The sequence below is a fragment of the Rhodococcus sp. IEGM 1351 genome, from assembly GCF_030056875.1.
Lineage (GTDB): Bacteria > Actinomycetota > Actinomycetes > Mycobacteriales > Mycobacteriaceae > Rhodococcus_F > Rhodococcus_F opacus.
Window position 1 is genome coordinate 34648 of record NZ_JASHKU010000027.1, and the last position, 57671, is coordinate 92318.

46 protein-coding genes (1 of these 46 running past the window's edge) are annotated in these 57671 nt (G+C 64.6%); 20 read left to right on the top strand and 26 right to left on the bottom strand.

All coding sequences use genetic code 11. From position 1 onward, the window contains the following. Window positions 1-1222 precede the first annotated feature (1222 nt). The 3 genes from QM806_RS33695 to QM806_RS33705 form a co-directional block, all read right to left on the bottom strand. Window positions 1223-1864 (bottom strand): AMIN-like domain-containing (lipo)protein, encoded by a 642-nt coding sequence (locus QM806_RS33695; protein ID WP_283294196.1) that lies wholly within the window; start codon window positions 1862-1864, stop codon window positions 1223-1225. A gap of 307 nt (window positions 1865-2171) precedes the next feature. After that, entirely contained in the window at window positions 2172-2885 is a 714-nt protein-coding gene (locus QM806_RS33700) for a hypothetical protein (protein ID WP_283294198.1), read from the bottom strand. 716 nt (window positions 2886-3601) lie between these two features. Beyond that, window positions 3602-4027: a hypothetical protein gene (locus QM806_RS33705; protein WP_283294200.1), complete on the bottom strand. Its 426-nt coding sequence runs from the start codon at window positions 4025-4027 to the stop codon at window positions 3602-3604. A 207-nt stretch (window positions 4028-4234) separates the two neighbouring features. Here QM806_RS33705 and QM806_RS33710 point away from each other — a divergent pair, with 207 nt between their 5' ends. The 12 genes from QM806_RS33710 (at window position 4235) to QM806_RS33765 (ending at window position 22140) form a co-directional block, all read left to right on the top strand. Next, a complete protein-coding gene (locus tag QM806_RS33710) occupies window positions 4235-4387 on the top strand; it encodes a hypothetical protein (RefSeq protein WP_283294202.1) in 153 nt (50 codons plus the stop codon). 249 nt (window positions 4388-4636) lie between these two features. After that, window positions 4637-5005 (top strand): hypothetical protein, encoded by a 369-nt coding sequence (locus QM806_RS33715; RefSeq protein WP_283294204.1) that lies wholly within the window; start codon window positions 4637-4639, stop codon window positions 5003-5005. Window positions 5006-5093: 88 nt separating this feature from the next. Next, a complete protein-coding gene (locus QM806_RS33720) occupies window positions 5094-6725 on the top strand; it encodes a ParB/RepB/Spo0J family partition protein (protein WP_283294206.1) in 1632 nt (543 codons plus the stop codon). 1112 nt (window positions 6726-7837) lie between these two features. Beyond that, entirely contained in the window at window positions 7838-8212 is a 375-nt protein-coding gene (locus tag QM806_RS33725; RefSeq protein ID WP_283294208.1) for a hypothetical protein, read from the top strand. A gap of 23 nt (window positions 8213-8235) precedes the next feature. After that, window positions 8236-8859: a hypothetical protein gene (locus QM806_RS33730; RefSeq protein WP_283294210.1), complete on the top strand. Its 624-nt coding sequence runs from the start codon at window positions 8236-8238 to the stop codon at window positions 8857-8859. A gap of 16 nt (window positions 8860-8875) precedes the next feature. Beyond that, entirely contained in the window at window positions 8876-9088 is a 213-nt protein-coding gene (locus QM806_RS33735; RefSeq protein WP_283294290.1) for a hypothetical protein, read from the top strand. A 189-nt stretch (window positions 9089-9277) separates the two neighbouring features. Continuing rightward, window positions 9278-9937, top strand: coding sequence for a hypothetical protein (locus QM806_RS33740; protein ID WP_283294212.1), 660 nt, complete (start codon window positions 9278-9280; stop codon window positions 9935-9937). A gap of 77 nt (window positions 9938-10014) precedes the next feature. After that, window positions 10015-19071, top strand: a complete 9057-nt coding sequence (locus QM806_RS33745; RefSeq protein ID WP_283294214.1) for a helicase-like domain-containing protein — start codon at window positions 10015-10017, stop codon at window positions 19069-19071. Beyond that, window positions 19068-19271 carry a hypothetical protein gene (locus QM806_RS33750; RefSeq protein ID WP_283294216.1) on the top strand — a complete coding sequence of 68 codons (204 nt, stop codon included), beginning with the start codon at window positions 19068-19070 and terminating at the stop codon, window positions 19269-19271. The genes QM806_RS33745 and QM806_RS33750 overlap by 4 nt, the downstream gene beginning before the upstream one ends. Further along, a complete protein-coding gene (locus QM806_RS33755) occupies window positions 19268-20230 on the top strand; it encodes a Fic/DOC family protein (protein ID WP_283294217.1) in 963 nt (320 codons plus the stop codon). Before QM806_RS33750 ends, QM806_RS33755 begins: the two co-directional genes overlap by 4 nt. 172 nt (window positions 20231-20402) lie before the next feature. Then, on the top strand, window positions 20403-21470 hold the full coding sequence (locus QM806_RS33760) for a hypothetical protein (protein ID WP_283294218.1): 1068 nt from the start codon (window positions 20403-20405) through the stop codon (window positions 21468-21470). A 1-nt stretch (window position 21471) separates the two neighbouring features. Next, a complete protein-coding gene (locus QM806_RS33765) occupies window positions 21472-22140 on the top strand; it encodes an RES family NAD+ phosphorylase (protein ID WP_283294220.1) in 669 nt (222 codons plus the stop codon). A 147-nt stretch (window positions 22141-22287) separates the two neighbouring features. Here the strand turns inward: QM806_RS33765 and QM806_RS33770 are convergent, their stop codons facing one another. The 3 genes from QM806_RS33770 to QM806_RS33780 form a co-directional block, all read right to left on the bottom strand. Beyond that, window positions 22288-23046, bottom strand: a complete 759-nt coding sequence (locus QM806_RS33770; RefSeq protein WP_283294222.1) for a hypothetical protein — start codon at window positions 23044-23046, stop codon at window positions 22288-22290. Window positions 23047-23171: 125 nt separating this feature from the next. Beyond that, window positions 23172-23582, bottom strand: a complete 411-nt coding sequence (locus QM806_RS33775) for an HNH endonuclease (protein WP_283294224.1) — start codon at window positions 23580-23582, stop codon at window positions 23172-23174. 350 nt (window positions 23583-23932) lie between these two features. Further along, entirely contained in the window at window positions 23933-24565 is a 633-nt protein-coding gene (locus QM806_RS33780) for a hypothetical protein (protein ID WP_283294226.1), read from the bottom strand. Window positions 24566-24799: 234 nt separating this feature from the next. On the opposite strand from QM806_RS33780, the gene mobF reads away from it, so the two are divergent. The 3 genes from mobF (at window position 24800) to QM806_RS33795 (ending at window position 32313) form a co-directional block, all read left to right on the top strand. Then, entirely contained in the window at window positions 24800-29134 is a 4335-nt protein-coding gene (gene mobF / locus QM806_RS33785) for a MobF family relaxase (protein ID WP_283294228.1), read from the top strand. A gap of 56 nt (window positions 29135-29190) precedes the next feature. After that, the gene (locus QM806_RS33790; protein WP_283294230.1) at window positions 29191-30456 is read left to right on the top strand and encodes a hypothetical protein; all 1266 of its coding nucleotides are present in this window, start codon (window positions 29191-29193) and stop codon (window positions 30454-30456) included. Window positions 30457-30888: 432 nt separating this feature from the next. After that, complete coding sequence (locus QM806_RS33795; RefSeq protein WP_283294232.1) at window positions 30889-32313, top strand: pentapeptide repeat-containing protein; 1425 nt, start codon at window positions 30889-30891, stop codon at window positions 32311-32313. 235 nt (window positions 32314-32548) lie between these two features. Here QM806_RS33795 and QM806_RS33800 read toward each other — a convergent pair whose 3' ends face one another. Genes QM806_RS33800 through QM806_RS33810 form a run of 3 tightly spaced genes read right to left on the bottom strand, consistent with a single transcriptional unit; the run spans window position 32549 to window position 35744 of the window. Next, window positions 32549-33142, bottom strand: coding sequence for a DUF4913 domain-containing protein (locus tag QM806_RS33800; protein WP_283294235.1), 594 nt, complete (start codon window positions 33140-33142; stop codon window positions 32549-32551). Next, the gene (locus QM806_RS33805) at window positions 33142-35181 is read right to left on the bottom strand and encodes a type IV secretory system conjugative DNA transfer family protein (protein WP_283294237.1); all 2040 of its coding nucleotides are present in this window, start codon (window positions 35179-35181) and stop codon (window positions 33142-33144) included. Before QM806_RS33805 ends, QM806_RS33800 begins: the two co-directional genes overlap by 1 nt. A gap of 11 nt (window positions 35182-35192) precedes the next feature. Continuing rightward, window positions 35193-35744 (bottom strand): hypothetical protein, encoded by a 552-nt coding sequence (locus QM806_RS33810; RefSeq protein ID WP_283294239.1) that lies wholly within the window; start codon window positions 35742-35744, stop codon window positions 35193-35195. 205 nt (window positions 35745-35949) lie between these two features. On the opposite strand from QM806_RS33810, the gene QM806_RS33815 reads away from it, so the two are divergent. Then, window positions 35950-36093 carry a hypothetical protein gene (locus QM806_RS33815; protein ID WP_283294241.1) on the top strand — a complete coding sequence of 48 codons (144 nt, stop codon included), beginning with the start codon at window positions 35950-35952 and terminating at the stop codon, window positions 36091-36093. A 370-nt stretch (window positions 36094-36463) separates the two neighbouring features. Here QM806_RS33815 and QM806_RS33820 read toward each other — a convergent pair whose 3' ends face one another. The 14 genes from QM806_RS33820 to QM806_RS33890 form a co-directional block, all read right to left on the bottom strand. Continuing rightward, on the bottom strand, window positions 36464-38101 hold the full coding sequence (locus tag QM806_RS33820; RefSeq protein WP_283294243.1) for a peptidoglycan DD-metalloendopeptidase family protein: 1638 nt from the start codon (window positions 38099-38101) through the stop codon (window positions 36464-36466). Then, on the bottom strand, window positions 38101-38406 hold the full coding sequence (locus QM806_RS33825) for a hypothetical protein (RefSeq protein ID WP_283294245.1): 306 nt from the start codon (window positions 38404-38406) through the stop codon (window positions 38101-38103). Before QM806_RS33825 ends, QM806_RS33820 begins: the two co-directional genes overlap by 1 nt. After that, window positions 38403-40262, bottom strand: a complete 1860-nt coding sequence (locus tag QM806_RS33830; protein ID WP_283294246.1) for a putative type IV secretion/conjugal transfer ATPase — start codon at window positions 40260-40262, stop codon at window positions 38403-38405. Before QM806_RS33830 ends, QM806_RS33825 begins: the two co-directional genes overlap by 4 nt. Window positions 40263-40272: 10 nt before the next feature. Then, window positions 40273-41769, bottom strand: coding sequence for an SCO6880 family protein (locus QM806_RS33835; RefSeq protein WP_349307617.1), 1497 nt, complete (start codon window positions 41767-41769; stop codon window positions 40273-40275). Window positions 41770-43254: 1485 nt separating this feature from the next. Then, entirely contained in the window at window positions 43255-44124 is an 870-nt protein-coding gene (locus QM806_RS33845; RefSeq protein ID WP_283294249.1) for a DUF8175 domain-containg protein, read from the bottom strand. Continuing rightward, complete coding sequence (locus QM806_RS33850) at window positions 44121-44738, bottom strand: DUF8175 domain-containg protein (RefSeq protein WP_283294251.1); 618 nt, start codon at window positions 44736-44738, stop codon at window positions 44121-44123. The genes QM806_RS33845 and QM806_RS33850 overlap by 4 nt, the downstream gene beginning before the upstream one ends. Further along, the gene (locus QM806_RS33855; RefSeq protein WP_016885092.1) at window positions 44738-45109 is read right to left on the bottom strand and encodes a hypothetical protein; all 372 of its coding nucleotides are present in this window, start codon (window positions 45107-45109) and stop codon (window positions 44738-44740) included. Before QM806_RS33855 ends, QM806_RS33850 begins: the two co-directional genes overlap by 1 nt. Before the next feature lie 13 nt (window positions 45110-45122). Continuing rightward, window positions 45123-45392, bottom strand: coding sequence for a hypothetical protein (locus tag QM806_RS33860; protein WP_283294253.1), 270 nt, complete (start codon window positions 45390-45392; stop codon window positions 45123-45125). Window positions 45393-45400: 8 nt separating this feature from the next. Further along, window positions 45401-45685: a hypothetical protein gene (locus tag QM806_RS33865; RefSeq protein ID WP_016885090.1), complete on the bottom strand. Its 285-nt coding sequence runs from the start codon at window positions 45683-45685 to the stop codon at window positions 45401-45403. A gap of 23 nt (window positions 45686-45708) precedes the next feature. Further along, on the bottom strand, window positions 45709-46263 hold the full coding sequence (locus QM806_RS33870) for a hypothetical protein (RefSeq protein WP_283294255.1): 555 nt from the start codon (window positions 46261-46263) through the stop codon (window positions 45709-45711). Further along, entirely contained in the window at window positions 46260-47039 is a 780-nt protein-coding gene (locus tag QM806_RS33875) for a hypothetical protein (protein ID WP_283294257.1), read from the bottom strand. The genes QM806_RS33870 and QM806_RS33875 overlap by 4 nt, the downstream gene beginning before the upstream one ends. Further along, a complete protein-coding gene (locus QM806_RS33880; protein WP_283294259.1) occupies window positions 47036-48154 on the bottom strand; it encodes a DUF8176 domain-containing protein in 1119 nt (372 codons plus the stop codon). Before QM806_RS33880 ends, QM806_RS33875 begins: the two co-directional genes overlap by 4 nt. Window positions 48155-48210: 56 nt before the next feature. Then, window positions 48211-49374 (bottom strand): insoluble domain protein, encoded by a 1164-nt coding sequence (locus QM806_RS33885; protein ID WP_283294261.1) that lies wholly within the window; start codon window positions 49372-49374, stop codon window positions 48211-48213. Window positions 49375-49396: 22 nt separating this feature from the next. Next, window positions 49397-51067, bottom strand: coding sequence for a cutinase family protein (locus QM806_RS33890; RefSeq protein ID WP_283294263.1), 1671 nt, complete (start codon window positions 51065-51067; stop codon window positions 49397-49399). 688 nt (window positions 51068-51755) lie between these two features. On the opposite strand from QM806_RS33890, the gene QM806_RS33895 reads away from it, so the two are divergent. Next, a complete protein-coding gene (locus QM806_RS33895; protein WP_283294264.1) occupies window positions 51756-52454 on the top strand; it encodes a helix-turn-helix domain-containing protein in 699 nt (232 codons plus the stop codon). Beyond that, on the top strand, window positions 52451-52879 hold the full coding sequence (locus QM806_RS33900) for a helix-turn-helix domain-containing protein (RefSeq protein ID WP_283294265.1): 429 nt from the start codon (window positions 52451-52453) through the stop codon (window positions 52877-52879). Before QM806_RS33895 ends, QM806_RS33900 begins: the two co-directional genes overlap by 4 nt. On the opposite strand, the gene QM806_RS33905 is transcribed toward QM806_RS33900, so the two are convergent. Genes QM806_RS33905 through QM806_RS33915 form a run of 3 tightly spaced genes read right to left on the bottom strand, consistent with a single transcriptional unit; the run spans window position 52866 to window position 55874 of the window. Next, a complete protein-coding gene (locus QM806_RS33905) occupies window positions 52866-54236 on the bottom strand; it encodes a cytochrome P450 (protein WP_283294266.1) in 1371 nt (456 codons plus the stop codon). The two genes, QM806_RS33900 and QM806_RS33905, sit on opposite strands and share 14 nt — an antisense overlap. Before the next feature lie 31 nt (window positions 54237-54267). Next, on the bottom strand, window positions 54268-55410 hold the full coding sequence (locus QM806_RS33910; RefSeq protein ID WP_283294267.1) for a DUF6545 domain-containing protein: 1143 nt from the start codon (window positions 55408-55410) through the stop codon (window positions 54268-54270). Further along, window positions 55407-55874: an ImmA/IrrE family metallo-endopeptidase gene (locus tag QM806_RS33915; RefSeq protein WP_283294268.1), complete on the bottom strand. Its 468-nt coding sequence runs from the start codon at window positions 55872-55874 to the stop codon at window positions 55407-55409. The genes QM806_RS33910 and QM806_RS33915 overlap by 4 nt, the downstream gene beginning before the upstream one ends. A 210-nt stretch (window positions 55875-56084) precedes the next feature. Between QM806_RS33915 and QM806_RS33920 the strand changes: the two genes are divergently transcribed. Both QM806_RS33920 and QM806_RS33925 read left to right on the top strand, forming a co-directional pair. Further along, window positions 56085-56423: a hypothetical protein gene (locus QM806_RS33920; RefSeq protein ID WP_283294270.1), complete on the top strand. Its 339-nt coding sequence runs from the start codon at window positions 56085-56087 to the stop codon at window positions 56421-56423. A gap of 1107 nt (window positions 56424-57530) precedes the next feature. Further along, window positions 57531-57671, top strand: the beginning of a protein-coding gene (locus QM806_RS33925; RefSeq protein ID WP_283294272.1) for a hypothetical protein. Its footprint extends 234 nt past the window's final position; 141 of the gene's 375 nt are visible here — the first part of the coding sequence; it begins with the start codon at window positions 57531-57533; its stop codon lies off the right edge, out of view.

Here is a 57671-nt window from a genome sequence, read left to right on the forward strand (position 1 = left end):
CGATGACGAACAGATCCAGCTTGTCCAGACCGCGGGAGACGGCAGCGATCTGCTGGTTGACGTGGTCGAACACGTGCCGCCCCGGCAACGAAAACCACTCGGGATTCCAAATGTGAAACGTCATCGCCATCCTCCCAGCAAGGGGGCTTGTACCGGATGTTCCTTCAAGATCGAATTTGACGTAGCGATCGCTGGGTCGCACCGATCGCCGGTGGGCTCTCCAGCTAGTTATGCGTGTCCGTCTAACCTCGGCGTCTTCGCTCGTTGCGCACTACCGCGGCCTGGAATTGCTCATACTGCGTCTGCGCTTCATCGCGCGCGCGAAAATGTGGCGTGGGTGGCGACATAGTTCCGGATCCCGAAAATTCGGTAGGAGAAGCAGCACGGCCAGATGAAACACGCCCAAAAGGCGCTACTGAACAGACTGCCCGACCGATGGAACTGCTACTCATGGCGCCGTCGTTCCTTCATCCGACATCGCCAGCGAAACCACCTTGGTGCCACAGGGCGGTCTGAATCCTGCGCAAGATCCTATGTGCCACAGCGCGGGTGTTGCGAGGGCCTCCTTCATCTGAGGGTCAACGACCACTGTCAGCTTTTAACGCGATGGTGTGCTGATGTTCGTCGAGCGGCATGCCAAAGCGGAAGTGATCAGCCGACTCACCTCCAAGGACAGGACCGGTCGGTTCGATTATCCTCCGTCCCACCAGCAAAGTCACCGATGATTCGCTTACGAAACGAGACGCTCGACCTCGCCCTCGTGCTCGCCGTAACCCTCCACCAGTCGCGTTCGCACCGCACGTTCTTGACCGATCCTGCAGAATGCCGCCTTCGGGCACGACGTGCGTAATGCGCTCCCGGTTGGGGCTGCTCTGCGGGTGTTCGACCGACGAGAACGGTGGGCACCGCACCCATTTCTGTCGCCGCTGCCGGGTCGTGATGCGGACCCCTGCATGCGCGGGCCCCGAGTCTCAAGCCGACCGCTGGTCCATCCTTGATCGGGTGACTATTGACCGAACGTGAAGCGCAGGTTCGCGTTGATGAGTACTTCGGATATCCGACCGGACCGAGCACCGCTAGTCGCCACCACGGAAGACCCTGCTTCTTCAGCCAATCTGCGGCAGAGGACTCTCTGCACAGTTCAATGCTCACCTGACCATTGTCTACCGCGACCCCCAACTCGACGTTCCAACAGTGGATCGCTGGACCCGTTACCGATCGCTCAGTGAGCAACCGCGACCGTGATCGCGCGGTTGTCGGTTGATGTGTCGACCGTGACCTCGGGTGTGCTGCTTCGGGTTCCGACGAAGGATTGCGTCACAGTGCCGCTGCTCGAGTAAGTGAGAACCTCGACCACTGCCGCTGCGTCGCCGTCGGGTGTGAGGCGCATCGGCAGTCCGGGGCCGTCTCCGGCTTTATTGGAGTCCACGGAGGTCAGATCGATCTGCAGAATGCACGAACCCAAAATCGGCACGGCGCCATCCGTTCCTCGAAGGAACGGCGTCTGGACGAAGCGGACGGACCAGCCCATCGACCCGTCGCCCCCGAGGCTGAATGTAACGGTCTCACCGTCCAAGGTCGGTTCGAGATCGACCGAATCCAACCTGGGTCGAGCCGGACCGGGCAAAAGCTCGCCAGGTTGCGCTGGCACCAACCCAGTACGAACCGGCGGAGGATTGCCGACGAGGAGTTGCCCGGAGAACGACTCGAACTGTTGACACTGCCCATCCCGTGTCGTCTCAACGGCGGCGGCGCTCGGGGGTGTCTCGTCCGGCCCTCCGCCGCATGCCGTCGATAGGGTCAGAACCGGAAGACAAAGGACGAGGGCTGCCACGCTTACGTTGTTTCGCCTGGCTGCAAGCATGTTTGCAATCCTTCGTGGTCGGCGTTCGCAAGGGATAGCGCTCACCAGGTCTATCATCAGAGAATTTCGTTCTGTTCCACCAGGACCCTTATCCCTATGGGTGAGGCCCGTTGCCGTTAGCGGAACCACCAGCGGGGACGAGATCGGCGCCGAGCGCATGTCCGGCTGCCCGGCGACGCTCGTCCCGGAACGGGATCCGCTTACGGAACGAGCGTCGATTGCCGATCGAAACGGGCCGGGGATTCATTCCACCGAAGGTTCCGCGCTCGGGATGCCGCTGGAGAGGCTCCGCCACCACCGCAGGGTGCTAGTTGCCGTGTTGCTCCACACGCGTGGCCCGATACCGATAGCCGTCCTGATCGGTTACCTGTTCCCAGTCGAGCGTGACGGTGGCACCCACAACCAAGGTTCGGAACCCTTCTCCGACGATGTCGCTGTAAAAGGCCCAGCAACCGCCCGGTGTCTGAGCGGAGTCGATAACTCCCCACCCCTCCTCGCTATTCCACATCTGCACGGTGCCTATTGCCTGGCCGGTAACACGGGGCAGAGCTGGCGCCGGCTCTGCCAGATCCGCTTCGGTGATCTCTTCGACGGTGCCGTCCGCGTGAACCGTCCACGCTCTCGACCTGAAAGCCTTCGGTTCGTCATATGGCTGTTCCCCGGCCGGCCAGGCCCGACTGCATTCATATGGAAGGCCCGACTCGGACTGTTCGTTGCGATACCATTCGAACTCCACCTGTTGTCCTATGGACAATGCGGGGAATCCGTCTACCGCGACCGCCCCGAACATGATGTGGCATCCGCCTGGGATACCGTCGCCGTCGATAATGCCCTGCATACCCTCGATATCCCAGCTACGGACCACGCCTCGGCTTGGCGGTCGAGTATCTTCAGCGCCGACATCAGGTGCGTCGGGAACTGAGGCAGGAATGAGGTCGGAGGCTGCACCGTTGATGAGCACCCCTACCGCCACACCGGCAACCACCACTGCGGCGGCCGCGAACAAAAGGCGCTTGCGCACAGGGCTCCTCGGTACCGGGGATCATCTACAGGTCTAAGGCTAACGGGCACGACGCTGTCCGGCTTCCTTGCTATGGCAATCATCCCCGGTCGTGGATCGCTTGCCGGGCAGGTCGGTCCACACTCGAACGACGCGATAATCCCCGCGTGCTCGTCTGCGGGTGCGACCCGAGAACCTATGGAGCGGCAGGGCTCCACACTTCGAGAGAGCGCCCCGTACCGTGCTGGCGTTACCTTGTCCCTCGGGTAGTGACACCGGTGGCCCGGACCACTACAAAGGAAGGACAGGCTTGAGTCGCGTCGGGGCGCGCGATTGTGGTGAGTCGCTCTCGCGTGGTCTGGGCGGAGAGCAACTCCTGGGGGGCGCATTTCAGAGGAGATCGCATGAGCATTTCACGGGCACGGTCAGATGCAGATTGGGAGCGGCAGGTATGGACCGAAGCACACGGCCGCGGAGCTCCGGAACACTCGCGGTCGGCACCGGCGGAGAAACCGGCGACGCTCGCCGACCACAACCAGACTGTTCGCACTGCCCACGAGGTTGACGCTCCGCCTGAGGAACAAGACGAGTGACCCCCATTTACTTTCCGGGATCCATGGCCAATTACCGATTGACAAACAGGACACCCGCGGAGGTGTCTCATCGGGTCGCACCCGGGGAAGATCCGGTATCCGGCGTCCTATTTTGCCGCGATCCCAGGCACGAGTGTCAGACAGTCACGGCACGTACCAGGCGCCGGCGCCTGGTACGAGGGCGAGTACTCGGGTACCCGTCTGGTCGGGCACCGTGACCGCGGCAACCACTGTCCCGGAACCGGTCCGGACCTGCGTACCGCCGGGGTTGTCGAGGTACGTGATGCCGCCCTCGCCGGTCGAGACGTTCCGCCAGTGGACGAAGACGCCGGTGTAGGGGCCCACGCGGGTGACTCCCGGCGTGTCCGAGTCTGTGGTGGCCGTCATGTAGAAGTGGCCCGCGTTAGGGAGTCCGGTCACGCCAACCCCGATCCCGGCGACCGGAATGGGAAAGACGGTTTCGGTCGGCCCCGCGGTGGCCGGTGGTGCCCCGAACAGCAACGCTCCCGCAACTCCGACCGCGGCGCCGGCGACGAGCGAGGTGCCGCGGAGTCGGTGGTGTGGTCGCATCGACGGACCTCCCGGGTCTGGGGTTCGAAGGAGGATGCGGGATCCACCTGCCAGGATGCTCTGGCGGCATCGCGAAGTAAAGGCCCCGGTCGGAACCGTTGGCGGCCTCGCCCCGGGTTTGCGGGCAGGGCAGGGTCCCGACACCCTGGTGATCGGATAGAGCCGTGCACGTGGTGGGCGCGAGCCCGTTTGGAGTGGCGATCTCCGATGAGTTTGGCCATAGCGTCGAGCCTCACGGTCTGGTGCGGACCAGTCATCCGCTCGCACGTAGCCATGTACCAGCTGGGGATCCGCCTGCCCGACGGCCTGGCCACCTTCGGTGTCCTCCAAGAGGAAGCTCCGCTGCGCTCCGCCCGGTAGAAGAGCACCGATTTTGTTTCCTTTTCTGTCCTTCCGATCCTGATCGACGGCCGGTCCCGGCAAAACCCCTGGCGGCTTCGCCGGCCTCCGGCTCCGAGAACTTTCTCAACCCGCTCGCTTCGCTCGCAGAGAAACTTCCCGGCCCAGAGGTTGCGCCAGGCCCTCATACCGCCGATCCGAACCTCCATGCCAGAACGGAAAAAAATTGTCAGGGCACCGGGCCGTGACAATTTAGCAATGGAGGTAACTGTGAGCGGCACAGAAGATTTCGTGGTCAATGGGGTCATCACCAACAGCCCCGATGTCGCCCGCGCCGAACTGGCACAGGCACCACTCACCGAACGAAAGGCGCACAAGGTGTACGACATCCTGGCTATCTGCGAAGCCGCAGACAAGTTCGCCGAGGAAGTGTTCACGGAAGGATCGGTGGTCCGGCAAGTGGCTCTTCTCGACTGCCGATACGTCGCCCGCTACGTCGCGTTGCTGGAAGCGCTGGGATACGGCGCACTCGCCGCCGACCTTCAGGAACTCCACATCTCGGAGTACTACCTCAACACGGGAACCACGTGGAGAAGGGTGACCGGCCTTCCCGCGCATGACGGGTCCGCGACCGGCTAACCGAGACATTCCCACCGGAAAACACAAGACACCGGGCAGTTGGTACCTGCCCGGTGTCTTGGATCGGAATCCTAGGAGAGAGACCAGCATGACTGCAATTCAGAACGGCCCCGTCGCCGAGGTCATCGACGGCGAAATCTTCGTCCGTCTCGACCCGCACGCTCTCGACATCGGTGCCAACGTCCGCGACCAGGTCGACCTGTCCGAGACGCCCGATTTCGTGGAATCCATCCGTGACCACGGAGTGCTCGAGGCGATCAGCGCCGTGCAGCTCGCGGACGGGCAGATCGTCGTACGAGACGGTCAAAGACGCACGCTCGCCGCAAGAGCGACCGGCGCCAAATCGATTCCGGTGATCGTGCGCCAGGACACCGCCGCAGACGAGCCGACGCGCAACGCCGAGCGGGTGATCGCGCAGATGGAGGCAAACGACCAAAGACTGGCCCTCACACCGGGTCAGCGCGCCGCAGGAGCAGCGGAACTGCTGGACATGGGCATCTCGGTGGCCAAGGTCGCCAAGGCCATCCATGAAGACAAGGCATGGGTGCAGCAGGCAGCCAAGGTCGGCAAATCCAAGATCGCACGCACCCTCGTCGACGATGACCAGCTCGACTTCGAAAGTGCCGCCATCCTCGCCGAATTCGACGGCGACGAGGAAGCCGTGCAGCAGTTGCGCAATTGCCCTCGCTGGCGGTTCGTCTCGACCGCCGAGGAGCTGCGGGCAGACCGAATCGCACAAGAAGAATTCGAGGACGCGGCCGCACCATACGCGGACAAGGGTTTCCGCGTACTGTCCGAGCACCCCGGCTACGGAACCGTGCTCGCGATGGCTGATCTGCGCACCCGCGACGGCGGCGAGGTCACCCTCGAGCACGTCGAGACCAACGCCGAGCACTGGACCGTGGTCCTGAGCAAAGGCCAGCTGCTCTCCGACATCGAGACCGGGCTACCACTCGATGAGGACGCCATCGACTGGTACACCGAGGGCCAGGCCGACATCGAGGCCGAGGAAGGGTTGGTCCACGTCAACACCGTCAACATCGAAGACACGTGGCTACCCGAGTACGTGTGCGCCGATCCGGACGCTGCAGGACTGCAACTCTCGCCGGTGATGGTGGCGGTACGAACTGGCGGGCCGGGCGGGGACACCGCGGTGACCGCAGCGGATCCCGGCACGGAGGCAGAGCGGATCGTGCACCAGGAGTGGCTCGAAGCCCAGGCCGAGGCCAGACGTAAGGAACTCGAGACCGAGGAGCGGGTGCGGCGCGAGCGCAGGATGGTGCGTGCGCTCAACCTCAAGGCCGAAGCCGCCACCGTCGTCAGGCGAAAATTCTTGAGCGGTCTGCTGGCGACCAAGACGCCACCGAAGTCCGCTGCCGCGTACGTCGCCACCACCCTCGCCGCTGACGGGCACCTGCTCACCGAGTACCGGGCGGACGCCGTCCTCAAGGAAGTGCTGGCAATCAAGGCCCCGTACAAGGCGGATTTCGTGGCCGACCAGGTCGTCAAGGCCGGCGCATCCCGCGCCCAGGTGCTCACCCTGGCATTGGTCCTCGCCGCCCAGGAGTCGCGAATCGTCAAGGATTCGTGGCGGTCAAGGCGCAGGGGTACCGAGGCCTACCTGGAATACCTCGAGGAACAGGGGCATCCGCTGACACCGATCGAAGAAATCATGGCCGGACGACGGACCCCCGTCCAGGTCTTCGACCTGGACGAATAGGAGTGTCGAGCCCCCTAGGCTGACGTAGCCTAGGGGGCCGCGCAATCCCTGGAATACGCGGCAGAACGCCTCCCCGAAACGGGATCTCTTCGAGCACATGGGCGCCCACGGCTGCCGACTATGAGAAGCCACCGAACGACTCACCAAAATCCGAGGAGGGCAGCTGTGAAAAATGGCGCGAACACATCGAACGAGCGACTGCCACCATGCGGCCGTGACAGAACGATCAGAGCTGATTGAACCAATCAACGAAGTTGTTCCATTCAATTGCGCCCGGAAGCCAAGACGTGTAGCCAAGGTCAGGCAGTATGCCGATCATTGCGCGCTCCTTAGAACGGATTCCACCAGTTGGTGATTTGGGTAAGGGTCGGGAACCAGAAGGCCGATTCCGATTCCGAAAACCATTCTGGGAGGTCAGGAAAGTTGCCGATCATGATCAGTACCGCCAGTCCATCCAGGCTTGAAGCAATGGCTGCCAGAGGTGCTGAGTCGGCTGCAAGACGTGCAGCGAGAGCCAATTGCTTGCATCGGTGAATAGCCCGAACATCACAGCCACCCGAACAGTGGTGCGATCAGCAAGCCGATCCAGTTGAAGAAGTCCCACAATGGGCCCCATGGTGTCGTTCCCATGATTGCTCCTTACCAGGGATATCCGGTTAGAGGGTTGTAGCCGTTCCTGAGCAGCCAGAAGAAGCCGTAGCCTGCTGCATACAGTGGATAGGCCCATGGTGGTAGCCAATCCAACTGGGGCGGGTACATGTCACCGTTCTTGCCCATACGGGAGCTCCTGGTCCTCCCGACCTGCCTGAGGTATCGCTGACCTGGCATGGCACGTTACCCAGACAGGGCCCACCAGCCCCAATCGAAGGACAACCCAGGACGCATCACCTGCGTACTCGCCGCCGACGTCCTGTCGGAGAAGGCAGCCGAGAGCCGCCTCCGCTCATCTTGCCGTCAGTCGTTGACGTCCGCCGCGCAGCTGTACCGACAGATTCTGTGCCCGACGAGCAACGGCCGACACGTAACTATTCTACTTGGAGAGGTCTCTATGTAGAGTAGGTGGTGAGTTGTCGCGTTGAAACGCGGATGAAGCGTGAACGGAAGGGCGGGTTATGACGGTTCTGTTGATCGACCAGGCGTCGTTGCGCGGCGGGGGAGGGCTGGCGGTGCATCAACCGATGGGCGCCGGCCACGAACAGGCACTGGCGCAGCTGGCGCGCGAGTTCTACGAGCGCAACGACTCGCACGCCGAGACCGAATCCCTGGCTTCGAACATCACGCTCGACGACGGCGACCTCATCTGGCACAGCGGCGACGGCCACGACATCCTGTTCACCGTTGTGGACGTATCCGGAACGCGCCTCGTCCGAGCGTTGGAGAAGTCGTCGGACGGCTGGGTTACCGTCGCAGACCGACCCGTCGACCCGCGCGACGCCGCCAGCACCGCACACGCAGTCTGGCAATTGATCTCACTACTGATGGCATGAACGGGAATCCAGAAGGAGGAGGCATGGCCAAGGTTGTTCACCTCGCGGAGGGCGTGAGGATTCCGTACCTGGAGTACTACGCCACCGATGTCGAAATGGTCGAGCTGAACGAACTCTTCGATGCGTGGGCGCGCCGCCACGAGGTTCTCGACGAGAGCGAACAGTCCAAGCTGGGGCCGCAGAAGGTCAAGTTCCTCGCCACGTTGGAGGCGCTGGAGGGCTACCGATCCGTGCACACCGCAGTTTTCGAGTCCGGTCACTCGTCCGCGTGGTTCACCGTGGAGAACCCTCTCGCGGGCTTGCTGGCGAAGGCCAGGGAGCTGGATCCCTCCAGTTCGCGCCTGCGGCTGCAACCGGCGAAGATCGAGGTCGAACTGCCATGGACCAGGATCGAGGCGGTCACTCAGATCCTGGGCTTCCCAGGCGCGGCCGCGGAGGGCGGCAGCCCCTGTCGGGTGCGCAATGGAGGCCCGTGCCGTTCGCGGCCGGAATCCCGGGCGCAACGATCGGTGGGGCCGTTGCCCCCGAGGTGGCAACGATTCCCGGGGCTGCCGCCCCGGGAAGTTTCGCTTTCGGGGGCGGCAGCCCCTCCCGGATTAGCGATGTCGATCCCGTGCGGTTCGATGAAGGCACCTAACACCCGCTAGAGAGGTTGGCCCCGTGATGGACGGAAACGCGTTCGCCACCACCGTGTTTGTCGCGTTCAATGTGTTTTCCATCACAGGGGCGGTGGTCTGTGCTCGCCGCTCGTACAACCGCCATCGCCGCCCCGCACGGGCGTTCATGGCGGGTATCGGCGGGTTGTTTATCGCCCCGTTGGTGCTGATGGTGTGCGTCGCTCTGGTGCGCCCTCAGGGGGCTCAGCGAAGCTCCTGAACCCACCGAGTAATTCGGCATTAGCGCAGGTCAGGCACCATTTTTGTCGGTGTTCTGTAGTAAAATCGACCTCAGAAACTCCCCGTTTTCGGGTGGGTGTCGCCCTGGATGGGCGCTGACGAGGAGGTCGAGTGGCACGCGGAAACGTCAACCAGGGCGCGTTCGATTTCGAGGATGAAGGAGCAGGGGATGGAAGCGCAGAGCGAGGAAGCGATCGAGCAGGTCGAGGGAATCGACGTGACGATCGCGGACGAGACGCATCGGATTCTGGTCGAGTGGCTCGGCCTGGACCCGACGTCCCCGCAGGACCTGGAGCAGATCGACCGGGAGGCTCTGCGCCTGCAGCAGCTGACCGAGTCCGCGAGCGGGCCACTAGAGACACAGGCGCACGAGCAGTGGGCCGAGGCGAACCGGGGCATGACCCCGACCTACTGGAACGTGGTGCAGGCGAAGGAAACGGCGTGGCGGGCGGCGCGGGAGATGATCCTCGCCGAGGAACTGTATCCGCAGGTGACACCGGAGATCGCCGCCCGCAGGACGGAATTCGAGGCCTGGGCGGACAGCCAGATCGAGGCAGCGCAGGATCGGGCCCGTCGGGAACACGATCCGGACCGGTGGAAGAGCCTGAACGTGCGGCCGATGCCGGTGGCGGAACAGATCGTGCACCGGGTGTGGCTCGATCGGCAGGCGTGGTTCCAGCAGTTGGGGCGGGCGCTGGTGGCGCAGCGGATCGAGGACAACCAGCCGGTGCCGATGACCGCGTACGACCCGATCGCGGACGAGCTGGCGGAGATGATCGACGAGGAGATCCGGCGCAATCCGCCAGAGGACCCGAATCTTCCGTTCTAGCTGCACAAGCGCAGTGGGCAGCCGCCAGCGAGCAGGTCGCCGAACTCGAACGGCACGGCGCCAAGCTCACCCGGCAGTTGGCGGCCGCTCAGCGAGCGCTCGCGACCGCGCAGCAGCGGGGGCTGCAGGCCGGGATCGTCGCGAACACCGAGAACATCCACAGCATCACCGGGAAGCTCGAGCGGCTGCGCACCCAGTGGCGCGTCCAGTCAGCCCGAGAGGGTGAGCTGCGCAATCAGATTCAGGCGCTGGGCGTCGATCCGCATGAGGTGCCCCGTGCCCTCGTGCAGGAAATGTCCACGGCAGAGCGCACCCCGGCCGCCGGTTGGCGTAACGACACGATCAGCCGAGCGCAGATCCGCAAGCTCGAACAGCTGGCCGGCGAGGTCGAGAAGCCGTTCACGGTCGACACGACGATCACCAAGGGCGAAGCGCACGACCTCATCTCGGCCATCCTCAGCGGCAACCTCAAAGAGGTCCAGTTCCGCGATCGTCCCGCCGGCCCCCTGTTCCCAGAGGCCGCGCCCACCGACAATGCGCAGGTCGACACCGCAACCGCCGATGCTTCTGCCGAGATCGAACCGGTCGCAGCGCCCGTCACGACGACTGTGGACGCGACCGCCGAGGTCGAAGCCAGAATCCTGCAGGCACTCTCCGAGCCGGACACCGAAGCAGATACCGGCGCCGCATCCTCGGCGAACACCGCCACCCAGTTCCTCGCCTGGGCAGAGGGACATTTCAAGACGAAAGCCCAGGTGGCGCTGGCCGACCTGATGAGCGACCGGCAGAACATCTCGGACGAGATGTTCACCGCGTGCCGGACGATTCTGCTCCACACCGACCGGTGGCACGAACTCGGCCGCAAGGCCGCCGAGGCGTACTGGGAAGCCCGCCGCCCCGAAGCGATCCAACACCCGATCACCACGGCGGTCACCGAGGCAGTGGTGGCCGCGCGAGACGCCGACCAACGCGAGGTCGGCGAGTCCTACCTCGAAACCGCGCAGCGGGCCGCAGAGTCCGTGCTGGCGGCCGACGAGAACACCGACCTCGATCTCGATCTTGACGACGAGATGAGTGTCGAACAGGCCGAGGCCGAACTCCTCGAACTCAACGACCGAGTCGAGACCCTCGCGGCCGTTCAGGAAGCCCTGGACCTGGGCGTCATCCCCGAGAACGACTGGTACCGGCGCGCCCGCGTCAAGTTCGACCCCGCCACACCGCTGGACCTGCCGCATCCCGACTGCGATCCGGCCTTCGTCACCGCCCTGCGCAAGCTCAAGGGCGAAAAAGCCCGGGTCGCAATGACGAACCAGTGGTGGAAGGGCTGCGTCGCCGCGCAACGCGACGTCACGGCCGCCGACCAGGCATTCCTGTACGCGGCGGCCGCCGCGGATCCGAACATCATCGACGCCGTCGGCGGCCGCCTCGCCGACGACCTCGCGGCGCACTTCCCATTCGCGCGAATGGTCCACGACAAGATCGTCGACCTCGCCCGGGACGGATCCACAACCCGACAAGCAGCCGCCCAACTCATCGTCCGCGACCACCGCCAACTCCGGGACACCGGGTTCTACGACACGGTGACCCAGGCCTGGACCGAGGCGCACCGCGACGATCTGACGTGGGACAAATCGGTACGCGAGGAGTGGACGCAGTGGATGCGCGCGCACCTGCGCAGCGATCCGCTCGCGCCCTGGGCAGGTCTGCCCTCCGCGACGCGTGTCCCGCAGCTCGAAGCCGCCATCGAGGTCGCCTTCGATGTCCTGAGCTTCGAGCGTCCCGATCTCGTCGACGCCACCGCGGGCATCGGCCAAGAGCGACTCGCCGCCGAACTGCGGCGCACCATCGTGCCCAACCTCCACGACGACATGGAGGTCGTCTACGCCCACAACGGCCACGAATACTTCGAACAAGGCGGCATGCACGGACTGCGGCTGAAGTCGAAGCCGCGGTCCGGAATCCGCCACGTCTCGGTGGGGTGGGAGTACACCCTCAACGGAGCCGACAACGAGGTCAACTGCGGTGACGACTACCGCGTCGCCGTCGGTGGCCTTCTCGAAGACGCCGGCCACCCGATGCCGGCGTGGGTCGAACGCACCTACCGGCCCGTGCGCGAGGCACGCGATCGTGTCACGTCCACCGCCGCCATGCTCGCACTCGGGCACGAGTTCTACCACGCAGCCGCACACAGCGATCCGCTCTGGAAGTACTCGAAGAACGGATCCGCCGCAGCCGACACCGGGCCCGTCCAGGAAGCGCGCCGCGGCATCATCGACGACCTGCGCCGCACACTGCCCGGCGACGTCTCCCTGCTCGAAGCGAAGGGCTTCAATCTGGACTGGGTGCTGCGGACCGAGGTGGACCGTGCGCTGATCACCGAGCTGCGGAAGAACAAGAACGCGAAGGACCCATACGCCACCTTCGACGTCAGCGATCTGACGATCTACCAAAACGACAGCGTGTACGTCGGTGACCCCGAGGGCACCCACATCGAGCTGAGAATTCCGTGGCAGAACCGAGATACCGAGGCCGCCGAACTGGACGGGCAGGTCTACAGCGAGGTTCATTCCTGGCGCGAGGCCATCGACGAGGCCCGCGTGCTCCTGCCGCGCAAACGCGCCGCTGCCTCGTCCGAAACGGCCGAGGTGACTCAGACGGTCGAGGCCGAACGGGACGCTCAGACGCAGTCCGAACAGGCCACCGCTGATGAGATCGAGATCGCGGCGGAGCCGGTCAGCCCGCCTGTCCTCGACGAACACCAGGAGACCACCGCCCAGGTAGAAGGGGCCGACCCGTCGTCGGAACAACCCGGGGTCGCCAACCAGGCGGCCCCCACTGAGCAGACCCCTCGCACCGCCGACGCGGAGTTGCCGGTAGTCCCCGATCATGTTCACGGCGAACCGATCACCAGTCCGCTGTGGCGCAACGGCGGCCTGATCGAGGTCCGCAAGGAAAGCAGCGGTCACGTCTGGGTTTCCCCCGAGACCGCCGCCCAGTACGCGCCCGCCGACTCCGCACCGGCCGCGGAGCCGGAGCCGGGGATCACCCAGGCACCCGAGGCCGCCGCGCCGCTCACACCGGACGAGCTGTCCGCCCTGGACCCGCTGATCGCCACCACCGGCGAGCTGGCGCAACGGCAGGCGCTGCTGGAGTCGATGCTCGCGGACTCCGAGGCGGTCGAGGATGCCGAGGCCGAGGAGATCGCGGAGATCCCGCGGCCGGCAGAGCCCATCGCGGCACCCGCGGACTTCGAGCTGGGCACCGACATCCTGGTCCCGTCCGGCGCGAAGGCCCGTGTCCGCGCCAACATCGCCGCTGTCCGGCTGGTCACCGAGCTCGGCCGCGAGCAGCGGCTGGCGACGGCGGAAGAACAGACAGTACTCGCCCAGTGGTCCGGCTGGGGCGCGGTCCCCGAGGTATTCGACAACCGGGCACGGTTCCGCGATACCTGGCGCACCGAACGCGACGAGTTGTACGAGCTCCTCGGCGAGCGAGGCTTCGCGCAGGCCCGCGAGACCACCCTCAACGCGCACTACACCGATCCGGCCGTGGTCCACGAACTCTGGCGTGCCGTCGAACGCGCAGGGATGCCGAAGAACGCCCTGATGCTCGAACCCGGCTGCGGAGCCGGGTACTTCGTCGGCACCGCCCCGGCCGGGGTGAACATGGTCGGCGTCGAAATCGAGCCGATCAGCGCTCAGATCGCGCACCACCTGTATCCGTCGCAGCAGATCCGCAACCACGGATTCGAGCGCAACTTCGCCGGAAACGACACCTTCACCGGCGCGATCGGCAACGTGCCCTTCGGCAAGGACGGCGTCTACGACCCGATCCACAACGCCGACGGCCATTCACTGCACAACCAGTTCATCGTCAAATCCCTGGCCCTCACCGCCCCCGGCGGCTACGTCGCGGTCGTGACCTCCGCGTACACCTCCGACGCGAGACGGCCGGGCGCACGTCAGAAGATCACCGAGACCGCGGACCTGATCGGCGCGGTGCGGCTGCCGACCGGAGCTTTCGACCGGCAGGCCAAGACCGCGGTCGTCACCGACGTACTGGTGTTCCGGCGCCGCCCCGACGGGCAGGAACCATCCCCCGAGACCGTGCAGTGGGCTGGCGAGGTCAAGAGCATTCCGCTCGACCATCGACAGGGCGCGGACCAGGGCGGTGCACCGACAGCGCAGTACTGGATCAACCGCTACTTCGAGCAGCACCCCGAGCGGGTGCTGGGCACCCTGGCGGTGGGGAACGGTCCGAACGGCAAACTGAATCTGATCGTCGAACCCCGCCCCCACACCCCGCTGGCCGAGCAGATCCGCCGCCGGCTCGACCCGATCATCGACCGGGCCGTCGAGCGCGGACTCGGATTCACCGCACCCCGACCGTCGCCGACGGCCGCCGCACCGTTCACCGCCGCTGGCCTGTTGACCGGCACCGGAATCGAAGCAACCACAGTCGAACCCGGAACGATGCGGTTCGACGAGGTCAAAGGCCAGTTCGAGCAGTTCAAGATCGGTCAGGGATGGACGTACGTCAACTGCATCGGCAAGGACAAGGCCGAGCAGTGGAAGGTACTCATCGCACTCGGTGAGACCGTCATGAATCTGACCGAGGCGAGCCGCCAGGTCGACTCCACCCGGGCCGAACGCGACGCCCTGCGAGTTCAGCTGGGCACCCTCTACGACCGCTACACCAACAGGTGGGGACCGCTCAACAGGTTCACCCTCACCGAACCTGCGCCGCTGACCGAGAAGAAGATCGCCGAACGCCTCGACAAGGCCATCACCCGGTGGCGCATCAAGACCGGCAAGGCCGAGGCCCGGGAGGAAGGGCTCAGCGCCGACGAGGCCGGCCCCTACACGGGGCCGATCCCCGACGATGTCCTCGAGGACATGCAGGACAAGGCCGCTACGGAGCCGATCCCGCAGAAGAACCAGAACCACCTCAAGGGTGCGATCCTGCGTGATCCTCGAATCGGCATGGTGCTGTCGATCGAGAACTTCACGTCGCGGTTCGACGGCACCGACGCCGAGGCCAGCAAGTCACCGATCTTCACCGAGGACACCACCCCGTTCAAGAGTCGAGCCGAGACGGCCGACCATGTCGACGAGGCAATGGCGATCAGCTTCGACGAACTCGGCTACCTCTCACCCGAGCGGATGGGGGAGTTGCTCGACCTCGAGGTCGGCGATGTCATCGACCAGGCCCGCGGGCGCATGTTTCCGTCCCTCGATCACCCCGGCGAATGGGAGATCGCCGAGACGTTCCTGTCCGGGCACGTCCGCGACAAGCACGCCAAGGCACAGAGGCTCGCGGCCGAGGACCCCGAGCTGTACGGCGGGGCTGTCGAAGCCCTCGAACGGGTCATCCCGCCCGATGTCGATCCAGCCGCCATCGGTGTCCGCCCCGGAGCGATCTGGGTGCCGATGGAGTACTACCGGGAATTCCTCATCAAGGAGTTCGGCCTCAACCCGAACCGGCTCACCACCGAGTTCGACAAGGTCAGCGGCAACTGGAATTTCGAGACCGAGCAGAACAGCCGCCACAAGAACCCCACCAGCGGCTACACCGACAAGTACGGCAGCGCCCAGCTCTCCGGCGTCGAGATGTTCAACCTGATCGCCAACAACAAGGCTGTTCAGGTCCTCAAGACGGCCGAGGAACTGGAGCGGTCCCCGAAGCCGCGGTTCCATCCCGAATTGACGGCCGCGGCCCGGTCGAACGCGGCCGCCCTGCAGGAACGGTTCGCCGAATGGTTGTGGTCGGACGGCGACCGCTACGTCACACTCGCCGCCACCTACAACGAGCTGTGCAACTCGTTCGTCAAACCGAAGTACGGCACCGAGTTCAAGCAGTTCCCCGGGCTGAACCCCAAGTACGAGCTGTACGACTACCAGGCCGCCGCCGTCCAACGGTTCCTGCACGACGAGACCATCCTGCTCGATCACGTCGTCGGCGCCGGCAAGACGTTGACCATGACGGTGTCCTGCATGGAGGCCAAACGACTCGGGCAGGTCCGCCAGCCGTGGGTCGTCGTCCCCAACCACCTGCTCTCGCAGTGGGGCAACGAAGCCCGCGACGCCTACCCGAACGCGAAGATCCTCGTCGCCTCCGAGCTCGACGGGATCGAGGACCGGCAACGGTTCATCGGGCAGACCGCCGTCGGTGACTGGGACATGGTGATCGTCCCGCAGTCCGTGTTCGGGCTGATCGGGATGAAACGCGAGGCGCAGATCGAATACCTCGAGAACGAGGAAGCCGAACTGCGGGGCGCCCTCGCGGCCGCCACCAAATCCGGATCGGAGTTCTCGGTCAAACAGATCGAAAACGCGATCAAGGCGATGAAGAAGCGCATCGAGACGATCGTCGGGCAGAAGTCCACCGACGACGGTCTGAGCTTCGAGCAGTCCGGGTGCGACTTCATGTTCATCGACGAGGCACACGACTACAAGAACCTCTCGAGGCCCTCGAACTCCGCGGACCTGTCGGTAGCGGAAGGGTCGCAGCGGGCCACCGACCTGGAAATGAAGGCGCGGTTCCTGCGCAAGCAAGCTCAGGAGCGCAACGCCCGGGCCGGCAAACCCAACGCGCCCGCCAAGGCGATGGCCTTCGCCACCGGCACCCCGATCACCAACGCCATGTCGGAGATCTGGGTGATGACCAAGATGCTGCGGCCGGACCTGCTGGTGCGGACGGGAATGAGCCGGATCGACAACTGGGCCGGCACCTTCGCCAAGCCCGTCACCGCGGTCGAAATGAACATCACCGGCACCAAACTGCGGATGGTCACCCGCATGGCCGAGTACGCGAACGTGCGCCAGCTCGTCGCGATGCTCGACCAGTTCCGGGACGTCGTGACCGCCGACCAGATCCCGGTTCGGCTTCCCGTCATCGAGGGAGGAACGCCCACGATCCTCGAATTCGACCAGGGCCATGACGTCCTCGATTTCGTCGCCGACCTGGACGAACGGCTGGGCAACGTCAAGGGCGACGAGATGCACATCGACAACACGCTCAAGATCTCCACCGACGGGCGCAACGTTGCCATGCACCCGAGACTGGCGAACCTGCCGTCCCCGCCCCCGGAGAACTCCCGGGTCGAGGTCGCCGCCGACGCCATCTGGAACGCCTACGTCGACAACGCCGACGTGGTCATTCCGGCCGACAAATACGGCCCGGACATGACCGGCGCCTTCCAGCTCGTGTTCTGCGACCGCGGGACACCGAAGGTCGGTGACAGCCGCCGCGCCCGCAACGTCTACACCGAACTGCGCGACGCCCTGATCGCACGCGGGATCAAGGCCGAGGAAATCGCCTTCATGCACGACCACAACTCGCCCAAGGCGAAAGCCAAACTCACCGAGGCGTGCCGCGACGGGCGGATCCGTGTCCTGCTGACATCGACGAAGAAGGGCGGCACCGGACTCAACGTCCAGCGCGCACTCAAGCAGCTGGTCAACCTCGATCCGGCCTGGACGGCTGCGGACATGGAACAGCGGATCGGGCGCATCATCCGCCAGGGCAACACCTTCGAGAAGGTCAGCGTCATCAACGTCGTGGCCCGGCGTTCCTACGACGCGATGATGTACCAATACGTCGCCCGCAAGTCCGGGTTCGTCGCCCAGCTGCGCCGCGAAGACGTCCCCCAGACGATGGAGGACGTCGGAGGCGACCTGTCGTTGTCGTGGGCGCAGACCAAGGCGGCCGCAACCGGAGACCCGGTGTTCGTCCGGCAGGTCGAGGCCGAGCAGAACGTCACCATGCTCGAAGCCCAACGCAACGCCGTCACCAACAACAACGCCGCCCGACAGGCCACGATCCGCTCCCTCGAACGGCAGATCGCGGCCGCGACGGAACGGCTTCCCGAGCTGAGGGAACAGAGCGCGAAACTCCAGGAGTGGCTCGCCGTCGAGGACCGCAGCAAACGTATCTGGCACGTCGCCGGCCGCGCGGTGCCCGACAGCGAGGCACCCGAACTCCGCGATGCGATCACCGAAGCGCTGGCACAGGCCCGCGAAGAGGTCACGAAGGCACGCAAGTTCCTTCCGATCGGGTCGATCAACGGAGTCCCGATCACGCTCGGCTACTCGCACACCCTCGCCAACTACATCGTCGACATCGCGGGGGAGGAGCGCTACATCGAGCGCGACAAGATGATCGACATCGTCGCACTCGACAGCGCCACCACCGGGTTCATCCAGTCCACCCGAAATCACCTCTCCGCCGTCAGCAACCGCGGCGACGCACTCGCAGCTCAGCTCGAACGCGACAAGGCAAAACTCGAAGTCGCCACCGCCGAACCCGAGCTGGTGTTCACCCAGGAAGACGAACTCGAACAGGCGAAGCTCGAGGCCCACGAACTGAGCCTTGAGGTCAACTCGCGGGAGAACTCACCCGAGGCGCTACGCCGCGAGCGGCTCGACACCGAACGACGCCGGGCCGACGGCCAGTACCGAGGATGGTCGCTCGACCTCAATCCGACCGAAGGATGGGCGGAGGAGCAAGGGATGACCCGAGAAGCGGTGATCGCGAGCGTGCCGGGGCGCATGGCCGCCGCCCGTAAGGAGTGGGAAGAAAACGCCCAAGCCCGCGCCGAAGACCTCGCACGGCGGTCCTGGCAAACCGTCGACGCCAGCGAATACGAGTGGCGGTACGGCTTCGACCCCAATTCCGGAATGCCCGGCGCCCGCACGTTCTGGCACGGCCGGCAGTGGAACTGGGAATCCTGGGACGGCGCCGGGCAGACCGATCGCGGAGCCTCCAACCGCCGCGGCGACGCCTTCGCCACCGGCGAACGGAGCGCCGACAGGCTCGCCAAGGAACGCGGAGTTTCCCGGGAGAAGCTCTACGAAGCCAGCCTTGAACGCGGCATCCAGCTGCGCGACGAACAAACGCCGGCACCGGATCAGTCGACGGACACCATCATCGAGCCGACCCAACCGGTCGCCACGCTCGTGGAGCAGTCCGTCGTCGACGGCATCAAGGCCGCCAACAGCGGACACGCCCGCCCGATCCGAGATGTCATCGGCACCACCACTGCCGCGGACAATGGGAACGTCACCCCGATCCACCCGGATACCGAGATCGACCACGGCTACAGCATCGACGAAGAAGGCGAGCGCGCCGTATGAACGACGACAAAGCACCGCGCGGTCTGACCGAGGCGCAGGCGCGCGCCGAATACGAGTGGCTCGCGCCGATCATGGCGATCGAGGGCCGAACGATGGACGAGCCCACCAAGGAACTCCTCGTCCAACTGCTGCAGGAGAACATCACGCTCGACGATGCTCTCGACTCGATCCTTCGCCGACGAGCCCAGACCGAGCAGTGACCCGGCCGCGCCCGTTCTCACAGGAGTGGATCGACTACTTCATCCCGTCGACGGTGCAATGGGATGCCACCGGATTCCCGGACATCTCCGGCGCCGTCATGCGCAACCTCGTTCGGGTGTCCGCCGATCGGCCGTACGGGATCACCGACCCGGAGGTCCTCGACGTGTACGAGGGGCTGGCGACGTACAAGCGCATGTCCGAACTGAGACGAGAGCCGATCCCCGGCAACTACGACCTGCAGCACCTACGGCGGATCCATCACCACCTGTTCCAGGACGTCTACCCATGGGCCGGGGAATTGCGCACCGCCCCACGTGATTGGCCGATGGTCAAGCTCGGCCCGGACGTGCAGGCGTACCGGAACGGCATCCGAAATCCCCCGGAGGTTGCGCACCGCTACTTCGCAGCCAAGGAGGTCCGCGGATACGGCACCGCGGTGCTCGATCGCATGGCCGCCAAGAACCACTTGCGCGGACTCGACCGCGAGACCTTCGTCGACGAGCTGACGAAGGTGTGGGCGCGGATCAACTACGTCCACCCCTTCCGGGAGGGAAACACCCGGGCGCAGTTCGCGTTCCTCACCCAACTCAGCGCGGACGCCGGCTACTCCTTCGACACCGCACGATTCCAACCCGTCGAAGCGAACCTTCCCCACGAGAGTTCGTTGGTCGGGGACCTGCGGGAGCAGTTCGTGTGGGGCCGATTCGAGTACATGCAGACCGGCGAGACCACGCTGCTACGCGAAACGATCGACGCCGCAGTCGTCGCCGCACCACCGCGCGAACCGGAGACATCGAACCGAGGCCACGGCTACGACGTGAGCGCGGTACGAACGGCGACTGCCGGGCATCCCCGCCCCATCGGCGGGATGCTCTCGAGCAGGACCGAATCACGGATAAAGCCAGTGGAGGGTGCTCCGGAGCGGTTGCCCGCACGCGGCGCCGGATACGACCTGTAGAAGACCAGAAACAGATACAACAAGGCGGCATGAGGTAGGGAAGGACGCGGCCGCCAGTCGCACGCGACCTCAGGATCACGATCGCCCCTGGCCCTCTGACCAGCAGGTAGCGCATCTTGCTTACGGCTATTACACTAGGGTAATTGTGGTAACTAGTGTAAGTGAGGATGCATTGACCAAGAAGATCTACTTCGACAAGAAGGCCCGCGGATACGTCAAGCATGCCTACGGCCACAGTTCCGGATTCATCAAGTTCTACGACCCCAGGTCCGGAGTCATCAAGACGGGCAAGCTGGCGGGTCTGCGGCGGGAGAAGAGCGCCGTGGCCAAGGCTGATCATCAGCATGTCCTGCTGTACGACAGCGGTGTTCTCATCGGCGGTGCTGAGATCGACGTGGTCGGATCGCTGCCGATCACAGGTGGCACCTATGTCGGGAGGATCGACAAGTCTCCCGACAGGGGCAACTGGACTGCAGCGGTGAAGAGCTGGGTTTCGTCTTTCCGGATCGCGGCCGAGACGGCGGATCTCAAGCAGCCTTCCGATGTCTCCATTGAGTTCACGATAAACCTGGCCGAGATCGACGCGGAGCTGACGGAAGTCACTGGGGTCGTGACGGACGAGATGAAGGCGGTCACGGTCCCTGAACGCTGGGTAAAGCGGTTGGAGATGAAGGGCCTCGCCGATTCTTCGTTAGTGAGATTTTCGCTGACATCGAGTCGTCCGGCCAATCTTGAGCTGTCTCCCGCCGATCTGGTGAAGGTACTCAAAGAGGTTCCGCGGGATGCGGCCGGTCATCGCCAACGGCCCAAGTTGAGCGCAGATGTTGTCGAGCTGGAGACAACTACCGGGCCTTTGGAGTACACCCTGCCGATCTCGCTGGAGCAAGACACCATTACCTCTATGGAGGTCTCGACCATCCTTTCCCAGCCGGGCAAGGTCAACCGTGCGATCGCTGGCAATCGTCGGAAGGAACACCGGCTTCTCGGACTGCCGCTCGGTAACACGTATCGGTACCCGGTGTTCCAATTCGAGTCCGACCGGAAGCGTATTAACCCAATCGTGGAGTACGCGAACCGCGAATTGGAATGCGACGACGACCCGTGGGGAACGTTGGACTGGTGGTTCTCGGAGAACGAGATGATCAGTGACGAGAGCCCGATCGATCGGCTCGTGGAGCAGCGTCTCACAGAGGAGGACGTCGATCGCATGGTCCGTTCCGAGCAGATCGGCATGGACTGACGTGAGACAGTACAACGGCAGGCAGCCGGAGACCTGGACCATCGAGGCGGGCACCGAGCTGCACCGGATCAGCGGCAGCGGGTCCTCGTACGATCCCAACTCCTTCAACATGACGGTCAAGGCGCTCGGCGATCCGGACCAGGGACGATTCGAGCCGATCGACAACTCGCACGGTGGATATCTGTATGTTGCCGAGACAATCGAAGGCGCTGTTGCGGAGGGCATTCTTCGCAACCAGAAGATACCGAAGAGCGGGTTAATTCGGGCGAAGCGAGTTGCTGGCAGGACGCACACCGTGATGGTGCTGAAGCACGACATCGAAGTGGCCGTGCTGATGGATGGCGAGCTACTCTCACTCAACCTCGATGGAGATCTGCTGAACTGCGGTAGTACCGGCTACGACGATTGCAGGTCGACCTGTCACGAGATCCTGTCCGTCGCAGACCACGTGGATGGAGTCGTGTATCGCTGCCGACATAACGGGAACGAGAAAGCGTTCATGCTGCTCGATCGGGGAAGTCTTAGTCCGGCGTCGCTCGATATCGTCAGCTCCGTCGACATCATGTCGGATCCGGACACGCTGTCCCAGATCAGCAAAGTACTGCTGGACACGTTTCGACTGCAGTTTGTTGCAGGCCCGGCGTCGGCCCGCGTGCGTCGGACGCACTGACGGGCCGGCACGTTCACGCGGAGTGTCGAGAATCGTCGGATGGAGATACGCGACCCCGCGCTGGACAACCAGCGCGGTGACAACCTCAGAGGCGATGTTGGTTACGAGTCTGGTCTTCGTGGGAGGTATCGGCTATAGGGCGGCAGCTCATTCGGTGATCGCCCGCAAGTTGTCGAGATGCTGTCGCATCGTTTCCCTGTGCTGATTACGCCAAGTTGCGATCGCGGGACCGTATTCGGTGATCGACATTCCCTGCGGATCGGGTGGTGGTGCGAGCTCGGCATGGATACCGTCGGGCTCCGGCGGGTGGTTAGGGTTACCGTCCCACTTCTCGAGTTGGAGGGCGAGGACACGGAGGTGTTTCGCCGATTCTTCAGCAATAAGGTTTGCGATACGACTGCGGGCGGCGAAGGCAGACACCGCGTGCCGTTCAGGACTGGCGATGCAGAGATCCTCGTACCCGAGAGCTCCATCAAGGCGAACTCTGAAGATCTCCGGGATGGAACGGGCAATCTCGACGGTGGAGCTGTCACCGGTCGTTTCTCGTAAGATCGCCAAAGCAGTACTCAGTCGCTGAAAGACCTCGTTTGCGCCTGTCCGAAACTCTCGCAGCGAGGTTGGTGAGTCACTGCTCGTGAAGGTTGCCGAAAGCGTGTCGAGTTCTGCCGCGCATTGTCGTGCCTCGGCAGCATATCGATGTGCAAAGTTGCGACGGCGCTCCTGATCGACGAGCTCTCGATCTTGGCGCAGCTGGGAGAGGAATGAGCGGTATGCGATGACGATCGCGGCGAGAGCAACCAAGAGAGGTATTCCGACATTCGCGAGCCAAGCGGCCGTCGCGATCTGAGACCACAGGCTTTGCGCGCTCTCGATGAACCACGACCACGCGCTGCTCGACTTATCCACTGCTCTATCCGATCACAGGAAGAGCTATGCCGCCGAGAATCTCTCAGCAGAGAAATGCGCAGAGTATGGCCCGGCCGTCAATCGGAAGTGAGCTGCGCGAGCTGCCTTGAGTGCGAGGTCAAACGTCAAAACAGAACCTCTTGATCCGGGCCGGGATCCGTCTTGGCGCGCAGCACGGCCTCTTCGTTGTAGCCGTACCGCAGTGCTTCCCGAATGGCGATCGAGCGGTCGACACGTGATCGCCCGCTTCCGTCGAGAAGTGTGTGCCCGGATAGCCGCCCGAGGGCGATCGCGAACCGGACGTTCTCTGAGTACGTCGACTGCACCAGATGTTTCGCGTGCACACGTACGCAGAGCGGCTCGTTGCACTTGTGCTCGCACACGACGCCGTCGTCCATCGGACCGTGCACCAGCTCCACCGAGAACCGGTGCGCGAGAACCGTCCGCTGACGGTTGTCGCGTTGGTAATTGAAGCGGCCGTACCCGTCCGGCGCGCTGATTGCTCCAGTCCAGTACCAGCACGTCGGGGACTTCACGACCTTCGACCAGAACAACGCGATCGCGCGCGCGTTCGGAGCAAGTGTCGAATCGACGGAACGTCGTCTGCGAGTGCCGGCCGGAACCTCAACGGAGCCGGTGCCGGTCCCGTCAGATCTTTCTGCAGGCCACAACCCTTGTTCGACTTCTTCAATCACCGATCACTCGATCCCGCGCTGTCCCGTCCGGTCCGATCGACCTTGCCGGTCCATATCGTTCATACCGACCCCGGCCACCACAGCGAGAGCCACAGGTCGATCACGCCCTGCCACACGGGCTGCAACCACGGGGCCACGTCGTAGAGGGTCATGGTCTAGCCTTCCGAAAGTTTCAGCCCCGGTCCGGGCCCTCACGCCGAGGCGAGGGCGGGCGCGTCGACCGGCGCGGGCTGAGCCTCGTCCTTGGTTTCCGTTGCGGGCGCAGGCTGCTCCGCGGCCGACGCCGAAGAGTTCGCGACGGTCGTTGCATCGGCGGACCGAGAGGCGGTGATGCCGGCCTTCTCCAGTTCGGCCGTCGACGACGCGATCAGTTCCTTCGCCTCCTTCTGGGAGACACCGAGAACGGTGGCGAGGTCGGCGTTCGATCCGCCGAAGGAGAACTGCACGATCGCCTCGGCGTACTCGAGTAGCAGTGCATCCTCGGACCCACGCTGCGAGTTGTGAAGCTCCGCGAGCTTGGTCTCCGTGTCCTTCTTGGTCTGCTCGATCTTCGCGGCGGTATCGGCTTTGAGCTTCTCGATCTTCTTCTCGAGGCCGCTCTGCAACGACTCGATCCGTCGGTCCCGCGCCGCGGCGACCGAGTCCCTCTCGCGGTCGAGGCGGGCGAGCTTCTCTGAGACCGAGTTCAGTGGCTTCGCCAAGCTCTCGATGCGCCTCTGATGTTCGAGCGCGCGTTGCCGTGCTGCCTTGACGTTCTCTTCGACGTTCTTGACGGTGTGCAGTCGGCGGGAGCGGATCGCCGCCGTTTCAGATGAGGTGGCCATGGCGCGAAGTGTATCGGCTCGGCACGCGCGGGGGCGGGCGCAACGCGGAGACAGCGATCTGTGAAATCAGATCCGAAGTGAATCGACACAGCCAACGTTCGAGCGAGCAACTACCTAACACCCCCGCCTCCGGCGAGTAGAAATCGAGCCTCACGGCGCCGTACAACTGTCCCTGCCTGCGGCAGGGACAAAATCTTTTACACACCTCTTGCACTAAAGGTGCCACCTGGCACAATGGTCGCCATGATGACCATCCACAAGCTCTCAGCTGGGGATGGATACACGTACCTGACGAATCACGTCGCTGCCGGCGACGCGACCGAGTCGAAAAAGGGCGACGTCATCGATTACTACAACGCCAAGGGCACCCCGCCCGGGCGTTGGTACGGGAAGGCAACGGCGCGTGCCGGAGTCGCCGTCGGCGACGTAGTCACCGAAAGCGCGATGCGCTCGTCGTTCGGTGCGGCGCGAACTCCGAACGCTTTTGCCACGATGCCGCCGGTCACGGCCTCGCAGAAGGAACGCTACGACTGGTCCGCCGCAACGGCGCTCGGGCGGCCGTTCAGCTGGTTCACCGCCTCCCAGGAATACGTCCATGAGGTCGTGGACCGCTGCAACGACTACAAGCGAGCAACGGGAAAGTTCCCCGAATCCGCGGCGAAGGACGCGATTAAGCGGGATGTCGCCATCCGCCATCTGAACAAGGCGAAGGGCGACAAGGCTGCTCTGCTTAGCGACGCAGAGGTAACCAAGTTCATCGCCGATAGCTACCGGAAGATGCGGCAGCCCGTCGCAGGCTATGACCTCGTCTTCACCCCAATGAAGTCGGTCTCGCTGCTGTGGGGGCTGGGCGATCCGCGCGTTAAGGCGATCATCGAGGCGGCGCACCGCCAGGCCGTCGACGAGACCTTGGGGTACGTCGAGGAAGATCTGACCTACACCCGGCGCGGCGCCGGAGGAACTCGGATGGTCAAGGCCGAGGGTCTGCTCATCGCCCGATTCGACCACTGGGACAACCGAGTCGGCGACCCGAACCTGCACACTCACTGCGCGGTCCTGAACCGGGTCTACGCGGAGGGTAAGTGGACCACCATCGACGGACGCATGTTCTACCGTGCGGCCGTCTCGGCGTCCGAGCGGTACAACACCCGAGTCGCGGATCTGGTAGCGCGCAACCTCGGCGTGAGCTTCGCGCCACGCGCCGACACCCCCGCCGGAAAGCAGCCGGTCTACGAAGTCGAAGGCATCCCACTCTCGCTGATCGAAGAGTTCTCGCGCCGTCAGGCCATCGTGGATCGGCAGGCGGAACTGGCCCGCGAATACACCGCCCGCCACGGCAAGAACCCGCCGAAGAAGGTCCAGTTCGCGCAAGCGCAGCAGGCAACGCTGGACACCCGCAACGCGAAGAACCCGCCCCGCTCGATGGCAGAACTTCGGGCCGAGTGGGACGAGCGGGCGCGCACAATCATCGTAGACACCTCACCCCAGCAGCTGGTGGAAGATGCGCAGACCGGTCACGACAACCGGCCTCCGTTCGGCCCCGCCGATCTCCCGGAACTGATCCGCAACGTCGAAGAAGACTTGTCCCGCAAGGTCGGAACCTGGACCGTCTACAGCCTCACCGCCGAGGTTCAGCGGCAAGCCCGAGCATTCAGCTTCGCCGACGACCTCGACCTGGACGTCTATGTCCGCGCGGCCGTCGACACCCTCGTGAAGAACCATTGCATCCCCGTGTTCACCGAGATCTACGTCGCCCCGGACAAGCTGTCCGAGACGATCGAGGGCGGCCTGGTTCGGCTGCACACCGTCGACCGCACCACCATGCGCTACACCTCCGAGTCGGTCCTCGCCGCTGAGTCATTCATGCGCAGCAAAGCCGACGCCGAGAGCGAACTGACCGTCGCGGATCGTGTCATCCGGCGCCAGATCCGGAAGATCGAGAAGGCAGTCGAGAAGGAATCGAAGATCAACGGGTTCCATCTCGGAACCGATCAGATCGCGATGATCGAGCACTTCCTCACCGCCAAGAAGACGGTCGCTGTAGCCGTCGGCGCCGCCGGCGCCGGAAAGACCACCGCCGCCAAAGTGGTCGCCCGCGCATGGGAGCAGACCAACGGCAAGGTCATCGCACTCGGCCCGTCCGCCCGCGCCGCGGAAGTTCTCGGATCGGAGATCGAGGTCGAGGGCCGCACTATCGCGGACATCCTGACCCGCGACAAGCACGGTGTCCCGACTGGGATCGATGCCGGCGACCTTCTTCTGGTGGACGAGGCCGGCATGGCATCGGCGCGAAACCTTGCCGACCTCACTCGAATCGCGGCGGACGCCGGGGCCGTGGTGCGGCTCCTCGGCGATCACCAGCAGTTGGCCTCAGTGGAGTCCGGCGGTGTTCTTCGCGATCTGGCCGAACGCACCTTTGCCCCGTTCCTGTCGAAGATCCACCGATTCCGCACCGAGGGCGAAGCCTCCGCGAGCCTGAGGCTCCGCGACGGCGACGAGAGCGCGATCGAGTGGTACAAGGAGAACAAACGCATCAAATCGGCCATGACCCACGAGCTCGCCGACAAAGTTTTCAACGCGTACGTCGCCGACGTCGAAGACGACGAGGTCACTCTCATGGTCGCCCCGACCAACGACCTGGTGCGCGAACTGAACCTGAAAGCCACCGCCTACTACCGGGACAACGGCACCGTCACCGGGCCCGGGATCGTGCTCGCCGATGGGCTCGAAGGTGCGGTCGGTGACGTCGTGGTCACCCGCAAGAACAACAGCAAGTACGTCGTGAAGGACGACAGGGGCAAACGCACCGGACGCGTCAACAACGGTGATCTGTGGACCATCGTCGAGATCGGCGCCGACGGCTCCCTGCGCCTGGAGAACCACGCCAGCGGCGGCCGCGTTGTCGTCGCCTCCGACTACATCGCCGAGAACGTCCAACTCGGCTATGCCGCCACGGTCCACCGGTCGCAGGGAATGACGGTCGGGTCCTGCCACGTCCTCACCTCCGCGGGGATGGACCGACAGGGCTTCTACGTCGCGATGACACGAGGCAAGAGCAAGAACATCGCCTACGCGGCCGAAGACGAACTCCCCGACTGGGACTTCGAGCACCTCCCCGAGGAGCACCCCGGCGCTCTCGGCGTGATCAAGGGGATCTTGGCCCGTGACGGATCGCAGCGCACCGCGCACCAGATGATCGAAGAGGCCCGCGCCCACGCCGAGTCATTCGACGCGATCAAGGGCGGCTACATCGCCGCAGTCAGTGCCCTGTACGAGGAACACACCGCCACCCTGCTGGACGAAATCCTCACCGACAAACAGTTCACCTGGGTCCACACATTCGGCGGCTGGGACAAGATCGTCGAGACCGTCGCACAGTCAGAGACATTCGGCTGGGACACCCGCCAGCTCCTCACCGATGCCGCCAATGTGATGCGGGCGGTCGGCAAGAATGGGAAGCTCGACGACGAGGAGAACACCCCCGGCAAGGTCATGGCCGCCGCGCTCGAGAAGGCAACCGCACCGGGAAAGCTGCCCCGTCGCCGCACCGACACGGTTGCCCGATACCGCGTTCCGTTCCTCTCCGACGCCGCGGCCGGCGAGGACAAGATTCTCGCCGCCTACGCCCGCCAGCACCAGGAGCAGATGCACGCCTACATCGACACCTACATCGAGAAGGCGATCGACTGCGGCGTGGAATGGGTCGCAGCACTCGGCGACCCAGGTACTGACCCGCGGAAGCAAGCCCTGTTCCACAGCGCCGCCAGTGAGGTCGCGGTCTCACGGATTCTGTGGAACGTAGGCGACGACGTTGCCGACCCGTTCGCATCATTGAATGAGGTCCGCACCGAGGCAGTGAAGAAGCAAGTCGAGCAGATCACCGCGCCACGCCAGGCGGCCAGTGTCTACTTGGCGTACGCCACCGACGAGCTGAACACCGCCGCCGCGGCCGCGCGCCGACGTATCTCCGACTCACGGCAGATGCTCGGATCGGCGAAGCACGCACTCGATCGTGCGACCACCGAATCGACCGCAGGCGCGGTCAATTCGGTCATCGCCGAGATCGAGGCCGAAGAGCAGAAGATCCTCGCGGTGCGCCGCGCCCGTGAGATCCATGATCGGATCCAGCGCGATCCCGCCGCCACCACCGCACAGATCGAACAGGCCCGCGCCGCACGGCAGGCCGCCGAAGCGGATGCGCCGTCCGAACGACGATGGGGTGCGATCGAAGCATCGGCGGCCGCGAACCGCGCCAACCACGGACGCCGCCAGCGGGCCGACCAGACGGACGAGCGGGTGCTCGGGCAGCTCCAGACGCGAATCGCGCGACTCGAAAAGTCGCTCGCCACCGACCGGAAGCGGCTCGCGCTCATCGAGGCAGAACAACGTCACCGGACCGACAACAGCGCTCGCGCACCCCAGCGCCGGACGGCACAGGTCAACGAGCAGCAGAACGATCCGCCCATCTACGAGCAAGATCCACCGCCCATCTACGAGCAGGAGCCACCGCCGCCCTACGACGAGGAACCGCCCTACGACGAGGAACACGATCGAGGCCCGGAGCTGTAGCCGAGCACTGAACATCCTCGCCGCTACCAGCGAGGGGGGAAACGAGGAGGAGAGACATGGCCGACATCGACCGATTCAGCGATGAGTACAGGCAATACATGGACGAGGAAGCCGAACGGAACTACGACTCCGAAGAGGTGACCGGGTACGAGGAGGAGCTCGAAGACCGCGAGGCCGGCATCCAACCGATCCCCGGCCAATCCAACGAATCCGTGGCGGCCGACGCGGGTTCACTCGAACCGCAAGAGCAACTCGATCGCGATCCATCCTGGCCAACAGGCGAAGACGGTGAACAGGTAGCCGCCGACGATCCGGACCGGTCAGACGACTACGCACACTCGCCGGCACTCACCAAAGAACCCGCACCCACCCGCACCCCTACACGAGCGGTCGACGACGGAGTACGTGTCGATCCCATCGCAGTGAGACAACGCGACAACCAGACGAAACGGTCGAAGCAGCGCGCCGCACCGCCGTCCAATCAGCGAGTGCACGACATCGCAGCGTTCCTGACCGACGTCGAGGAACGCCGTCGAACCGGTCAAAAGGTCGCACGCCCCAAACCGATCCGTGAGGTGTTGGGCGTCTACCGCGGGGCACCGATCGACCAGACCCGAATCCAGATCCTGGCCGCCGCCGCCGCGGCACGCCACCTCGAAGGCGCGGAGTCCGGCAACGCCCGACGCTTGAACAAGCTCGTCCAGGACAACGACGCACGGCTGCGCTCCCTGCGCGAGCACGAACGCCGAAACGCGGTCCTCTTCCACGCCACCAACGAGACAACGAAGGAAGAACTCGCCGCCGCCGATCAGGAGCGCATCGAGCGAGAGACGACCAACGATCGCCGCGTCTTCGACGCAGCATCCGCCGTCGCACTGGGATATGTCGCCGCGCGGGGGCTTCCCGCCTACGACCAGCTCGCCCAGCTTTCCGAAGCCCAGCTCGGTCCCATGCCCGAAGCTGCAGTGGAAGAATCTGCCGAGAAAGCACCCACCAGCGGGGGTCAATCGAAGGTCGACAAGACCAAGAGCGTGCTCGATTCCGTGGGACGAGGACTCGCCCAAGCAGCCGGACCAGTGGCCGGCGGCGACGACGTCGCCGCCAATCTCTCGCCGATCAACCTGACCCAGCTCAACGAAGAACTCGCGAACCTGGCCGCCAGCATTGCCCCCGCGATGAAGGCAGCCATGTCCAGCCACCCCCGATCCATCAAGGAACTCCTCAACGTCGAACAGCGGCCCGACGAAGAGAGCGAACTCGCCTTCGAGCAGGAACCGGAACTCGACCGCGAACACCGCCGAGACACCGCGCACTCGGTCTAGAGCGGCGGCTCCGAACAGAGAATGAGGTCGCCACCCCGCCGATCCGAGAACACTTCTCGGATCAGGGCGACAGGGAAACTTCCCCGTCGACCATGGCAGTGGGTAGCGACCTCTTTCTCGTCGCTCGGGCAGTGTAGTACCGCGCTACGACATGTCTCAGGTACCCGTCGAGATGGCCGAGCCGGGAGCGGGCGATCCGCGGCCGTCATCCACGGTAAAGCGTGTGGTCGGTGATTGGCCCCCGACCACACGACCTACTGAACACCGTCATCTCGCCGCATTCTTCCCGAGCGTGTGACCGTCGATCAGATCGGCGCGCAGATCCGGATACCGGTTAGTGGGGGACGGCGGCGCTTGTCTGAGAGACAACCCTCGGTAAGATTCAATCGGACTCCAGCCTGTGAACTTTCGTCATATGCGCGAGAATGCGACGTGCTGACTTCGCTCCTGCTGACGCAGGACCCCTCGACCGGACCCGCGCTTCCTCCCATGCCATGGAAGATTGAAATTGACCCAGGCACCAGCGAGCCGTGGCTGACTCAACCGGCCGCCACAGTCCTCGCCAGTGCCGGTGTCATATTGGCTGCTGTAATTGCATATTGGACTGCCCTCCGGAGCGGGAAGCAGAAAGAAAAGCACTTTCAGCAGTCGCATGAGTTGGCCGAAGTGCGCGGACTGCGAGACCGATTCACTACAATCGCTGGCCAGCTGGCCGACCCCTCCGCCGCGGTACGTACTGCGGGCGTCTACGCCATGGAAGCCCTTGCCGATGACTGGCTCCAACGCGGCCAAACCCGTGAAGTCCAGGCCTGCATCAACGTCCTGTGCAGCTACCTTCGTTTGCCCTACACACTCAGTGACCGAGACCATCACCAAACGAAACAGGTCATCCACCACCGGAATGCTGATCGCGAGGTAGAAGAACACCTTGAATACCGACAGGATGATGGCCAAGTTCGACAGAGCATCGTCCGCACCATCGTCGCTCATCTCCGGGACAACGCCTTGAGCAGTTGGAGCGAGTCGGATTACGACTTCACGGGTGCATATCTAGAGGACGCGGACTTCAAGGACGCAATCATTCGGGGCACAGTGTCGTTTCGAAGGGCGCAATTCACCGGTGGGGTGACATCGTTCGCGAACGCGCAATTCACCGGTGGGGTGACATCGTTTGAGAAGGCGCAATTCACCAGCGCGGACACATCGTTTGAGAACGCGCAATTCACCGGTGAGCTGACCTTCTTCGAGAAGGCGCAATTCACCAGCGCGGAGACCTCGTTTTCGAAGGCGCAGTTCAACGGCGTGTGGACCCGGTTCGACGAGGCGCTGTTCACCAGCGAGCTGACCTCATTTATCGCCGTGCAGTTCACCGGCGCGTGGACCCCTTTCATCGGGGCGCAATTCACCGGCGCGAGGACCATGTTCGATGGGGCGCGATTCGCCGGGAAGGTGGCCTGTTTCGATCGGACGCGGTTCACCGGTGAGCTGACTTCGTTTCTCGGCGCGCGGTTCAGCGGGAAGTACGCCTGGTTCGTCAGCGCGGAGTTCACGGGGAAGGAGACCTCGTTCCATGGAACGCGGTTCGCGGGCGAGCAGACCTCGTTCGAGAAGGCGCGGTTCAGTGGGAACCGCACGTGGTTTGACGGAGCGGAGTTCACGGGTACGAAAACCTCGTTCGACGGAGCGGAGTTCACGGGTACGAAAACCTCGTTCGACAGAGCGGAGTTCACAAGCGAGCAAACCTCGTTCGAGCGGCCAGCGGCATGGCAAAATTTGCACTTCGACTGGGACCGAGACGTCACCCTGAAACCCGCCACTGTTCGGCCTCACGAGTGGCCACCCACGCCTGCGCGGTAGGTGCGATACGGCATCACACTGGATTGGTGTCACGGCGCCGAGCCGATCCGGTCAATACAGGGAACTCGATCGCCAGGAAGCGGGGAGCAGCATCCGGCCCCGATCCGGCGGCCATGAACGGCAGACCATTTGGCCCAGCAGGTGGCGATCCGGTGGTAATGGTCGTGAATTTGACTTCCTTAGAGAATTCGAGAGGCTGGCGAGCTGCGTCAGAAAGTCAACGGTATGCCGATGCTTAGTCGGCGGTGATGACGGTGAACAGATCCGCTGGTACCGATTGGTGCGGAAGTTCCGGCCACCCTTGGAAGGAACCGTCGGCTTTGGCGTGGGACATTGGGCCGGTGTCTCCGTCGAGAATCACTCGCAGGTGTGGCTCGAGGTGGTGGATCCACCAGTTGGACATTGCTGAGGGTTTGTCGGATGCTCGGGCTTCTTCCCATGCGTACCACGCGGCCGTGAGCCGCCCCGCGACTTCGGGGTACAGCCACCAGCGCTCGTCCCACGCGAGGCCACCCTCACCACCTCCGGTCCCCATTTTTCTGCGGATGACCTTGGTGAACCACCCTTCGACCCACTCGACGACGCTGCCGTACATCGGCTCGATCTCGGCGAGCTCGCCATCCTCTTCGCCGGCCTCGACGTCCTCGAACTCGGCGTCTTCGTCCTCGGCGATCTCTTCCGTGTCTTCATCGGGGTCGAGGCTGGGATCGTCCCTGTCCACGGTGGGGTCGTTCTCATCCACGGCGTTCGGGTCGTAGTCGTACGGGTTCTCGTACCCCGTCTCGTCGTCGCTCTGCCACTCGTCCTCGGTTGCTGAGAGTTTGACCATCACTGCCTTCCTTCCGCGAAGAACTCGGACTCGAAGATGTCGTCGACCGCATCAGGTGCTGCGGCGATGCTCGTGGTCGGCGCGACGCCGCTCTGCTGAACGGGTAGCTCGATCAGTTCCTTGTCGGCTGCGACAGCGACGTGTGGAATCGGGCCGGTGGGTTCCTCTGACGCCTCCCGATCGGAGAATCCGACCGGGAGCGCCTTCTGCTCAACGCGGTCGGTGCTGGCCTTGTACTCGGCGAGGGACCGCGTGATGTCGTCGGCGAATGGTGTGTTGCCCCAGAAGTTCTTGCGGACCAGCAGCGGCTTGCTGCCGCCCATCGTGACGATGGCCCGAGTCTTCGGCAGAGCCTTGAGGTCGTCGACGGTGAGGATCTTCTCCCGTTGGTGCGACGCGCTGATAGTTGTTTGCCCACTGCCCAAGATGCCGCCGCTTCGGCTGCGGTTCTCGACCTCGACGAAATGGTCGCCGATCTCGTCGGACAGCGAGGCCAGGAACCCTCTGTCGTTGACGTTGCCGCCGTACCAGATCATGTTGGAGGCATCGACCATGGCGTCGTAGTTGGTCTCACCCCACACCTTCTTCGCCTGCGACGGTGACTGCAGGATGGTGATGAGGATGCATCCGCGGGATCCGAAGTGCGAGTACCACTCGGGGAGTTGCTGCAGCTTGCAGATGTTCGCGGCTTCGTCGAGAACCATGACCGCCGGGATCGGGACCCGCCCGTCGCTCTGTTGGGCGCCGTACTCCTGCAATGCGTCCCCGATGGCGCCGACCAAGGCTGTGGTGAGCGCGGATGCGGATCCGGCTCCCTTCTTGCTCATGGCGTAGACGGTATCGGTGCTGCGAATGACCTGGTCGATATCGAGTTCGGGCAGGTCGTGGACTTCACGGCCGGGGGTGACGAGGATCCGCCCATCGCTGTCCGTCCCGATCGTGATCCGAGTGTTCGGCAGGATCGCCTCTTCGTAGCGGGGCTCGTCCAGGGGTGCGAGGAATCGGCGCGCCATGTCGTAGAAGCCGTCGCGCTGTTTGGCGTTGACGCTCTGCTTGCTCTGCATGGTGTTCGCGAGATCGGCGTACCCGTTCTGGGCGAGCACCTTCACCGGGATCTGGGACTGTGTTTCGCGGAGCCAGTCCACCACGTGCCGAAGATCGCCGCCGGCGAGCGAGGCGGCGAGGAGGTAGGAGCCGAACAGGTCCCGGGCAGCACCGTCGAAGTAGGCGTCGACCCGGGCGTTGTCGTCGGTGGCGGCGGAGATGAAGTAGTCGCACACCACTCGCGCAGACGGCAGATCGTCGACGCGGCGCAGCGGGTTGAACCAGAAGGTTGCCTTCTCGCGCCGATTGCCGGTGGTCACACCTTCCAGGTCGAAGAGCCAGACCTTACCCATTTGTTTACGCAGGTACAGGGTGTGGGTGTAGATGTCGGGCTTGTTGGACGTGCCCAGGCAGAATCCGGGGGCGTAGCAGATGGCCGGAATCGCCAGGGTCGCCGACTTTCCCATTCGGGAGCCAGCGATCGCGACGCACACCCACTCCCACGGCATCCGAAGTTCGCGGTTCGATTTGACCGTGTTGCCCATGACGATGCCGCCATGACCGGGATGAGTCTCGCTGATCGTCGGTGCAAGCCGCCTCGTCTCGTCGGCGGCGGCCGCCGCGTCGGTCTGCTCGACGTCCCGCGGATCAGTCATGGAGTCGGCGTACTTGTCGATCCGCTTCTCCGCGCGCTTCTCCTGAATCTTTTCGAGCCGCCCCGTCTTCTTGAGCAGCCAGAACCCTCCGGCCGCGAGCGCCGCGATGACGACCACTTCCCCGATCAGTACAGCGGTCGCGCCACCCGGCCACGCCCGATTCCCCAAGCCCAGATCGAGAATCAGACCGAGGGGGTTCCACAAGATCTCCCCACCTCCACCGAGGTTGTAGGCGAATACGAGCAGGAAGGACGCGGGAACCGCTACGGCGATGGCTTTGAGCACCGCCATCTCCTTGTCTCCACTCACGGGGGGTCGGTCGCGACGCATTTCCGTCATGGTCGTTGTCCTTACTGGTAGCGAAAGTCGGTCAGACGCCAACCGTCGTCCGTGCGGGTGACGGTGGTGCGCCAGGTCTGTTCGGCGAGAGGGGTGCTCGACCCGGCGGTGTGCAGCACGGTCTGCAGGCAGCTGACGTCGATGACGACGGTCCGCATGCCCTCCGGAGCCGCTGGGGTGCTGTCGGCCTTGGTGCAGGAGGCGGTCAGTGCGTCACCGGCCTGCTGCCACGCCAGCCACTCCCGATCAGGCCGAAGCCCAGTCGCTGCACCGCTGTCGTTGTCGACGGTGGTCGCCAGTTCCCCACCCAACCAGGGGCGAGCACGGCGCAACGCATCGGACTTGCTCTCGTCGACTGCGGGCTGCCACGAGAGGATTGCCTGCATCGCCGTCACGGCCGTGCCGTCCGCGTCGAGGGCCGCCGGATCCAGGGGATCGATGTGCGCGTGATCGTCACTGCCCGAGGGCTCGTCCTCATCGCCGGATGAGCCGCAACCGGCCAACATCAACGTCGCGGACACCGCTCCCGCGATCAGCATCTTCCTCGAGAAACGTTTGGTCATACGCCCTTTCCTTCCGAGGCTGCAGGTGAGGAGCTGCCTACACTCACGAGTGACAAGGATGGACGTGGAGCCATTGAGCCGAGCCGAGGAGACGCCGCAGTGAAGGAGGCACCGCAATTGGCCCCCTCCGACATCTGCATCGACCAGTATGGGCATATCGATTTCGAGGCAGACGAGATGTCGAGTTGATGGTCTGGGAGGGCGCGTGATGAGCAAGGAGCCGACGAACCTGAATGGCAAGCCACTCAAGAAGAAGAGTCCGCTGAGGAAGCAGATCGATGAGGCTCGGAAGGTCACGCAGCGGAAGGTGGTCGGCGGCGGTCTCCCCGGGCACGGGAAGAGAAAGTGACGTAACGCTGTGCATTTCCCTCGACCGTTCGCAGTGGCCGGGGATCGCCTGCATTCTGTTACCTCGGAGTGCGAGATCCGGTTCATAAATACCTGTCACTGAGGGATTCCATCGCAGTAGAGGTGGCCAGAGTCCTTCGGGGAGGGCACGCACCAGGTTCCGAGGTAGGGGGGCCGAGGACCGCACGCTCCAGCCGGAGTGGAGAGCTGCCAGGCCGCCGAAGCGAAACGCCACCGCGAGCAGCGCCATGGGTTTCATCGGGAGTTCCTTTCCTGTGGGCGTGAAGTGGGCTGATCGGCCGAGATTCGCGAGGGAAGACTTCATCACCTTATTCTACGATAAGGGGTCTCTATGTAGAGTTGCTGGTTGGTCATTTGTTGATGGCGCGGTACTGAGCTTCGTTGGCGATGATCTTGTCGGCGTACGGGCGGGTCTGGACGATGTAGTCGGTCGACCCGTTCGGGAAGCCACCGGAGCTCTGGACTGCGCCTTCACCCGCGTTGTAGCCGGCGAGGTACAGCTCGGTGCGGCCGTTGGTTGCCTTGACCGATCCGTCGGCGATCCAGCCGTCGATCGTCTTCGCGATCGTGCACATGTAGGTGCCCTGCGCCATGACCGCATCGCCGATGCTGTTGATGTCGACGCGGCCGTCGCCGTCGTAGTCCTTGCCGTAGGTCGCCCACGTCCCCGGCATGAACTGTGCGGGACCACCGGCACCGGTGTTCGAGACCGGTGCATTGGCTCCGTACTGGAAGCCGTTCTCCGCCGCGAGCTGTGCCGCCAGGAGAGAGGGCTTGATCTGCGGGCACAGTGCGCCGGCTCGTTCGATCCATGGTGCGAACTCGGCGGGCACCGTACCGGCGGCGAGGGTGTCGCCGAGGCCTTCACCGGAGATGGTGCAGTCGGTGGCCGATTTGGTGGCCTGGCCGCTGCCGCCGGGCAGGGAACCCCACTGCGCGGTGGCTTCGTCGAATCCGCCGCCCTTGACGGTGATGTGGACGTGGTTGAAGTGGTTCTCGTTGTCGCTGCCCCGGTCCTCCATCTTGTTCGGCGTGCCACCGGCCGGGTAGTACGTCTGCCGCCAGATCGCGTAGTCGACGTGGAAGAAGTCGGCGTTCGCCATGACGTAGTCCAAGACCGCGTCGCCGGTCGCGACGCCGGTTCCGGAGTTGTAGTCCGGGATCATCGCGTCGACGGCCTGGCCGCTCGGGTGGTCGTTGAAGCCGCCGCCGTCGGCGCGCCATCCCCCGAGGGTGTCGAGGCGGTCCCCGAATTTCAGGTGCAGGGCCCGGATGAGGCGTTTGGTGTTGACCTGCATGTTCTGTTCGGACCCGGCCGAGGCCGGCAGGGCCTGCGCCAGGTCGGGGCCACCGGGCGCCGAGGGTGCCGGGCTCGGGGTGGCTGGTCCGGGCCTCTGTTCGCCCGGTGCAGGTGCGGAGTCGTACTGCGGTTTCGGATCGACGGCCGCGCCGCCGGTACGGCCACCCGGCCACGTCTCGAAGTGCAGGTGCGGGCCGGTCGATTCACCCCGGTTGCCGATGGTGGCGATCTGCTGGCCCGCGCGCACCTGCTGGCCAGATTCGACGAGGTAGGTGTCGACGTGCCCGTAGACGGTGGAGAACAGCTGCCCGTTGATCACATGGTCGAGAACAACCCACTGCCCGAAGCCGCTCGCTTCGCCTGCGTCGGCCACTGTGCCGTCGGCGGCCGCGTAGATCGGGGTCCCGATCGGACCGGCCAGGTCGATGCCCTTGTGCTGGGCACCATCGCGTTCACCGAATCCGGAGGTGAACGTCACCAGAGTCGGATCGACCGGCTTGATGAACGATCCTGCGGGGGCGATCATGTCGCCACCGATCACGGATGTGCCGCTACCGCCGAGGCAGTCCGTCGAGGCCTGCTCTTCCTCGTCCTGGAACAGGATGGCCAGCAGAACGATCAGTGACATCGGAATCCCGAGCACCAAGGCGAGCACCACGATCAGCAGTGAGTTGTTCTTCGATTCCATTACTGGGCCGCGCCCATCCCGCAGTCGGCCGGGGCGTACCGATTCACCAGGCGGCGATTGAGTTCCGTGGCGGCCGCGAGATCGGCGCGCAGCCGACTCACGACAGTCCACGACGGCTGCGGACGCTGACCGGATGCGTTGACCCAACTGCGCACCGCGGTCTCGGACACGTCGAGCTGCGCCGCCACCGCGGCGCAGGAGGCGGTGAACGAGTCACCGTCCTCGATGCACTTGATGGCCGTGGCCACCGCATCGGCCTTCGTCTCGTCGTCGACCACGCGGTAACGGCGGCGCGCGGGCGTCATGCGGCGAACCCCGTATGCTCCCGATCCTTGACGGCGGCATTCAAACGCTCGTCGGTGTTGTGGATACCCGACGCAAGTTCGGCCGGGGTCACCCACACCTTGAACGGCACACCGGGACGATCGCCCTCACCGAGTTTGAGCAGAAACTGCCCCGTACCGGCTGCAACCGGATTCGGGACCGGAGCCTGTTTCGCCACCGACACGATTCCGGCCTTCTCGGCCGCGAGACGGACCTTCTCCGCAGCCTGGCGCCGCCGCGCCGTCTTCTGGTCGATCGGGGAATTCAGATCTGCGGCATCCGACCAGTTCGTGAGCATGCTCTTCTCGATCTGCGAGAAGTGGATGACCTTCTCGAGACGCTCGATCTCCGCCGACGGAACCGGGCCGATGATGCGGGCGCGGCACCGTTCGATCAGTCCCAGAGCGCCCGCCTTCTCCAGCTCCTCGATCGAGTGGGTCACGAACGTGATCCCCACACCGACCACGCGCTGCAGACGCAGCAGCGCATCGATGCGCTCGGCCATCATCGGAAGAGCGAGGACCTGCCAAAGTTCGTCCATGAGCACGTTAAACGCGAGGTTCGGTCCCAAGCCTGCATCTGCTCGCACGTGAGCGGCTTCGATCGTCGCGAACGCCTCGTTCCACCCTGCGATCAGGACAGCGGCACGCATCATCTTGTCGTCCTGCGGGACGCTGGACATGTCCAGGCACATCGAGGGTGCCTCGACATCGAGGCGGACAGTCGACTGCCCGTTGAATACCTCCCCGAAGCGGCCCTTCACCATCGAACGCAGCGTTCGACGCAACCCCTGGATCGCGGCCCGATACTCCTCGTCGGTCTCGGCGACCGCGTCGTCCTTGAGCTCCTGACTGTTCGACGTCAGCAGGGCGATCAAGTCGTCGAGGATTGCGGGGTGCTCGGAGGTGAACCCCGCACCTCCCTGCGCTACCGAGGTGTAGAGCAGGCGAATCGCCGACGCGAGCAGCGTCTGCTCGAAGTCCTCGAGCCGCTTGCCGCGCACGATCTCACACAGCGCGGCGGTGATGTTCTCCTGGCGCGCATGCAGTGCGTATTGAGTCTGCTGACGTTGCAGTTCCAACTTCTGGCGCTCGAGCGTCAGCTCGTCCCGCAGCGCCGGGTCGTTCTCGAATTCGATGCGGTGGGCGAGTTCCTTGATCCGGCCGGAGAGCAGGTTGATCGCCACCCCGATCAGACCGGGATCGAGCGGGTTGATCCGGCCGATCCCGCCGTACCCGACCTCGGTGCACTGACCACCCACGGCCTCGGTCAGTTTCCGCCCGTCCGGCTTGACGTCGCCCGGCCACACCACGCGCACACCAGCGGCGATGTCGCCCAGGGCGATCCGGCGTAGCAACGTCGACTTACCGAAGCCGTTGAGAGCGATGATCATGCAGGCAGGAGCGGTGATCGCCTTCGCTTCCTTCGCCGACAGCGGGTCGAAGCACACCGGTGCATGCGGCGGTGCCAGGTGGTGGCCCAGCGGGGTTCCCAGCAGAGGGGCATTCGCTCCCACGACCCAGGGGTTGATTCCCGCCACCTGAATGTTGGTGCCACGAAACTCGACTGGGGGCAGGATCGCGCCCATCCGGCCACCGCCGACACCGGAGAAGCCACGCTCGTCCAGGGCATGAACCTCACGGTCGGACGAGTCGGAGCGGGCCCGCTCGTTCGCCGCGATATTCGCCCGCCGGTCGTACTGCCGCTTGACCAGTACGGACAGCACCTTCTTGCGGAAGAGGCTGGTCGCCGCTGCTTCACGGGCTTCCAGGCGTGCGAGGTCCTCGTCGGAGAGAACCTTGATATTCACCGCTTTGGGGGTCTTGGTCTTGGTCACTGTGTCCGCCTTAGTTGCTCAGGAACGAGGGAATGGTCGTGTGCTCGGGTGGAATCACGCCGACGCCGAGCGATGACCAGAACGCAGCCGACTGCCAGCAGAATGACCGGCGCACCTGCAGCTGACTCTGGATGGACAAATCGAGCACCAGTGCGTCGACTCGGGGAACGTCCGCGTTGCCGACCGGCTGGGTGACGGTGATGAGGATCCCGAAACGGGTCAGGCCGTGGCCGCGAGCGACCTCCATGCGGCTCTGTTCCGTCGCCGCCACTTCGAGCTTCGCCTTCGCCGACGCGATCCCGCGCCCCGATGTCACCGCAGCCATCGCGTCGCGGTGGTCACGGTTGACGATGTCGGTCGCGTCCGCGGCCGAGTGCGGGCGGTAGATGATCGCAACGCGCTTGATCGGCAATGCCGGGTTCGGGTCGAGCAGTCGTTTGAGGACGGTCTCGTGGACCGCGCTCTTCGGAGCCTCTCGCATCTCCCACGTCACCGAGATCGCCCCGTCGTGGATCAGGCGGTCCTTCTCCTCGATCTGGGTGCGTGGGCCGCAGTCTGCCCACTCCAGGCCGGTGCCTTTACCGGAGAACAGTGCCCGTTCGATGTTGCTCAAGGACGCCGGGTCGACGGATCGGCGTACCGTTCCCATGATCTCGTCGGCGCTCATCGGGGTGGCCGGCACCCCGGCACGGGCCGCGGCCTCGGTGATCCCCGGCAGCCGGCGGGCGATTTCCACCGCCTGCTCCGAGGGGTCCTTCTTGCGGTCCGCGGTCTGGGCCTGGAACGTGATCGAAATCCGGGCGCCCAAGCGGACGCCGCCGGTGACCAGGCCGGTCGCCAACTGGTACATCGAGTCGCGGGCCAACCTCGGCGCGTCATGACGCACCCGCTGCGACACGGTCTCGTACAGCTCGATCCCGGTGTTGGGCAGCGACTCGATCACCGCGACCAGGGCGACAATGTCCGAGGTCTCGCCCATTGCCGTCAACATCTGCGACCAATTGCCCACCGCCGCATCGAGTACGGACTGGTCGAAGTTCTCGCTGCCCTGCGGGTATGCGTCGAGAACGATCGTGTAGTTGTTCGCCTGCGGCATGTGGATCATTCCGAAGGGCCGGTTGTTTCCGTCGATACCTTCGTAGATCTCGGTGTCCGCCAGCACACCCGGGGGCCGGTACCGGCCGCCGGGGATGCGGGAAAAGGTGCCCGAGCTGTAGATGTGTTCTCCGCGCTTGAACGCCCGCCGCCACTGCATCATCAGAAGTGCCCTCTCATATCCGCTACGTCCGTCCTTCTCGATCACCAACGGCACGAATGCAAGCGCCGTGAACAGCCCCAGAACCAGTGCGGGCACGAAGCCGATCAGCAGGCTCAGCAACACCAGGGCAATGACCGCGGCGATGCCGAGCATCGTGGTCCCGAACGTTGCCCCGGCCATGCCGGTCGACCTGGGCTTCCGCCAGTTGCCGTACATCCGGTACTCGGTCGTCGTCTCGGTCCTCGTCATCCCTCAAAACCTCCATTGCGACTCGGTGGCATTGCTCCGGTCGGGCCGTCTCCGGATGTGCCTGGACCATCAGGCGCGCCCGGTGCGCCGTTGTGGTTGGTGGGTGTGCCGTCCACCCCGCCTGCGGCGTTTCCGCCGGAGGGCGCTGACTGGTTGGACGGTGTGCCGTCCACGCCGCCCGTGGCGTTTGCGCCCGGTGTGCCGCCGTCGATTCCGGAAGTGCCGAAGCTGGGGGCGCACCGGAAGGTCCGGAAGGGCTGGTCGTGGTCGAACTCGCCGAGGTCATACCTCCCGCGGCCGCCCCGCCTGACGCTCCAGCCGACGCGCCTCCGGTCGCGATCGCGCCGCCGACCTTGGCGCCGACCGCGGCCAGGCCCGCGGCTGCGGCAAGACCGCTGCCGCCGCCGCCGAGAGAGCCGACTGCCGGGACGATCAACCGCATCAGGGACGGAAGGACCAAGGCAGCCGAGCACAACAGGAGCGCACCGATCAATGCCGTCATCGCGCCGCCGTTCTCATCGCGGGAGGGCGCAGACTGCATGAAAAGCATTGCCGCTACCCCGATCACGAACGATCCGACCGGCTTGAACAGCAAGAACGCGAGTGTCCAGGCGATCATCTTCTCGTAGGCCTGCGAGCCGATCTTCGTGCCGCCGGCCGCACCGGCAATCGGGAGCGCTGCGGTGATGACGACGAGCAGTCCCATCCTCATCAGCAGCAGGAACGCCATCACCAGGCCGCCGAGAATGCCGATGATCCCGATGACATACAGCAAGGACGTTCCACCAGGTGAGGCGTAGATTCCGATCTGAATCATGGCGTCCACGAGTGCGTCCGGATCCGAGCCGACAGTGCCGTCGATGAACCAGCGGGAGATGTTGTCCGAGAGCCGGGTGCCCAGTACGACGATGAACCCGAGCGAGCCCGCGAGCACCGTCGCCCGAGCAAGTTGCTGAACGCCTTCGGTGGAGACATCACGAATGGCACCGGATCGGGCCATCATCAGCCGGATTCCGAGGAACATCAGTGAGACCACCAGGAATGCAACCTGAATCCAGTACGTGTACTGGGTGACCTGGCCGAGCGTGGCCATGAAGGAGTTCTCGTCCTGGCCGGGAATGGTGATCCACCAACCGAGCGCGAACTTCAATACGGCGGCGCCGGCGTCACCGAAACTCAGCCCCATCGTCTCGAACGCGCCGGTCGCAACCTTCTTCACGTAGGCCTGGGGAGCCTCGGCAACGGTCTGCGCACCATCGGCGCAGCTGGGCATTTCAACGCCGGTCACAGCTCCGAACAGGTCGGTCGCCATCTGGACGCCACCACCACTGAAAGGAACCGCGGCGCACATCGCCAGATCGCCGGCTGTGTCGACGGTGGACGGCCCGGGATCTTCTTGCGCGAGTGCCGGCGAGGCGGTGCCGACCAGTGCGGCGCATGCCACGAGGAAGACCAGGAGGAACCGCTTCCACGCGGTCTGCGCCGTCACCACCACGACGTCCAACCGTCGGAGAAGTCGGCAACCGCTCGCGCACCGAACGCGTTGTTGCCTTGGACCTGCACGACCCACCCGGTTCCCTCACGCCAGACCAGGTCCAGCGAAATGTCGGCGTTCTGAGTGCGGCCGTCCTTGAGGTTTGTCGACGCGCCGATGTGTACTCGCGCCAGATCTTCGGTGAAGTTCACCTTGATCATCTGCAGGACGCGACCAGGGAAGTTATCCGGAGCGGCCCCCGGCTGATTCGAGGCGTTGAAGGCCTTCAGCTCGGCGAGCTGGTCCTGCGGATCGGCGACCAGGCCCGCATCCTGGAGCATCTGGATGCGGTTGTTGCCGGTGGCGAGGTAGTTCAGGTAGTGGACTGCCGCCAGGCCCGCACCTTGGGCAGTGCGGGCGAAGCCGGTCGCGACCCCGGTGTCACTGAACGCCGTCGGGCCGTCAGAGGTGGAGAACGGCAGGTACATGTTTCCGTGGACCCGTTGGAGCATGATCCCGGACGGCGCGGTCGCCGCGGAACGCCCAGTGGCCGGCGAGGACTGCGCCAGCAGCACCCCGTTGTCGTTGAGTGGGGCGTAGACGACGCGGCCCTGCTCGTCGAAGAACGGGTCGGGTTCGAATTGGTCGGGCTGGGTCGCCGCGGTCGCACCCGATCCCTGGTCCCCGGCGGGAACCAGCGGCTCGTCCCCGCCGCGTACGAAGATGATGATGCTGGTGATGATCGCGGCGACGACGATGACACCGAGGATCGATCCACCCATCAGCAGGCGGGTGGCGTTGTCACGTCCGGATCCCGATTCGGGTTGTTCCGGGCGCGGGGCCGGTGTCGGGGTCTGGGTATCGGTAGGTTGTTCGCTCACTTGCGCGTTCCTTCCAGGTCGACCATGTTCTGCGGAAGTTCCGTCAGTGCGGTCGCCGCCACAGCGTTTTCCGGGGTGGCGAGGTTGAGCTTCCAGTCGAAGTCCGCCCAGATCACGTCGGTGCGGGTCGAGGCCAGGGACTCGTCGGGGAAGCGTTGAACGATGTCGACGGAGGCCGCCGTGTCGGTGTAGTCCGCGAACACGTAGCCGACGATGGACGGGACGACCGCGGGGTCGACCGTGCCGGTCGAGGAAATCAGGGAACGGTTGACGGCGAAGGCGTCGCGTCCCTCTCCACTCGCCGCGACGACGGACACCACCTTCGACCAGGACTGGTCCGAGGCTGTGGAGAGCTGGACGGATTGACCGATCGCGGCGAGCGCTGCGCCCTGCGGGGTGTGCGAGAACCCGGTCAGCGGCTCCCAGACCGCGCTCTTGGGGCCGTCGGTCTTCCCGAGCGGCACCATCACACCGTTCACACTCGACCAGCTCGCAATTGCGGGGGCGGCAGTGAGCGACACCGTGGGGCTCTCGCTGCTGCCCTCGGACGAGCCACCGCACCCCGCTAACGCCAGCGCTGCGACCGCGACTGTCGCACAAGCAAGTACACGCATTACTTCTCCTCTTCGAGCGGGGGGAACTTCTGTTGGATGTCAGTGACGAGGCTCGGAGGCTTGTCCGGCGCCGGAGCCGAGTTCTCGGGAATCCGGCCGGCCTCGATGAGAACGACGGCCATGGTGACGGCCGCACCGCTCGCGAGGATCCAACCGAAGACCGCCGCGAGGAACTCTGCGGCCGTGGGTGATTCCAAGCCCGGTGTGTGCTTGTGGTCCCACGCCATGCGGCCGCCGACGAAGATGATCTTCGCGATGCACACCACCGCAGCAATGCCGGCGATCCAGCTCAACGCGGTATTGATGTCCTGGGTGATGTAGTCGGGCAACTCCACCGCCGCGAGAACCACACCGCGATCGGTGCCCGTCACGCGCGTACCCCTCTCATTGCCCCGCGACGTTCGTCAGGATCAGGGCGGCGCTAGTCGCGACCACCACCCCGGTTGTGCCTCCGATCGCGAGTGTGACCGGGCCGTTTGCTGGCGCTACGGCCTGCTTTGTCAGGATGTTTCGCACCCGTATCACCGCCAGAACGGTCACGGAATAGACCATCGCTACCGCGCATGCGCCGGCGACAAACCAGAGCATCCAGATCTGCAGCTCCAATGGCATCGGGCCGGACACAGGGAGAGTGCCGCCATCGGCGGGAATCATCGCGAACATCAGGCGCCGGCGGTGACTGCGTTGAGGATCGTGTTCGCAGAACCGGCGACGATCGCCCCGACGAGTGAACCGACGAGCATCGTCACACCGCCGGTCTGGCCCTGGCTCCACTTCTCCCACGCGAACTTGCCACCCGAGAAGACGAGCGCGGCGACGCAGGCGAGGAGGATGCCCCACAGGAGCCAGTTCACGAGACGCAGAAGGCCATTTGCTCCCGGCGGCAACTCGGGTGTGACGTTGAAGTCGATCGCGAGGATTGCGGTGTCGTGGATGGTGTGGATCATGGCTGTCCTTTCGGTGAGTGAGTTCAGTGCCCGGAGCGCAGATGCGGCAGTGAACGCTGGATTGCTGTGACGATGCCGACGCCGGCATCGATCACGTCCTTGGGAACCGCTGCACGGGCTCCCTTGGTCTGTTCGGGCACGCCGTCGAGCGGGTGCCACCGGGGAAGCGCTGGCAGAGACGTGGCGGGGAGGAATTTGTGCCAGTCGATCCGCCAGTGTTCGGCCGTTGCCGTCTTCACGACCTCGCGGTACTGCCGCACGCTCTTGTCGAGGGTCGGTGAGTTCGCGACGGTGATCAGCCCGAGAAGCTCACACTCGAGGTTCTCCTCGCGATGCTGGATGAGCCGCGCGTGTGCCTTCTTCAACCCGTAGTCGGTCTCGCGGGCGACCATCACCACGTACGGGGATTCGTTCTCGACGTCGGTGCCGCACGGCCATTGCTCGTCGCTGTCCCCGGTGAAACTGAGGTAGTGCGCCAGGGTGGAGACTCCTGCGCCGCCGTGAGCGCCCATCAGCCACACAGCAGGTCCCGGACGTTCGGCTGGAATCGGGGCGGCGTGGATAGTTGCTGTGGTCATGCCAGTTCACCGGCCTTTCCGTCGCGGCGGGCGTCGGACTGAGGCGAGAGAGTGCCGAGAACATCGAGGGCGTCGGTCCAGGCGTCGATCGTGGCGGTGGACAACCGGCGGTGGTCGATGACTCCCGGGCGGGCCAAGACAGGATCGAACGGAACCTCGACGAAACCGGCGATCTGCGGTGCGAGTGCAGCCCGGATCGGGGCCAGTTCGACCGGGGAGGTGGGCATCTGATGGGAGACCACGACGATCGTCTCTCCCAGGGTGTCCGGGCCGAATGTCGACTTGAGCCAGTTCATCGCCTCTCGCATCCGGCTCAGCGGCTCCGCTCGCGCGGGGGCCACGACGACCAGGGCGGCTCCGGACTGGATCAGCGGGGCCAGGCGGGGTGAGCGAAGGGCGGTCCCGACGTCGTGGACGCGGGCACTCGCCCGGCCTCCGAGCAGTAGATCGACCATCATCGGATCCGCGCTGTGGCCGTGGTGGGAGCTGCCGACGACGACCATTCCCGAGGTGGTCTCCGCCATCCGGGCACTGAGACTGTCGATGGACCGGGCGGGATCGACGGCACGGAACCGGGTGCGGGAAAGCAGGTTGCCTCCGTCGCTGGTCGAATCGACCGCGGTGATGTCCTTACCGGTACCGAGCCGCAGAGCGGTGGCCAGGCCGAAAGTCGTGGTGGTGGTGGAGGCCCCGCCGGAACCGGCGACGACCATTGCCGACACCTTCTCCGGTTCGGCGACCTTCGGGGTGCGGCGGATGGGGACGACGTTGCTCATCGGATCTCCTCGAGGGTGGCGATTTTCAGACCTGCACCTGAATCGGCGACTGTGATGCGCTGCGGGATGGTGCTCTCGGAACCGGAGTCGGTACGCAGGAGCAACTGGACGTCAAAGGCGTTCGGGTTGGGGGTGGCCGCGATGGTCAGGCAGTGCGCTGCACCGGTCGCGGCGGCCGCATCGATCGAGGCCTGGATGGTGCCGACCGGATTCGGAGTGAGCATCATCGAGGCGACCTTCGCGCCGTCGTGCTCGACGTAGTACGCGTAGTCGAAGGCCTGGATCAGACCGGGACCGCTGGTGAGGTCACCAGGGCCGCGGCCGATGATCTTCCCTCCCCCGGTCGAGCTTTCGCACCAGGCAGGCTCGTCTGCCGCCACGGAAGGGCCGGCGGCCCGGACCGAAGACGGCAGCGGGGGAACAGCGACGTCCGTGCTGTTGTCGGAGGAACCGAGCACCACGACGGTGCCGGCGACTACCGCCACTGCAGCCGCGGCGGCCCCGCCGAGGACCCACGGGTTCTTCTTGCCGACGGCAACGTCGCGGGCAGGCTTGACCTTCGGCTTCTTCGGCGCGGGGGCGGGCACGACGTCCGGAACATCGGCGTGCTCGACGGCAGCTTTGGTGGGGCGACGAGGGATGCGGGCGGACAATCCACGGCGAGCCTGATCCTGGGCGACGAGCGGACCGCGGGGAATGTGGGCGCGGACCCAATCCGGTGCGTCCGCGTACGGATCGGAGTCGACGCCCTCGGCGTACTCGACCAGGGGCTCGACGTCGAGTTCTACGTCGGTGACCTGCGGGTAAGTGGCCGAGGTGTCGTGTTGATCGTCGTCCTCGCTCCAGCCGTAGACGGGCAGGACCGTGGTCATTTCGTCGGTCGGATCGTCGTCAGGGGCGGCGGCGGTCGCGGGCTCGTCCGGGGTTTCCGGTTCCACCTGTACCACCGGAAGCACGACGTCCTCGTAAGAAGCTTCGTCGGCGGTAGGTTCATTGGTGTCGTAGTTTTCCTGCGGCGCAGGGGAATCCACATCACCGCTCATATCGATGATGTCGTTCCCGTAGTGCTCTGGAACATCCGGGAACAGCTGATCCGTGCGATTGTCCGTCGCCATTTTTCCTCCGAAGTTGATCGGCGAGGGCAGGATGACCTCCTGCCCTCGCCAGGGGCTCACGCCGGGATGCCCGCGCCGATCGCGTCGGTGATCATTCCCATCGGCAATCCGGGAACTGCGGTGTTCGCCTGGAAATCGGTCACTGCCTGGTCGAATGCGGCGACGGCCTGCTCGCCACCGGGAAGCGAGGACACCGCGTCGCGGGTCTGCTGATCGACGACCGGGGCAGCCTCAACCACGTCGCGGACAGCGTCGGCGGCCGCGGAGCCGACCGGGGCGCTGGCTTCCCACTGATCGAGGGTGGTTTCGGTTTGCGCCGTGATCGCGGCCTGGTCGATGTCGGGGATCTCGACCTCGGTGGGTGCACCGACCTCACCGGCGCCGTAGGCCGTGGCTGCGGCGACGCCAATCGCGCCACCGACGATTGCGCCACCCGCGGCTGCCGGAACTCCGGCAAGCGCGCCGATACCTGCACCGATGCCGGTACCGGCCGCCGTGCCGACGACACCGGCGGGGATGACACCGAGCGGCGTCAGAACCGGGGCGGCCAGCACGACCGCGCTGGTGCCGCCGATTGTGCCGCCGACAAGTCCGCCGGTCACGGCGCCGACGGCTGCGACAGGCACTCCGGCGGCGAGGGCACCGCCCACTGCTCCAGCTGCGCCGCCCGCGACCTGCGCGGCCGCCAGGCGCTCGGCTTCCTCGGTCTTGAGGCCGGTGGAGCGCCAGAAGTCGGTGACCTGGGCTTCGATGACGGCCGTCTGACCATTCGTGCGGTCAGCGGTGTCCTTGCTCATCCAGTTCGGGCGATCCCCGAGGTAACGACCCCAACGAACCTTGTCCTCCGGTGCCTGGATCGGCGCGGTGAACTCCTCGAGCTGCGTGGGCAGGTGGAGCTGCGAGTAGTCGATCGGCTCGACGTAACTGCCCTGGTCGTAGGTGGGGACGACGTACTCGTTCGAGTTGTAGTCCCAGTTGTCGAGGGGCTTGGCAGGCTGCTGGTACTCCACCGGCACCGGAACCCACGTCTGCACCGGCTCGGGCTCGGGCGCAGGAGCGGTCGTCACCCCGCCCTGTGTGGACGGAGCGGGCGTGGTGACCCCGGACTGGGTCGACGGCGCCGTCGTCACGCCGCCCTGCGACGGTTCCGCGTGCGCGATACCGCCGCACGCCGTGACAATGACCGCGGCCGTGACTGCCGTTGTGCCAGCAGCCCTCACAATCCTGGCCTGCTTACGGTGCTTACCCATGTGTGCTGTTCCCTTCGGTGGATGAATCAGTGGTCAGGCCGTTCTGTGAGAACGTCGAGTCCGTCGACGTGGCGACGGAAGTAGAGGACGTCGGCGTAGCCGACGACGTCGCCGACGAGGAGCTGGTGGGCCGAGACGTCGTGGGCGCCAACGACGTGGCACTCGGCCGGGTCGTACTCGTGGAAGAGCTTGACGACGAGGACGTTTTGTTGCTGGTCGAGAGGTCGGAGGCCACCGCGGCGAACATCTTCGCCACGTACGCGGTCGGGGCCAGCCCGGTGGCAGTCGCCGCCGACGATCCATACGAGCCGTGGGCAGCTTGGATGTTCGAGTACTTCGTCAGCGCCGCCAGGTCGAAGAGGTCCTTGTTCGCCTTGACCTCGCCCTTGACCAGGTCGAACGTCTGCTTCACCAGGCGCTGCGTCGTGGCCGGCGGAACCAGATTGATCACCGCGTTGACCGTCTTCGCGGCGATGATGGCGAAAGCGGCAACGGGATTCGCCAGACCCACGGCCGCGACAGCGGCGATCGTCTCCGGCGTGATCACCTTCTTCGCGACCGTGACGACCGAGTTCACCGCCACCAGGCCCACCTTCATCAGCGCGGAAATCGCCTCTTGGCCGGTCGGCGGAGTCGCCCGAGGATCCGAACCCTCAGCCAAACGCTGTGACAAGGTCTTCTTCGGAGTGATCGAGAGGTTCTCGAGTGAGTTCTTCGGGACCTGAATGTCTTCGTTGATCACGTCGACCCCGACGTTGAACGCGGTCGACGCGAGAGCAAGTCCGATCGTCTGCACTGCGACGAACGGGTCGCCGCCGACCTCGGCCTGTCCCGCAACGTTCGCCACCGCCCGTGCAATCGGAGCCTTCGGCGGGGCGTCGCAGGCCAGGTCACCGGTCTGGCACCACATCGACACCCGGCCGGTCAGTGAGCCGAAGCCGGTAACGGTGTCGGCGACCGGGCCGATCCCCGCCCCGGTCGCCGTCGTGACCGTTACCGCGGGAAGGGCCTTCACCGCAGAGCCCGAGGTCCCCGGGACCGGGGACGGTGTGGTCTGGGAGGTGCCGGGGAAGATGCCGGCGCCCTCCGCGCGAGTCGGGGACCCGAACAGCGCAGCCGATGCGATGGACGATGCCGGAACGCCGCTGACCTTGCCGGCACCCACCTCTGTGAGCCACTCCGAGGCAGCGTGGGCGAACTGGCTGTAGGCCGCGATCGCGAGCTTCGTCGCCGGGCACGAATCCAAGACCTTCTCCGCCGCGGTCTGGAGGTTGTCCTTTGCCGTGGAGACCGACACGGCGTAGGACTCCTTGCCGCCGGGAACCGCACCACCGAACGCCGCCGGATACGGGACGTAGGCGCGGTCGACGTCGACACCGAGCTGTCGCGCCTGGTCAAGCAGCGGCGACATGATGTTCGACAGCATTCCCGTGTCGGCCTTCACCGGAGCATCCGGCGACGACTCTCCCGTGCCCTGCCCTCCGAGCACGAACAACGCAGGGCAGTCCTGCACCAACTGATCGACCCAATTGGTCGACGCGTGTGCGGGCACGGCATTCGCACCGACACTCACCGCTACCGCGACAGCGCCGACGACCGCCGAGGCGGCCAGCCGGCGAACGGGGCGTGGTGCACCGCCCCCTGAAATCTGAACCGTTTCCATTCGAAACCCTTCAATCTCGTTGTGGGCCAAACAATTGCCAGGGAGCGAGAAGTTAGAAGCTGAAGTTCAGGCAGGCCAGCCTGGGAAATTGCCTCCGAGGCCGAACAGGAGGGTGATGAGAAAGGCCAGGAGCATGACGAAAAGCCTTACGTGAGAGTGGAATTGGACTGCCGTCGGCATGACGGCAGGTGAATCAGAGAATTGGCTGAACGCCGATGTGGGGCACCATCGCGTGGCCCACTGGGCACATCGGGAACCCCAGCAAGGCGAGGCTGTAGCAGGTATATCCGGGTTGACGGCCACCGCAATGCGCGACCGCGCCGTGTGGCCGGAGCCGTTGGTGCGGCGGGCTCATGTGTCGCTGCGAGTCGGCATTCATCGTGGGCGTCTCAGACGGGCCCGCTGGTTCTACCCGAACGTGCACAGTCATCGGTGTCTCCCTCATCTCTGCCGCCTGCCGCGTCTCGCCACAGCTGACGTCAATGCGATGTGGACGAAGTTGCCGCTTTGAGTGCAAAACTAAAGCGCACACGAATAGTATAAGCAGCGAAGACGAAAAACAAGCGAAAAAGTCTAAACCAGGTTTTGTGTCGTCGGGAAGGCGGGAGGTGCGGTGATCGGCGAACACGCAGCTCGGCGCCTTGACCGAAGTGAATTACTGCTGCAGCTGACCGGTAGAGTTAGCAAAATGGCGGAGAGTGAGTTGATGCGATTCGGTCGACTCGTGGCCGACAGGCGAAAAGCCCTCGGCCTGACTCTCAAGGAGATCGCCGAGGCAGGCGGGCCCTCAGACGTCACGTCCGGAAAGATCGAGCGCGGAGGGATTGCGGAACCAAGCGCACGGACACTGCGTCGTCTGGACACGGGTCTTCGTTGGAAAGAAGGTTCGGCCGCCCGAGCGCTTCTTGGTGGCGACCCAGTACCACTTGAAGGGCTCCCGGCAGCAGCGCCCGCGCCGGGTGGAGGTGCTGTCACAGCTGGACCGGACACGGTGACGATGTCTCTGTCGTTGGTCAGTGATCTATCAGGCCTGGCGAAGCGGTTGGAGAATGTCTCAAAGCAGGACGAAATCACGCGTGCGGACGTCACGGCAGTCGGCGCCGAACTCGACGTCCTGGTCGACCGAATCCTGCGATCCTGGGTGATTGCGCAGCTCGAAATGAAGGTTGGTCCGGAACGTGACCAGAAGGACTTCATGGTGGAGATGCTCATTGGCGACTACCTCGACCGGAAGCCGCCGGTTTCAGCGAGCAAGTCCGACGAGATCGACCTGTTGTACATGCGATGGCTAACAGGCCGCGCCTCAGAAGATATAGACCCTCAGATGGACCGCCAGTTCACAGCGCGGTGGCAAAAGGTCAAGAACAAGGAGAAGAAGCCGAAATGACGACCCACCTCTCCCCATCACTGAGCCAGAAGCTCGACCGAATGCGCGACTTCTACCACCACCGCAATGAGCCCCGCTTGTCGTTGCAAGCGGTCGCGACTATGGCGGGGCGTAACCTCTCCCGCCCGGTCTCCGCAGAGCTGCTCGAGCGTGTAGAAGCCGGGGACGTGCAGCAACTCCCGACGGACGTGGCTGACGCCCTCTGCGACGCAATGGGCGTCGATCGTTCGTACCTACGCCCCGGGTCCGGACTCGACATCGACATCGATCAGCGACTTCGTCTCTGGATCGAGATCCGGGACCGGGGCATCGAACACTTCCAGGCGCGCGCGACGAGCGTCACCCGGGATGAGCTGGAAGACCTTATCGCCCACATCAGGACGATCCCGCTCACCGGCGACCAGGTGAAAGCTACACGCGGCTGAACTTGAGTCGCAGGTTCTTCGGCCGCAGCGTCAGAGTCTCCTCAACAACGAGCTCATAGCCTGGTTCCGGTTCGATGTCGAAGCGCTGCACGAGCGTGGCGAGCGCCAATGCCATCTCGTGCAGCGCGAACTGACGTCCAATGCACGAGCGAATGCCGGTGCCGAACGGCTTGAACAACTCGGGAGCGCGGCCGCGGTTCGCCTCAGGCGCAAATCGGTCAGGATTGAACTCCGCCGCATCAGGCCCCCATGCAGCATCTCGCTGAGTCGCCAACAGGAGCACAAAGACCCATTCGCCCTTAGAGAAGGCGTAGTCACCGACAGTCGTGTCGTGCTTGGCAGCTCGGAAGAAGCCCGGCGCCGTCGGCCACAGACGCAGAGATTCGTTGATCACCTGGCGGGTATAGCGCAGCTTGGCGACGTCCTCGTATGTGGCGGCACGACCACCGAAGACCGCGTTCGCCTCTTCGCGCATTCGTCGGGCGACGTCGGGATTCTGCGCGATGAAGTGCAGCGCGAAGCTGAGAGCATTCACCGAGGTTTCGTGGCCGGCGATCAGGAAGGTGAGAACCTGATTCCGAATGTTCTCGGGATCGAGTGCCACATCGCTGTCCGAATGCAGCATGTGATCGAGCAAGTCAGGCCGGCGCTCCCCTGACTTGATTCGTTCCGCGATGACGTCATCGACGGTGTCGACGAGGAGCTGGTAGTCCTTGCGGTTCTGCTCCTCATCCTTCCGGCGCAGCAGTTTGCCGACGAAGGGCACAGGGATCCCGGCCTTCTGGGCGTACGTCAGTGTGCGGCTCATCGCAGCTACGAACGGGTGTTCCTGCGCTTGGGTGAAGGAGTCGAATGTGTAGTTGAATCCGCACCGTCCGATCACCTCGAGGGTGAGCTTGCCCATCTCCTCGACAGCCGGGATGTACGCCTCGCCTTGCCGTTCGATGCTCGCGGACAGTTCGTCGACGGTCGACGCCATGACACCGTGGTAGGAGACCATGGCTTCTTTGGTGAATCCGGGCATGAGAACCTCATGGGCCTTCGCCCAGTTCGATTCCCAGTTGTAGGCCGTGAAAAGGCCGTCTGCAGCGATCGCGCGGAGATTCTCCAGCGGCCGACCGATGAACTTCTCCCAATGCTCTTCGTCGAAGACAGTGGCGGCGAGCTCAGCTGAACCGACAAACGTGAGATCAGTCCCCATGATGGTGCGGCGGTAGATCGGGCCCAGTTCCTCGAAACGCTCGAGCGTCTTCTGGTTGGGCGCGTCCCGGTCCATGCCCAAGATATCCCCGATGAACGGGATACGCTTCGGGGGATGTGGGATTCGCTTCGGCGCCTGCGAAATGACAGTCGACACTTTCCAGTTCTCCAATACTGCTCGAAAACGGCTAAACGCCGCGGGTCATGGTCCAGGCATCAGCGACGCGCAGGAGTTCCTCTTCATCTGTGAGCCACCGGGGCGGCGCATGAACGCTGTTGCGGTGGCGGGGGTGCACTGACTGCTCGTACCGAGCGAGCGCATCGGCCACCGCCTCGGCTCTCTCAACGGGATTGCGCTCCGTCTCGAGTCCGATGGCCGGCATCCACGGCAACAACTGCAAAAGCGCATCCTCGCACTCGATCCGCATCCGATGCTCACGCTCGATACCCACCGATCCTTCCGTCGAGTCGAGCGTGACCTCGGGCATGGCGGTAGTGAGAACCCGCCACATCGGCTCCAAGCGCTTGGCGGCGCGAGATGACGGGTCACTATTCAGGCGGGCCCGAATCGCAGGGATGACAGGCATCGCCGCGAGCAACGACACCAGCGTGATGCTGGGGAGGAACAGCAGGTCATTCGCCTCCGAGCGCGCCTCGGTGAGCCAGTTCTCCCATCCGACCGCCAGCATCACGGCACTCAGTCCACGCGTGATGTGGTCCACCCCCGCGATCGTGCAGCTCACGATGGCGGTCGAGGTGATAGCCACATTCCGGCGGGTTCGTTCCGTGAGCAGCACCTTGATGCACCCGGCAATGACGAAGGCGAACGCGATCGGCATCGGCGTTGCGTAAAGCACGTGGTAGAGCGCGGTATGCCAGTCCTCGAGCTCCTCGATCGCGATGTCGGCGCGACGCGAGGACGAAGACACCCACGCCATCACCGACAACAACGCGGCGAGGCCCGCATACAAGGTCAAGATGATCCGTGGCCCGAACTTCTCCAGGTATGCCCACGATCGGACCATGAGAAAGCACGGGATCGCGGCACACAACGCTGCCGTGTGGGTCATCAATCGAATGTCACCGAGACTCAGCACAGTGTGGGCCATCACGAGCTGCTGCAGCCAGCTCTCCCGCAGGAGGGCAGCGAGCAACCACCACGCCAATGCGAGAGTGAGCTGGCGATCCACCTGACGACGACCGAGGAAGACGTTGCGCGCCACGATGACGACGACCATGGTGGCAAGCAGGGCGAGGCTGTACGCGGTGGGCAGCTCCGAGGTCGCTTCTTTGATCAGCAGGTCGCTGGCGGCAAGGGGGACCTCGCTCACTGGACCACCGTCGAGATGATGCGGTTGAAGTGCCCTCGGCCGTCATCGGTGATGCCACCCTGGGAGAGCACAGCGAGCTTGGTGCCGAGCAGCTCCGCCTCGGCTTCGGTGGTGGTGTCAAAACTCGTCCGGCGCATCATGTACCTGATCGCATCCGGATCGATACCACTGGTCAGCGGGCTGTCGGTGGGGCTGAACGGCTCACCCTTATGGCAGCAGAGGACGTGGCCGACCTCATGAAAGATTGTCTGTCGCTGATGTCGTTCACTGCGGTTGGGGTCGTACATGATGATGTCCTCGTCCGCGAGCCCGAAGAGGACTCCACAGCGGCGGTTGCCGATCACCGTGCCCTCCGGATATGGCAGCAGACGAATCGGGCGGCCGGTGTCCTTCTCCAGCCAAGCCAAAAACTCGTGCACTGTCCACGGCGGCGACAACGGGATCCGGCTGAGGACCTCATCCACGCGTTTCGTGTGGCTACCCCCTACACGCATTGGCTGTCCTTCCCCCGAAGTTGACGGTGCTGCACGACATAGGGCACGAAGCGCAACCATATCGAACCGACCGGTCGTAGTAATCTGGGCTACGGAGTACGAAAAACCTACGAAGAATCAACAAAGTCGATTTCGTTCGGCGTGTCTGCGGGGTTCGAGCACGTTCCTGTAACAGGATAAGTGCGCACCATCGACCCGGAGAAAGGGGGCACTGTGCCGCTACCCAGTAAGGGACCCCGTGAGGCGATCCTGACGCGCGTCCCGCCCGCTGTTCGACAAGAACTCAACCGCCGCCGCCAAGAGCTCAACCGGCGACGCGCAGCCATGAATGTTGTCGGCCCTGAAGTCTCCGAGTCGCAGTTCCTAGCCGATGTACTTGCGACGCTTGTCGGCCGCACTGACCTGAACGGTGAGGTCACAGCGGATTTGCTCGTGCCAATTTTCGACGGCACGTTCGCCGCAGAGAGGGCCGTCGCAGACGGAGAGGGCGTGCAGGAGGTGTTGCAGCTGTCTGCCTGATCTTTGAGAGAGCGATCTCAGCAACTCAATATTTCAATCAGCAGTAGCTCAAAACTAGGAAAACCCCCGACCTGGCGGGGCCGAGGGTATTCCGAGTTCGAGTGAGACGAGCGCCAACTCGTCTCTACTGCGCTTCCCCTGAAGGGAACTGTCGTGCCAGACAGCTCTCATGATACCGCGCGTCTGTTTGCGCCGGTATTCAATACCACCCGTGTCGTCCATAACGATGCGATCGCGTGCACGCATCGTCCGCGTACTCGATCGCTGCCCTCCGGATATCGCACCGGACTACCCCACTCCCCTCGCCGGGGTGTGGCGCGAACGGTCACCGAGCGCACCCTCGCCGGGAGGTTGTCGCGTACCCGTAGCTCTGAGGCGCGGATCGCAATCACCCGGCAGATCGAGGTACGCCGAAAGTGCGGCCCGATCCACCTCGAACTCGAGGAGGACGCCTATGCCGGCATTGCCTGCTGGCTCGGACGCGAGCACTGGATCACCGTGGTCAAGGCCGCCTTCACTGCCCGGTATTCCGAGATCCGTCCCGTACTGGTCGCATCCACGGGGGGTGGTGTCGCGCTCCGCACCGTGATCGCTGTCGCCACGGAGATGGCGTCGGCTGCCGACTTCCGTACGGGGCGTGAGTCGCGTCTCGCTGTCTCGACGGTCGTCACTCGCACCGGCCTCGGGGAGCGGACGGTGCAGCGAGCTCGTTCCACCCTGCTGCTGCTCGGGGTGGCGACCGAGGTGCTGGCTGGTCGGCTCCGTACGAAGGAGGAGCGGTACGACTCCCATGGTGTCAAGGACAAGAGCCGGGGGTGGGCATCGGTGTGGGCGCTCCACCCGCCCAAGCCTGTGGATAACTCCCCTCGTGTTCGCCCAGGTCATACCGAGATGGCACCCCACCCCCATGGGGGGATTTTTTGGTCTCTTCCCTCTCGTAAGAGAGTTATCTCTACAGGAAAAGCTGTGGAAAACGCCGCCGCTTCGCGCCGACCAGCCCAGACGAAGAGGTCTCCCCGGCGTAAGCGCCCACCGATCGACCGCAAGGGGCAATTGCTGGCCGCTCAGTGGCTCCGTGACCGCCGATCTCCGGCCTGGGCACGTCCGATGTCGGTGGACCAATGGGCGAACGTTCTCGCCTCAGCCGCGGCCCACGGCTTCACCGGAGGAGACATCAACGCACTGCTGGACGAGGAAGCCCGCCGACTCGGGCGCGGACTCACTCCTGACCACCCGATCCTGTTCATG

What these genes read in the sequence shown, in the direction of transcription:
- QM806_RS33695 (WP_283294196.1), bottom strand. Translation starts at nt 1,864, where the DNA reads ATGCTTGCAGCCAGGCGAAACAACGTAAGCGTGGCAGCCCTCGTCCTT.
- QM806_RS33705 (WP_283294200.1), bottom strand. Translation starts at nt 4,027, where the DNA reads ATGCGACCACACCACCGACTCCGCGGCACCTCGCTCGTCGCCGGCGCC.
- QM806_RS33710 (WP_283294202.1), top strand. Translation starts at nt 4,235, where the DNA reads ATGAGTTTGGCCATAGCGTCGAGCCTCACGGTCTGGTGCGGACCAGTC.
- QM806_RS33720 (WP_283294206.1), top strand. Translation starts at nt 5,094, where the DNA reads ATGACTGCAATTCAGAACGGCCCCGTCGCCGAGGTCATCGACGGCGAA.
- QM806_RS33725 (WP_283294208.1), top strand. Translation starts at nt 7,838, where the DNA reads ATGACGGTTCTGTTGATCGACCAGGCGTCGTTGCGCGGCGGGGGAGGG.
- QM806_RS33730 (WP_283294210.1), top strand. Translation starts at nt 8,236, where the DNA reads ATGGCCAAGGTTGTTCACCTCGCGGAGGGCGTGAGGATTCCGTACCTG.
- QM806_RS33735 (WP_283294290.1), top strand. Translation starts at nt 8,876, where the DNA reads ATGGACGGAAACGCGTTCGCCACCACCGTGTTTGTCGCGTTCAATGTG.
- QM806_RS33740 (WP_283294212.1), top strand. Translation starts at nt 9,278, where the DNA reads ATGGAAGCGCAGAGCGAGGAAGCGATCGAGCAGGTCGAGGGAATCGAC.
- QM806_RS33750 (WP_283294216.1), top strand. Translation starts at nt 19,068, where the DNA reads ATGAACGACGACAAAGCACCGCGCGGTCTGACCGAGGCGCAGGCGCGC.
- QM806_RS33780 (WP_283294226.1), bottom strand. Translation starts at nt 24,565, where the DNA reads ATGGCCACCTCATCTGAAACGGCGGCGATCCGCTCCCGCCGACTGCAC.
- mobF (WP_283294228.1), top strand. Translation starts at nt 24,800, where the DNA reads ATGGTCGCCATGATGACCATCCACAAGCTCTCAGCTGGGGATGGATAC.
- QM806_RS33790 (WP_283294230.1), top strand. Translation starts at nt 29,191, where the DNA reads ATGGCCGACATCGACCGATTCAGCGATGAGTACAGGCAATACATGGAC.
- QM806_RS33800 (WP_283294235.1), bottom strand. Translation starts at nt 33,142, where the DNA reads ATGGTCAAACTCTCAGCAACCGAGGACGAGTGGCAGAGCGACGACGAG.
- QM806_RS33805 (WP_283294237.1), bottom strand. Translation starts at nt 35,181, where the DNA reads ATGACGGAAATGCGTCGCGACCGACCCCCCGTGAGTGGAGACAAGGAG.
- QM806_RS33810 (WP_283294239.1), bottom strand. Translation starts at nt 35,744, where the DNA reads ATGACCAAACGTTTCTCGAGGAAGATGCTGATCGCGGGAGCGGTGTCC.
- QM806_RS33820 (WP_283294243.1), bottom strand. Translation starts at nt 38,101, where the DNA reads ATGGAATCGAAGAACAACTCACTGCTGATCGTGGTGCTCGCCTTGGTG.
- QM806_RS33825 (WP_283294245.1), bottom strand. Translation starts at nt 38,406, where the DNA reads ATGACGCCCGCGCGCCGCCGTTACCGCGTGGTCGACGACGAGACGAAG.
- QM806_RS33835 (WP_349307617.1), bottom strand. Translation starts at nt 41,769, where the DNA reads ATGACGAGGACCGAGACGACGACCGAGTACCGGATGTACGGCAACTGG.
- QM806_RS33850 (WP_283294251.1), bottom strand. Translation starts at nt 44,738, where the DNA reads ATGCGTGTACTTGCTTGTGCGACAGTCGCGGTCGCAGCGCTGGCGTTA.
- QM806_RS33860 (WP_283294253.1), bottom strand. Translation starts at nt 45,392, where the DNA reads ATGATTCCCGCCGATGGCGGCACTCTCCCTGTGTCCGGCCCGATGCCA.
- QM806_RS33865 (WP_016885090.1), bottom strand. Translation starts at nt 45,685, where the DNA reads ATGATCCACACCATCCACGACACCGCAATCCTCGCGATCGACTTCAAC.
- QM806_RS33870 (WP_283294255.1), bottom strand. Translation starts at nt 46,263, where the DNA reads ATGACCACAGCAACTATCCACGCCGCCCCGATTCCAGCCGAACGTCCG.
- QM806_RS33875 (WP_283294257.1), bottom strand. Translation starts at nt 47,039, where the DNA reads ATGAGCAACGTCGTCCCCATCCGCCGCACCCCGAAGGTCGCCGAACCG.
- QM806_RS33880 (WP_283294259.1), bottom strand. Translation starts at nt 48,154, where the DNA reads ATGGCGACGGACAATCGCACGGATCAGCTGTTCCCGGATGTTCCAGAG.
- QM806_RS33890 (WP_283294263.1), bottom strand. Translation starts at nt 51,067, where the DNA reads ATGGAAACGGTTCAGATTTCAGGGGGCGGTGCACCACGCCCCGTTCGC.
- QM806_RS33895 (WP_283294264.1), top strand. Translation starts at nt 51,756, where the DNA reads ATGGCGGAGAGTGAGTTGATGCGATTCGGTCGACTCGTGGCCGACAGG.
- QM806_RS33900 (WP_283294265.1), top strand. Translation starts at nt 52,451, where the DNA reads ATGACGACCCACCTCTCCCCATCACTGAGCCAGAAGCTCGACCGAATG.